53 protein-coding genes (2 of these 53 only partly in view) are annotated in these 56,455 nt (G+C 64.0%); 24 read left to right on the forward strand and 29 right to left on the reverse strand.

The window, feature by feature from the left end:
* The 3 genes from tssM (AC04SF_RS00690) to tagH (AC04SF_RS00700) form a co-directional block, all read right to left on the reverse strand.
* Window positions 1-1,183: the start of a type VI secretion system membrane subunit TssM gene (gene tssM / locus AC04SF_RS00690; protein WP_488476070.1), read on the reverse strand. It extends 2,378 nt beyond the left edge of the window; the window shows 1,183 of its 3,561 coding nt (coding positions 1-1,183); the start codon lies at window positions 1,181-1,183; its stop codon lies beyond the left edge, outside the window.
* A gap of 22 nt (window positions 1,184-1,205) precedes the next feature.
* A complete protein-coding gene (tssL, locus tag AC04SF_RS00695) occupies window positions 1,206-2,687 on the reverse strand; it encodes a type VI secretion system protein TssL, long form (protein ID WP_488476071.1) in 1,482 nt (493 codons plus the stop codon).
* Between the two features lie 300 nt (window positions 2,688-2,987).
* Window positions 2,988-4,040, reverse strand: a complete 1,053-nt coding sequence (gene tagH, locus AC04SF_RS00700; protein WP_488476072.1) for a type VI secretion system-associated FHA domain protein TagH — start codon at window positions 4,038-4,040, stop codon at window positions 2,988-2,990.
* Between the two features lie 242 nt (window positions 4,041-4,282).
* Here tagH (AC04SF_RS00700) and AC04SF_RS00705 point away from each other — a divergent pair, with 242 nt between their 5' ends.
* From AC04SF_RS00705 to AC04SF_RS00715, 3 genes are read left to right on the forward strand one after another with little or no spacing between them, the layout of a single operon-like run.
* Window positions 4,283-6,607: a type VI secretion system Vgr family protein gene (locus AC04SF_RS00705; protein WP_488476073.1), complete on the forward strand. Its 2,325-nt coding sequence runs from the start codon at window positions 4,283-4,285 to the stop codon at window positions 6,605-6,607.
* Window positions 6,608-6,617: 10 nt separating this feature from the next.
* Window positions 6,618-7,040: a DUF6484 domain-containing protein gene (locus AC04SF_RS00710; RefSeq protein ID WP_432421197.1), complete on the forward strand. Its 423-nt coding sequence runs from the start codon at window positions 6,618-6,620 to the stop codon at window positions 7,038-7,040.
* A 10-nt stretch (window positions 7,041-7,050) separates the two neighbouring features.
* Window positions 7,051-8,214, forward strand: a complete 1,164-nt coding sequence (locus tag AC04SF_RS00715; protein ID WP_488476074.1) for a hypothetical protein — start codon at window positions 7,051-7,053, stop codon at window positions 8,212-8,214.
* Window positions 8,215-8,217: 3 nt separating this feature from the next.
* On the opposite strand, the gene AC04SF_RS00720 is transcribed toward AC04SF_RS00715, so the two are convergent.
* From AC04SF_RS00720 to tssA, 18 genes are read right to left on the reverse strand one after another with little or no spacing between them, the layout of a single operon-like run.
* The gene (locus AC04SF_RS00720; RefSeq protein ID WP_488476075.1) at window positions 8,218-9,210 is read right to left on the reverse strand and encodes a hypothetical protein; all 993 of its coding nucleotides are present in this window, start codon (window positions 9,208-9,210) and stop codon (window positions 8,218-8,220) included.
* A 47-nt stretch (window positions 9,211-9,257) separates the two neighbouring features.
* Complete coding sequence (locus AC04SF_RS00725; RefSeq protein ID WP_488476076.1) at window positions 9,258-10,346, reverse strand: DUF2169 family type VI secretion system accessory protein; 1,089 nt, start codon at window positions 10,344-10,346, stop codon at window positions 9,258-9,260.
* Between the two features lie 3 nt (window positions 10,347-10,349).
* On the reverse strand, window positions 10,350-10,841 hold the full coding sequence (locus tag AC04SF_RS00730) for a hypothetical protein (RefSeq protein ID WP_096455176.1): 492 nt from the start codon (window positions 10,839-10,841) through the stop codon (window positions 10,350-10,352).
* A 1-nt stretch (window position 10,842) separates the two neighbouring features.
* Window positions 10,843-11,280 carry a hypothetical protein gene (locus AC04SF_RS00735; protein WP_202351128.1) on the reverse strand — a complete coding sequence of 146 codons (438 nt, stop codon included), beginning with the start codon at window positions 11,278-11,280 and terminating at the stop codon, window positions 10,843-10,845.
* A gap of 12 nt (window positions 11,281-11,292) precedes the next feature.
* Window positions 11,293-12,132 carry a DUF4150 domain-containing protein gene (locus AC04SF_RS00740; protein ID WP_183456791.1) on the reverse strand — a complete coding sequence of 280 codons (840 nt, stop codon included), beginning with the start codon at window positions 12,130-12,132 and terminating at the stop codon, window positions 11,293-11,295.
* Between the two features lie 31 nt (window positions 12,133-12,163).
* Entirely contained in the window at window positions 12,164-12,703 is a 540-nt protein-coding gene (gene tagF / locus AC04SF_RS00745) for a type VI secretion system-associated protein TagF (RefSeq protein ID WP_488476077.1), read from the reverse strand.
* Window positions 12,685-16,221 carry a type VI secretion system membrane subunit TssM gene (gene tssM, locus AC04SF_RS00750; protein WP_488476078.1) on the reverse strand — a complete coding sequence of 1,179 codons (3,537 nt, stop codon included), beginning with the start codon at window positions 16,219-16,221 and terminating at the stop codon, window positions 12,685-12,687. Before tssM (AC04SF_RS00750) ends, tagF begins: the two co-directional genes overlap by 19 nt.
* A gap of 1 nt (window position 16,222) precedes the next feature.
* Window positions 16,223-17,545: a type IVB secretion system protein IcmH/DotU gene (gene icmH, locus AC04SF_RS00755; protein WP_488476079.1), complete on the reverse strand. Its 1,323-nt coding sequence runs from the start codon at window positions 17,543-17,545 to the stop codon at window positions 16,223-16,225.
* Window positions 17,546-17,549: 4 nt separating this feature from the next.
* Complete coding sequence (gene tssK, locus AC04SF_RS00760; RefSeq protein ID WP_096455186.1) at window positions 17,550-18,884, reverse strand: type VI secretion system baseplate subunit TssK; 1,335 nt, start codon at window positions 18,882-18,884, stop codon at window positions 17,550-17,552.
* A gap of 39 nt (window positions 18,885-18,923) precedes the next feature.
* Complete coding sequence (tssJ, locus tag AC04SF_RS00765; protein WP_488476080.1) at window positions 18,924-19,376, reverse strand: type VI secretion system lipoprotein TssJ; 453 nt, start codon at window positions 19,374-19,376, stop codon at window positions 18,924-18,926.
* Between the two features lie 3 nt (window positions 19,377-19,379).
* Window positions 19,380-20,846, reverse strand: coding sequence for a type VI secretion system-associated FHA domain protein TagH (gene tagH / locus AC04SF_RS00770; protein ID WP_488476081.1), 1,467 nt, complete (start codon window positions 20,844-20,846; stop codon window positions 19,380-19,382).
* The gene (tssG, locus tag AC04SF_RS00775) at window positions 20,843-21,928 is read right to left on the reverse strand and encodes a type VI secretion system baseplate subunit TssG (protein WP_488476082.1); all 1,086 of its coding nucleotides are present in this window, start codon (window positions 21,926-21,928) and stop codon (window positions 20,843-20,845) included. The genes tagH (AC04SF_RS00770) and tssG overlap by 4 nt, the downstream gene beginning before the upstream one ends.
* Entirely contained in the window at window positions 21,892-23,766 is a 1,875-nt protein-coding gene (gene tssF / locus AC04SF_RS00780) for a type VI secretion system baseplate subunit TssF (RefSeq protein WP_488476083.1), read from the reverse strand. Before tssF ends, tssG begins: the two co-directional genes overlap by 37 nt.
* Before the next feature lies 1 nt (window position 23,767).
* Window positions 23,768-24,523 (reverse strand): type VI secretion system baseplate subunit TssE, encoded by a 756-nt coding sequence (tssE, locus tag AC04SF_RS00785; protein WP_488476084.1) that lies wholly within the window; start codon window positions 24,521-24,523, stop codon window positions 23,768-23,770.
* The gene (locus AC04SF_RS00790; protein ID WP_416361774.1) at window positions 24,510-24,959 is read right to left on the reverse strand and encodes an Hcp family type VI secretion system effector; all 450 of its coding nucleotides are present in this window, start codon (window positions 24,957-24,959) and stop codon (window positions 24,510-24,512) included. Before AC04SF_RS00790 ends, tssE begins: the two co-directional genes overlap by 14 nt.
* 54 nt (window positions 24,960-25,013) lie before the next feature.
* A complete protein-coding gene (gene tssC / locus AC04SF_RS00795; protein WP_095199081.1) occupies window positions 25,014-26,516 on the reverse strand; it encodes a type VI secretion system contractile sheath large subunit in 1,503 nt (500 codons plus the stop codon).
* Window positions 26,517-26,519: 3 nt separating this feature from the next.
* On the reverse strand, window positions 26,520-27,059 hold the full coding sequence (tssB, locus tag AC04SF_RS00800; protein ID WP_096455200.1) for a type VI secretion system contractile sheath small subunit: 540 nt from the start codon (window positions 27,057-27,059) through the stop codon (window positions 26,520-26,522).
* Between the two features lie 6 nt (window positions 27,060-27,065).
* On the reverse strand, window positions 27,066-28,238 hold the full coding sequence (tssA, locus tag AC04SF_RS00805; RefSeq protein WP_488476085.1) for a type VI secretion system protein TssA: 1,173 nt from the start codon (window positions 28,236-28,238) through the stop codon (window positions 27,066-27,068).
* Between the two features lie 304 nt (window positions 28,239-28,542).
* Here tssA and tssH point away from each other — a divergent pair, with 304 nt between their 5' ends.
* Entirely contained in the window at window positions 28,543-31,386 is a 2,844-nt protein-coding gene (gene tssH / locus AC04SF_RS00810) for a type VI secretion system ATPase TssH (protein ID WP_488476086.1), read from the forward strand.
* A gap of 60 nt (window positions 31,387-31,446) precedes the next feature.
* Here the strand turns inward: tssH and AC04SF_RS00815 are convergent, their stop codons facing one another.
* Window positions 31,447-32,241, reverse strand: a complete 795-nt coding sequence (locus AC04SF_RS00815) for a GntR family transcriptional regulator (protein WP_488476087.1) — start codon at window positions 32,239-32,241, stop codon at window positions 31,447-31,449.
* Window positions 32,238-33,278 carry a Gfo/Idh/MocA family protein gene (locus AC04SF_RS00820; protein WP_488476088.1) on the reverse strand — a complete coding sequence of 347 codons (1,041 nt, stop codon included), beginning with the start codon at window positions 33,276-33,278 and terminating at the stop codon, window positions 32,238-32,240. The genes AC04SF_RS00815 and AC04SF_RS00820 overlap by 4 nt, the downstream gene beginning before the upstream one ends.
* Window positions 33,279-33,456: 178 nt before the next feature.
* On the opposite strand from AC04SF_RS00820, the gene AC04SF_RS00825 reads away from it, so the two are divergent.
* From AC04SF_RS00825 to AC04SF_RS00870, 10 genes are all read left to right on the forward strand, one after another.
* Complete coding sequence (locus AC04SF_RS00825; RefSeq protein WP_488476089.1) at window positions 33,457-34,725, forward strand: ABC transporter substrate-binding protein; 1,269 nt, start codon at window positions 33,457-33,459, stop codon at window positions 34,723-34,725.
* A 99-nt stretch (window positions 34,726-34,824) separates the two neighbouring features.
* Entirely contained in the window at window positions 34,825-35,712 is an 888-nt protein-coding gene (locus AC04SF_RS00830; RefSeq protein ID WP_488476090.1) for a carbohydrate ABC transporter permease, read from the forward strand.
* Window positions 35,713-35,720: 8 nt separating this feature from the next.
* A complete protein-coding gene (locus AC04SF_RS00835) occupies window positions 35,721-36,596 on the forward strand; it encodes a carbohydrate ABC transporter permease (RefSeq protein ID WP_202351116.1) in 876 nt (291 codons plus the stop codon).
* Between the two features lie 57 nt (window positions 36,597-36,653).
* Window positions 36,654-37,697: an SIS domain-containing protein gene (locus AC04SF_RS00840; protein WP_488476091.1), complete on the forward strand. Its 1,044-nt coding sequence runs from the start codon at window positions 36,654-36,656 to the stop codon at window positions 37,695-37,697.
* Complete coding sequence (locus AC04SF_RS00845; protein ID WP_488476092.1) at window positions 37,697-38,626, forward strand: ROK family protein; 930 nt, start codon at window positions 37,697-37,699, stop codon at window positions 38,624-38,626. Before AC04SF_RS00840 ends, AC04SF_RS00845 begins: the two co-directional genes overlap by 1 nt.
* 4 nt (window positions 38,627-38,630) lie before the next feature.
* The gene (locus AC04SF_RS00850) at window positions 38,631-39,722 is read left to right on the forward strand and encodes an ABC transporter ATP-binding protein (protein ID WP_488476093.1); all 1,092 of its coding nucleotides are present in this window, start codon (window positions 38,631-38,633) and stop codon (window positions 39,720-39,722) included.
* Window positions 39,723-39,909: 187 nt separating this feature from the next.
* Window positions 39,910-40,908, forward strand: coding sequence for an ABC transporter ATP-binding protein (locus tag AC04SF_RS00855; protein ID WP_488476094.1), 999 nt, complete (start codon window positions 39,910-39,912; stop codon window positions 40,906-40,908).
* A 1-nt stretch (window position 40,909) separates the two neighbouring features.
* A complete protein-coding gene (locus AC04SF_RS00860) occupies window positions 40,910-41,779 on the forward strand; it encodes an ABC transporter permease (protein ID WP_488476095.1) in 870 nt (289 codons plus the stop codon).
* Window positions 41,776-42,579, forward strand: coding sequence for an ABC transporter permease (locus AC04SF_RS00865; protein WP_488476096.1), 804 nt, complete (start codon window positions 41,776-41,778; stop codon window positions 42,577-42,579). The genes AC04SF_RS00860 and AC04SF_RS00865 overlap by 4 nt, the downstream gene beginning before the upstream one ends.
* 31 nt (window positions 42,580-42,610) lie before the next feature.
* Entirely contained in the window at window positions 42,611-43,657 is a 1,047-nt protein-coding gene (locus AC04SF_RS00870; RefSeq protein ID WP_488476097.1) for an extracellular solute-binding protein, read from the forward strand.
* 69 nt (window positions 43,658-43,726) lie between these two features.
* On the opposite strand, the gene AC04SF_RS00875 is transcribed toward AC04SF_RS00870, so the two are convergent.
* The gene (locus AC04SF_RS00875) at window positions 43,727-44,428 is read right to left on the reverse strand and encodes a GntR family transcriptional regulator (RefSeq protein ID WP_488476098.1); all 702 of its coding nucleotides are present in this window, start codon (window positions 44,426-44,428) and stop codon (window positions 43,727-43,729) included.
* Between the two features lie 145 nt (window positions 44,429-44,573).
* Between AC04SF_RS00875 and AC04SF_RS00880 the strand changes: the two genes are divergently transcribed.
* From AC04SF_RS00880 to AC04SF_RS00890, 3 genes are read left to right on the forward strand one after another with little or no spacing between them, the layout of a single operon-like run.
* Complete coding sequence (locus AC04SF_RS00880) at window positions 44,574-45,458, forward strand: fumarylacetoacetate hydrolase family protein (RefSeq protein WP_488476099.1); 885 nt, start codon at window positions 44,574-44,576, stop codon at window positions 45,456-45,458.
* 28 nt (window positions 45,459-45,486) lie between these two features.
* Window positions 45,487-46,761 (forward strand): metal-dependent hydrolase family protein, encoded by a 1,275-nt coding sequence (locus tag AC04SF_RS00885; RefSeq protein ID WP_488476100.1) that lies wholly within the window; start codon window positions 45,487-45,489, stop codon window positions 46,759-46,761.
* Window positions 46,762-46,766: 5 nt separating this feature from the next.
* Window positions 46,767-47,291, forward strand: a complete 525-nt coding sequence (locus AC04SF_RS00890; protein WP_488476101.1) for a DUF5943 domain-containing protein — start codon at window positions 46,767-46,769, stop codon at window positions 47,289-47,291.
* Window positions 47,292-47,296: 5 nt separating this feature from the next.
* On the opposite strand, the gene AC04SF_RS00895 is transcribed toward AC04SF_RS00890, so the two are convergent.
* A complete protein-coding gene (locus tag AC04SF_RS00895; RefSeq protein WP_488476102.1) occupies window positions 47,297-48,283 on the reverse strand; it encodes an aldo/keto reductase in 987 nt (328 codons plus the stop codon).
* A gap of 186 nt (window positions 48,284-48,469) precedes the next feature.
* Between AC04SF_RS00895 and AC04SF_RS00900 the strand changes: the two genes are divergently transcribed.
* The 5 genes from AC04SF_RS00900 (at window position 48,470) to AC04SF_RS00920 (ending at window position 53,094) form a co-directional block, all read left to right on the forward strand.
* A complete protein-coding gene (locus AC04SF_RS00900) occupies window positions 48,470-49,675 on the forward strand; it encodes an ABC transporter substrate-binding protein (protein ID WP_488476656.1) in 1,206 nt (401 codons plus the stop codon).
* Between the two features lie 101 nt (window positions 49,676-49,776).
* The gene (locus AC04SF_RS00905) at window positions 49,777-50,649 is read left to right on the forward strand and encodes a branched-chain amino acid ABC transporter permease (protein WP_488476103.1); all 873 of its coding nucleotides are present in this window, start codon (window positions 49,777-49,779) and stop codon (window positions 50,647-50,649) included.
* Window positions 50,646-51,656 carry a branched-chain amino acid ABC transporter permease gene (locus AC04SF_RS00910; protein WP_488476104.1) on the forward strand — a complete coding sequence of 337 codons (1,011 nt, stop codon included), beginning with the start codon at window positions 50,646-50,648 and terminating at the stop codon, window positions 51,654-51,656. The genes AC04SF_RS00905 and AC04SF_RS00910 overlap by 4 nt, the downstream gene beginning before the upstream one ends.
* The gene (locus AC04SF_RS00915) at window positions 51,653-52,375 is read left to right on the forward strand and encodes an ABC transporter ATP-binding protein (RefSeq protein ID WP_488476105.1); all 723 of its coding nucleotides are present in this window, start codon (window positions 51,653-51,655) and stop codon (window positions 52,373-52,375) included. Before AC04SF_RS00910 ends, AC04SF_RS00915 begins: the two co-directional genes overlap by 4 nt.
* Entirely contained in the window at window positions 52,372-53,094 is a 723-nt protein-coding gene (locus AC04SF_RS00920) for an ABC transporter ATP-binding protein (protein ID WP_488476106.1), read from the forward strand. Before AC04SF_RS00915 ends, AC04SF_RS00920 begins: the two co-directional genes overlap by 4 nt.
* Window positions 53,095-53,105: 11 nt before the next feature.
* Here AC04SF_RS00920 and AC04SF_RS00925 read toward each other — a convergent pair whose 3' ends face one another.
* Complete coding sequence (locus tag AC04SF_RS00925; RefSeq protein ID WP_488476107.1) at window positions 53,106-53,846, reverse strand: FadR/GntR family transcriptional regulator; 741 nt, start codon at window positions 53,844-53,846, stop codon at window positions 53,106-53,108.
* 123 nt (window positions 53,847-53,969) lie between these two features.
* Here AC04SF_RS00925 and AC04SF_RS00930 point away from each other — a divergent pair, with 123 nt between their 5' ends.
* Window positions 53,970-54,875 carry an NAD(P)-dependent oxidoreductase gene (locus AC04SF_RS00930; protein WP_488476108.1) on the forward strand — a complete coding sequence of 302 codons (906 nt, stop codon included), beginning with the start codon at window positions 53,970-53,972 and terminating at the stop codon, window positions 54,873-54,875.
* Between the two features lie 37 nt (window positions 54,876-54,912).
* On the opposite strand, the gene AC04SF_RS00935 is transcribed toward AC04SF_RS00930, so the two are convergent.
* Entirely contained in the window at window positions 54,913-55,122 is a 210-nt protein-coding gene (locus AC04SF_RS00935; protein ID WP_020628784.1) for a hypothetical protein, read from the reverse strand.
* 135 nt (window positions 55,123-55,257) lie between these two features.
* A complete protein-coding gene (locus AC04SF_RS00940) occupies window positions 55,258-55,437 on the reverse strand; it encodes a hypothetical protein (protein ID WP_019856610.1) in 180 nt (59 codons plus the stop codon).
* Window positions 55,438-55,570: 133 nt separating this feature from the next.
* Here AC04SF_RS00940 and AC04SF_RS00945 point away from each other — a divergent pair, with 133 nt between their 5' ends.
* A complete protein-coding gene (locus tag AC04SF_RS00945; RefSeq protein ID WP_488476109.1) occupies window positions 55,571-55,852 on the forward strand; it encodes a hypothetical protein in 282 nt (93 codons plus the stop codon).
* A gap of 33 nt (window positions 55,853-55,885) precedes the next feature.
* Here the strand turns inward: AC04SF_RS00945 and AC04SF_RS00950 are convergent, their stop codons facing one another.
* Window positions 55,886-56,455, reverse strand: the 3' portion of a protein-coding gene (locus AC04SF_RS00950; RefSeq protein ID WP_488476110.1) for a hypothetical protein. Its footprint extends 57 nt past the window's final position; only the last 570 of its 627 coding nucleotides appear in the window; its start codon lies off the right edge, out of view; it ends in the stop codon at window positions 55,886-55,888.

Consider the following 56,455-nt stretch of genomic DNA (forward strand, 5'->3'; position numbering starts at 1 on the left):
CGGTTCCGGAAAGATGGGCGCGGGAATCGCTGCCGAAGCTGCGGCCGATCGCGCCCAACACCTGGTCGATTGGCGTTCCCTCTTGCGTGCCTGACGAAAAATAGAGGCCGCGCAGGCTGGCATTCACCTGGCTGCGGCCCGGATCGAACAGGCCGGCGACAAAATTCGCAATTCGGCCCTTCAGCGCCCCGAACTGCGCCGGAAAGCCAAAGACCGATATGCGCGCGGCCGGGTCGGCCTCTTCCTGAAGGCGGTCGGGCATCTCCTCGATCAGGCGTCTTGCCAGCGCGTCGAATTCGGCCGGAGCCTCGGCCGCCATGTTCCTGGTGCGATCGGCGGTCTGGAATGTCGCGCCCCAGATCTTGCGGCGGCGCGGCTCGTCGAAACCGCCGAAGTAATCCATGAAGCCGGCAACAAGATCGGCCTTGGTGAACAGCAGATACACCGGAAACTGGATTTTCAGCGTCTCGTGGATTTCCCGCAGGCGGCTGCGGATCTCGGCGACGTGGGCGTCAAGCTGCCGGTCGTCAAGGCCGATGAGATCGGCAAGGCTGATCGCCAGGATGACGCCGTTTATCGGCTGCCGCGTGCGGTACTTCTTGAGCAGCGCCAGGAAGGCGAGCCAGCTCTTACTGTCGCTCTGGGCATTGGAATCCTGCGTCGTGTAGCGTCCGGCAGTGTCGATCAGCACGGCCTCGTCGGTAAACCACCAGTCGCAGGCGCGTGTTCCGCCAACACCGGCGACCGGCTGGGCATCACCTGAACCGGCCAGCGGAAAATTCAGGCCCGAATTGACCAGTGCCGTCGTCTTGCCCGCGCCGGGCGGACCGATGATGATGTACCAGGGGATCTCATAAAGGAAATTGCGCTTGCCGCTCGACCTCTTGAGCGCGGCGATCGCCTCGTTCATCCGCGCCTCGAGCACCTGCGAGTCGCTATCCCTGTCGTCGTTGCGGGCAATGGCGGTCTCCAGCGCCTTTTGCGCCTTACGCATCCGCCAGAAACGCAATCCATAGAAGAGCGTCACGGCCGCCACGATCACGCCGATGATTGTGGCGCGCAGCCAGACAGGCCCGAGAGGACGGCTGTCGGCGAAGCGGATCAAAGGTCCGGCAAACCACACGGCCGCCGAAAAACCGGCCAGCGCGATCATGCTGAATATCCGCAGCAGCCAACGCGTCATGGCCGCTCCCAACCGCCCCGGCTCACAATGTCTCCTCCTTGGCGATCATCACATCGACACGGCGGTTCTTGGCGCGGCCCTCCGGCGTTGCATTGTCGGCGATCGGCTCGTCCTCGCCCTTGCCATCCACCGTCAGTCGCGATGGATCGCTGAACTTCGGCGCCATCATGGCCTCGACGGCCTTCGCCCGGGCGACGGAAAGATCGAAGTTGGACTTGAACGGGCCCGATTTGCGCGGCTTCACATTGTCCGTATGGCCGACGATCCTGATGGGGCCGCGCTCGGGTTCCAGGGCGGCGGCGATATCAGCGGCTATGGGCTGGAACTCCGGTTTCGCATCGGCCCTGCCGGACTGGAATAGCAGGACATTGCTGATTTCCACCACGATGAAGTCACCCTTCGTGCCGACGGTCAGCCCGCCGGCTTCGACGTCCTTGGCCAGTGCTGCGCGGATGCGATCGATCTGCGTGGTCGTGGCTGCGGGAGGGGTGACTTTCACCGGTTCGGCCAACGGCGCCACGCTGGCACGCTCGATGGCGATCGGCGTCGATGGGTTGAGGGCCAGCAATTCACCAGCGGTGGCGTCGCCTTCATTGGTGATGAAGACCCGCAAGGCGAAAAATGTCGCCGTCAGCAGTGCCGACGCCGCTGCCGCGATGGCCCAGAGCGGCAGGCGTGTCCACGACTGCGTCATCGTCGTCGCCAGGCCCTGCCAGCGGGGCGAGATGTCCTCGTCCGCGCGCGGCCTGAAATAGCGAAGCGTTTCGTAGACGTCGCGCCGAACACGTTCGAGATTGCTGTCCTCGCGTGTCAGGCCGCGATACTGCCCCTCATACCCCAGCGACAGGCAGACATGCATCAGTTCGAGCAGGTCGTAATGGGCCTCCGGACTGGCCAGGACCTTGTTCAGCGCTTCGAAAAAGCCCGTGCCGTCGGGCTCGACGTGGAAGAACTGCGACAGCATGCTGTGCTGTGCCCAGGTGTCCTTGCGCGGCCAGGGCAGGTTGCCGATGAGATCGTCGGCGGTTTCGCACAGGACAAATTTCGCAATCCGCGCATCCTCTTCGGCAACGCCTGCCTTCTCCAGTGCCCTGTCGAACTTGTCGATCGCCTCGGTGACATGGTCGGCCAACGGCTCCGCCTGTCTCTCGACGGGGATAAGCCTGAGCTGGCCGAACAGCATCAGCAATGGTGCGGCCGCGGCAAGGATCGGGTTTGCCGCGGAATATCGGACGCTGTCCGTGACATCGAGCAGGGTCTCCTGCGACAAAGCCGGAGCCGCCGCGGAAGGCGTTCCCTGATAAAGCACGGTCCCGGATGTCCAGCCGGGCGGCGTATGCCGGCCGATGCCGGGATCGAAGACGGTCGATTCCTTGATCGGCGAGGGTTGGCCGCCATCCGCGACGGGCTCCTGAGGGACGGGCGCCGGCTTTCGCTCGCGCCGTGGCGTGGCGCGAATGACGGTCTTGCCCGCCGGGCCGAAAGGATCGTCCTTCGAGTTCATCGCCGATCGTCCATCCGCGCCCGGCGCCCGCGTTCTTGCCGGACAGGCGCAAGGCGGTTCGCGGTCAGGTAAAGCAAGGGCGAACCCCGCGGAGCAGGGCAGTGTCTTGAGGACGGTCGGCTACTCCTTACTATCCCGCCGTAAGATGACATTTGCCGCAGACCCCCAGGTCGATCAGGCTTACCCGCTTGGCGAATTGTCGTACGCGATCGTAATCTCAGAAACTCTCGATTGGAACCGGATGCCGCGCACCGAAGAAGTGTCTTCTTCGGCTGCGGCGCCACGGCTCGCCGGAGGCGCCTATTTCTGCTTGTCGGCTTTGGCATAGGCTTCGCTGAAATAGGCCAGGAATATGTCCAGCATGCCGTTCTCGTGCGCTTCCTCCATGGTTCGCCATGTCGCGACGAAAGCGTCCCAGGCCTGGCTCTTCTTCGACGAGAACGACGTCGGCGGAAGCTTTCTTCCGATCGCTTCGGGAGACAGGTCGTCAAGCAGCCGCGACAGCGCGGCCTGCATGGCGGCATAGGTGGCGAATTCGTGCGTCTTGAGATCGCGGAATGCATCTTCGATGCTGCGCCTGGCATCGAGATAGCCGGCCCGGCGCCGTGCGAACATGATCTCGAGGATGTCGTCGGTTCCCGGAACGAACTTCAGCGGGTTGTTGTCGGCGGCGCTGATCATCGTTCGTTGCGTGCTCTTGGCCAGCATTTTCGCCGCCGCGCGCGCTTTGAGCAGCAAGGTCAGTTCCTCGACCACCGTGCGCAGCACCGCGCCGATTTCGGCGGCAACTTCATGCGGGTCGCGCGACTGCAGCAATTCCGGCGAGATGCCGGCCGCGATCGCGATTTCCCGCAGCACTTCGTCCCTGGTCGAGGGCAGGGGCGGTTGCGACGGGAACGTCGATGCCGAAACGCGCTGCCCGGACCGTTGCGCCACGGGATCGAAGAACGGCCCATCTCCGAATTCCAGGGGCCGGCCTGCCGCGACCGGCATTTCGCGCTGCGTTGCACCGTGGCCGGGATGACCTGTCGCGGCGCGCTCCTCGTCGATCGAGACGAAGATGACATAGCGGCCGATCAGCATCCGGTCGCCATTGGCCAGCCGATGCGGGCCGGTCATGCGCTGGTTTGATCCGTTGATGTAGGTTCCGTTGCGCGAGACGTCGTGCAGCCAGAACGCGCCTGCCTCGTAGCGGACCTCGCAATGCCGTCCCGAGATGAACTTGTCGGGGTCCGACAAGGTCCAGTCGCAGGCATCGCGTCCGACTTCGAAACTGCGATCCCGCGCCGCGTAGCCGGTCGAGAGGCCAGGCGGCAAGGCGTCGACATTGTTGATTTGCAGACTGATATACATCCAGGATCGCCACCGAACACTGATCGATACTCCACATTCTAGCAGTTTGCACATCCAACAGGACAGCGGCGTTTCGAACCGATGCATCGAGGTTTCCGCCGCCATGCGTCCTCTTTGGTCGCCGGGACAACATGTGGTAGGCTCAACATGGCCCGGTGCGGCGGGTCCTGAAAAGTTCCTGATGAGAAGGCGGGAACTTCAATCCACCGCGCCGGCGGCCGCGTCCAGGAGGGGCACGACCCATGCCGAACGAACGTGCCACGGTTGTGCAGACGCCGGCTGGCGCCGAGCTGACCTTCACGCATCTTGTCGGGCGCGACGAGATCAGCCGTTGCTTTGCCTATACGGTCGGGTTCGTCGGCCCGAACGCGGGTATCGATCCGCTGAAGATGCTGGGCGGCGTGGTTTCAGTCGAAGGCGAATCCGATCCGAAACGCTGGTTCAGCGGCCTGGTGTCCGAGTTTCGTCTGACCCGCATCGAGGACCGGCTGGCCTACTACGAAGCGGTCGTCAGGCCGTGGCTCTGGTTTCTCGGCAACACCACCGATTGCCGGATCTTTCAGAACATGACCGCCGTCGAGATCGTCGAAAAGATCTTCTCGAAATACGGTACGGCGAAATTCGAGAAGCGGCTGCAAGGGTCGTACCCCTCGCGCGAATACTGCGTGCAGTACGACGAGAGCGATCTGGATTTCGTGCAGCGCCTGCTCGAGCACGAAGGCATCTTCTATTTCTTCGAGCATGACGAGGGCAAGCACACGCTCGTTCTGTGCGATGCGATGAGCAAGCTGAAGCCGGCGCCCGGCTACGAGAAGATTCTTTACAATTTCGAGGGACAGGGTTCGCGGCGCGACGTCGAATACATCACCGAATGGATTCCGGGCAGTTCGGTGCGGCCGGGCGCCTATGCCCATACCGACTATGATTTCAAGAAGCCTGGCGCCGACCTGATGGCGAAGTCCGCCCAGCCGTTCAGCCACAAGGAAGCCTCCGGCGAGAATTATCGCCAGCCTGGGGCGCATCTCGATGTCGGGCGCGGCGACACCCTGGCCGGTATCCGGCGCGAGGAACTCCAGGCCGTGCACCAGCGCAATACCGCGGTCGGAACCGTGCGCGGCCTCCATTCCGGCTGCACATTCAAGCTGGAAAGCTTTCCGCGCGATGACCAGAACCAGGAATATCTGGTGATCAGCGCCGAATACAGGCTGTTCGATCCGGGCTACAGAACCCAGAACGAGGCCCACAGCGAGAATTACAAGATCGTGCTGGGTGTCGCGCCGACTGCCTTGCCCTATCGCCCGCCGCGCATCACGGCGCGGCCGATCATGCGCGGGCCGCAGACGGCGACGGTGGTCGGCCCTTCGGGCGAGGAGATATTCACCGACAAATATGCACGGGTGAAGGTGCAGTTCCACTGGGACCGCCTGGGCAAGAAGAATGAAAACAGTTCCTGCTTCGTGCGTGTCTCGCAGACCTGGGCCGGCAGCGGCTGGGGCTTCATCCAGATACCGCGCATCGGCCAGGAGGTGATCGTCGACTTCCTCGAAGGCGACCCCGACCTGCCGATCATCACCGGCAGGGTCTACAACGCCTCGCAGATGCCGCCCTACGGCTTGCCGGGCAACGCGACACAATCGGGCTGGAAGTCCAACTCCTCGAAAGGCGGCGGCGGTTACAACGAACTGATGTTCGAGGACAAGGCCGGCTCCGAACTGGTCAATTTCCAGGCGCAGAAGGACCACAACCTTCTGATCAAGCATGATCGCACCAAGCTCGTCCAGCACGACCAGTCCGACCGCATCGACCACGACGCCAAGCATTCCGTCGGCCACAACCTCGACGAGGACGTCGGCAACAACAAGACGGTCAAGGTCGGTGTCGACCAGACCACGAATATCGGCTCGAACGACACCGAGACGGTGGGCAAGAACCGGTCGCTGACGGTGGGGGCGAATGAGACGATCCACGTCGTGTCGAACTCGACGGAGAATATCGACGCCAATCACTCGCAGACGGTGGGGATTGTCCAGACCGTCACCGTGGGCGCTGCCCGCATCGACACGGTCGGCGCGTCCGAGACACGAAGCGTTGGCGGGCCGCAGACAAACACCATCGGCGCGACGCGGTCGGTCACCGTAGGGTCAGCGCAAAGCCACGACATCGGGGCCGCGGACAGCTGGAACATCGCGGCGGCGCAAAGCGTCAATGTCGGCGCCGATCAGAGTTTCGCTGTCGGCGGGGCACAGTCGTCTCAGATAGGCAAGGCACGAACGGCCAAGATCGGCGCCGATGACGCCACCGACGTCGGTGGCGCGCATGCTCTCAAGGTCGGCAAGGGCAGCGGCATCCAGATTGCCGAAGACAGTTCGATCAATGTTGGCAAGAATCTGGTGATCGAAGCTGGCGACTCCATCACGCTCAAATGCGGCGATGCGACGATCACGATGAAGAAGGACGGCACTATTGTCGCTGACGGGAAGGACATTACACTCAAGGGCAGCGGCAAGATCACCGTCAAGGCCGACGGCGACGTGATCGTCAAGGGAAGCACGATCAACAACAATTGAGGGCGTCATCATGAAAGTGCTGGATCGCATCGACGGCGTCGTAATCGGCCTGCTCATCGGTTTTGAAGGCGGAGCGCCGCTGGTGGTCTTCGTCGGCAATCCGCGCGAGACGGCGATTGCGGCACGCAGCCTGACCGAACTGGACGTTTCGGCGATCGGTTCGGAACTGGCGCTCCTGTTTGAGGAGGGTGATCCGACGCGACCGCTGGTCGTCGGGCGCATCGTCGATCCGGCGCACAAGGAGAGGAAACTGTCGGTTGTGCGCGAAGGCGATCGTATCGTCATCAGCGGCGAAGAACGCATAGAACTGCGCTGCGGTTTGGCGTCGATCATCCTGGAGAAGGACGGCCGCGTGACCATTCGCGGTACCCAGTTGACCAGCCAGGCGAGTGGGACCAACCGTATTCGCGGCGGGGCCGTGCATCTCAACTGAGGCATTGCCGATGCATCGCGTCGCGACGATCGCCGCCATCGTGGATCAGCACGCCGAAGATGCGGCTTTCCTCTGGCTTCGCCGTCGCCGGGAGATCGATGGCCCTATCCTCGATGAGACGGACATCGGCCGCATCGACCAGCGTCTCGAAGCCAATCTCGAAGGGCTCATGGCTGCCGGCAAAGCCGGCTGGGAAGCTGCCCAGGCCAGGTTCGCGGACTATGCCGAACCGGGTGAGCTTTTCGTGATTGCCGCACTGGCATTGCGTTGGGGTGATGCCGATCTGATTGAAGTCGCTCTCAACAGTGCCGCGACGCTGGGCGAGCATGGTTTGTCGAGCCTTTCCGCCGCGATCGCGCGCACGCCGCGTGAAAACCTGCGGCCGCTGGTGGGCAAATGGCTGGACACCCGGGATGCACTGCAGCGCTGCCTCGGCCTATCGGCGCTCTGGCACCATCGCGTGGATCCGGGACCGCGTCTTCCCGACCTGGCGAACCATTCCGACGCAAGGGTACGCAGCCGCGCTGTCAGGCTCGCCGGCGCGATCAAGCGCCGCGACGTCCTTCCGTCTGTGCTGGCCGGCCTTGACGGAGAGACGCCGAAGGAACGCTTGACGGCGGCCTTGGCCGCTTGCCTGCTTGGCGAAACGCGGTCCGCCCATCCCGTCATCGACAAGATCGTGCTGACGGAACCGGGGCTTGCGGCGGCGGCGATCGAGATCCGCCTGCTGACGAGTGCGCCGAAGGCCGGCAAGGGCTGGCTGCAGAAGCACCTGGAGCAGCCCGCGCTTCGCGGCGTGGCGACAGCGTCGGTAGGCCTGTTTGGCGATCGCGCGGTGATGCCCTGGCTGATCGAAAAAATGCGCGAGCCGGAACTTGTCGTTGCCGCCGGTGCGGCATTTCGCGACCTGTTCGAGGTTGATTTCGGCGACACTGACCTTTTTGTCGTCGACCCGGCTTTGCTCGGCAAGGAATTCGCCCATCTGGACGACGCCGCGCTGCCGGTGGCCGACAAGGTCGAGGCATGGTGGGACGGGGGGCGGGGTGGGCGCGATCATCGACCTTTCCGGTCGATGCGCCTGTTGCGGCTCAACGCGTTGCGCGCGGCACTGGCCACAGCTGACACGCCGCTTGCCGATTGGCGCGTCACCCGCCGCTTTCCAGCCTGGATGTGAGTTTCAGCGCCGGGTCATCCGGGCCATCACCGCCGCGGCGCGCAGGCCGTTCTCCGAGGCGAGTTCGCAGACGGCGGTCTTTCCGGGCGCGTAGTCATTGAGGAAACTGTCGGCAGCCAGCATCAGCGCCAGCGCCCCACCGGCAGCGCCAATGTCGCCGATGGTCATGGCGGGGAAAGCGGTGGGCAGCGTCTCGCGGCGCGTGCGGTAGAAGCGTGGCCGCGTGATCAACTGCTCCCAACCGCTGTAGCGCTCGCCATTGCTGTTGCTGATGACAAAATCGATGTCGGGCTCTGATGGGCCAGATCCGGTCACGGCATCGCGCAAGGCGCCGAGCAAGGCACGACCCTGACTGTAGCGATCGGAAAGAACGCTATCTGTTTCTTGGGCCAGGCCCACGCCGTGGATGGCGGCATGGACGGGCGCATTTCCTTCCGGGCTGCGCGTCAGCCGGACGAAGGCCGCCGCCTCGCCCGGAACAAGGCCTTGTGCGTTGTCTTCGCCTTTGAGACGCCCAGCCTGCCCCAGTCGAGCGAAATCCGTGTCGTTGACGAGACTGTCGACCCCACCGAGCAGAATCTGCTCGACGCCTTGCTGCTCCATCATTTCCAATGCGCGTTCGAGCAGGCCAATGCTTGCGGCCGCGCCGCCGTCGGTTGCCCGTGATGCCGGGTGGAATTTATGTCCGGTCGCCGACATCACCGCCGTCAAGAAGGCCGGCGGGGCAATGTCGCCATAGGCCGGGTGATTGCGAAAGCTTTCGGGGGGGGTCAGCAAAATAGCGGTCCCCTCGGATGCGATCTTGCCGCTTTGCAATGCTTCGCCGATGGCTCTTGCGGCCATGTTGACCAGCCAGACGCCATTGCTTGGACGCAAGCGCCGGTGGGAGGGAATGCGTGCGACGATCTGAGTGGCGCCAAGCGGGTCGGCTAGCACTGTCTCCTCGAAGGCGGAGAGGCTCGCGCGAATTGCTGCAATGGTCTGCCGCGCGTTCAACCCTGCCGCGGTGACCGCACCGGCGCCTGAGACATAGAGCGGCCGCTTCATGGCTGCCAGACCGGCTGATCACGCAGCGTACCGTCGCCGCCGAGGGGTGAAAGATACTCTTTGCGCTTACGTCGTGCCAAAAGCAGCGCCGGCGTGACATGGCCGAAAACAATCTCACGCAAAGCCGGGGCGTTGCGGCGCGTCACGAAGGACAGGCGTGCCTTCAGCGTTACGCGCCAAAGGTCCGGCTCGATGATCACAGTGTCCGGCGCAAAGGCGTGCACCACGACCCTGTCGTCATAAATCAACCTCACCGGTGCCGTGATCCGCGGCAGTCGGAAGCTCCAGCGTCCCGTCGGTGTGAGGCCGACGAGTGACACGTCCTCACCACCGGCAAGCCGCGGCAACTGCTGATCCGCCGGCGCGCAAAGGTGGTGTCGCGGATCGAAATCCTTTGGCGGCAACGGCCACTGCGTGTCGACCCAGTTCTGATCATAGGTGCCCGCAAAGCCGAGCCGCGGCTGCCAGCCACGGCCCAGTGCCGCAAATCCTGCCGGCCTTGGCCGGTCGGCAGGGCTCAACACCGGTTCGCCCGGATAAGTGATGTTCGGCGCCTGTGTCCTGACGGCAGGATCCGCCGAAGCGGCATGATGGAACCCGACGCCGACCGGATTGCGTGGTTCGGCTCTCCCATCCTGCGTCGTGCCGCCATAGGCGCGCTCGTAGACGATCGGCATCGTTCTGAAAGGATGCGGCGCGCTGTAGCTGCCGGCATCGTAGATACGGTCGCCGGCGACATTCAGCACTTTGCGTACATTGCCTATGCTCAGGCCCACTTGCATCTCGCGCACCGGTTTGCCGTTCGGTGCATGGGCCGTTGCGTTGACGATCACTTCCGCGGCGGGCTTCACCGGGGCGATGTCTGCCTCGTATCGGTTGGAGGACAGGCTCGGGTCGCCGAACGGAACGTCACCGAACGTGACCGGCAAGTGCTCGGCGGCCGGTCGCAATGCGCCGTTTGACTCCGGCGACTCGAAGCTGGCCGAGAGCATGGCCACAAGCACTTCCTGGCCGTCCGCATTCAACTGCACATGGGTCGCGGCAGCAAAAGGTGTGCGGTTTTCGAGCCAGACGTCAAAGGCCATGGCTCAGCTCCAGTTGCCGTTCTCGTCGAGTCCGATCGGCCAGTACGGCATGCAAGTGAGCAGGCGCACATAGTCCTTGAGGCCTTCTTCCACCAGCCAGCCCAGCATGGCGACTTGTGGTGGAACGCGGTCGCCTGGCGGAAGCGTTCGGTTCAGTTCGTCGAACGACAGCCAGTATGTGCGAAAGAACCAGACAACCTCGGACGCGGAGGCGGGGCCGGCAAGTCGCTTGTCATAGGCCAGATCAATCGCTTCCGATTTTTTATAGCCGTCCAGGACAAAGGCTTCGACGCAATCTTGCCACCACGCATCGCCAATCTCGTATGTCGTCGCAAAGTCCGCGACGTATTGGGCATAGAGGCGCTTGTGCGCGTCGGTTGCATCGGCGAGCGGTCTTTCCCGGCCTTGATCGGGAATTTCTCCATAGAGATCGGTTGGCGCACCCAGCAATTGGCGCACGGCTTTCTCGACATTGTGCACGATCTTGAAGGCCATCTCAGCAGAACTCCTCGTCGGGAGATTGACCGATGGGTACGAAAACAAGGCCCCTGACCAGTTCATAGACATCGGGTGCGACGTTGGGCAGATCATCGACCAGCAGGTCGATCGGAAGCTGGAAATCTACCTCCTCGGTCTCTCCATCCGTCCCCCAGTCGCTTTCCTTTGTCTCGCCGCCGCTGGGGGGCTCGCGGCTTTCGTTATCGAGGTTCAGAGTATCGATCTCGAGGAAGTACTTGCGAAAGACATGGAGAACCCGAGGGTGAGCAGTCGGTCCGGCCGGCCACCGGGCTTCGAAATCATTCTGTGGAACCGAACCGACAAGCTCGGACGGATCACGAACAGCGTGGGCCTTCCACCAGGCCATGACCGCTGGCAGGATCGTACGCATTTCAGCGAGGTATCGCGCCTGAATCTCCTTGTAGCGTTTATCCATCTCCATTCCCTTCTAGGAGCGCCCGGCTCTGATGCTGGCGCCAATCTTGGAGACCTTTGTGCCTTGTGTGTTGGAGTGCGCGCGACAATGCGGCCTCACCATCTCAGGCTTGCTCATGAGTTCCTTGAACGCGTCGGGCGACGGTTTGAGATGGCAGCCGCCGAGTTCCCATGCACGGTTCAGAGGCGGCTGATGATCCGGTGTCATCTTCTTTCGATCACGGTTTTTGTAGCGTTTTTTCCCACCGGAATCGGCCTTGCCGTAGTCCTCCTCGCGCATCCATTTGCCGCCTGGTGTCTTGGCCCGCTTTCCCGCACGGATCTGTTTTGCGCACTCCCAGCACTGCTTGCCGTAAACCTCGTCCTTCTGGGGTTGTTTGATGCTCGGGCGGTGCTTGTCGCTGTCGTAGGGCGTCTTGCACTTGCTCTTGCGATAATCGCTGCCAAGCGCCGCTTTCAGGATCACAAGCGCGCCGGGTGCGGTGCAGTTCGGCGGTCTGCTGGCTTCATTCTGGAGTAGCGGATCGCCATGGCGGCAGACGCCCTTGCCTTCGACTTTCACCGTGAAAGACCAGAGCGTGAAGTTGCCCTTGCCCTTGGTCTTGTGCGTTATGACCCCACCGCCTTGCGTGCCTGGCTCATTGCCGGTGCTTGTCGCGATCTCCGAAACGTCCTCCAGGCACGTTGGATTGCCGTCGGCCTTGACGCTCTTGCTGCCTTTTGTCAGATCGCTGGCGAACAGCATGTTGACATAGGGCACGGGCAGGGGGCCTGCCGGCGGCGGCGGTGGTGTCAAACAAACGTCACCCGGCGCGATGCCCTTGCCGTCACTGCCCTTGTGGAACCATCCCATCTTCTCGGCGAATACGGTGCATCCCATCGGCTTAGAATTCCACCGTTTCGGCCGGTGCCGCACGCATCGCCGGCAAGGCGTTGGCAGCGAGATCCTGGATGTCGGCGAAACTGAACTCCTTGACCTGCCAATCATCACTCCAGAACGCAATTCGTTGCGTATCACCAGCCGAGCCAGGAGGAGGTAATTCCTGCAGTTGCTCGGCCAGTCTTGTTTGCGGCCAATAGTCGCCGACACAACTCTGGATCAGCGCCACGACCGCGTCGAACCACGGATCGAGGGGCTCCGGCGGTGGGCCCAACCGCACGATGGCGAATGGATAGCGCCGGCCGACGCGATCCTCGCTCATCCGCCACACGCCGGCGCAGGGCTGGTCGCCGAAAATGCCGGCCTGGATGATGAAGCGCCATGCGCGCGAGTCCAACTCACCTTCGTCGGGCCGCGCCAGCAATTCCATCGACATCCAGCGGTCCCAGCGGTCGATGAAAATCCGCGGCAGGTTGGCGGCGACGAAATCTCCGGTCGCCGGGATCTTGCCGAAGAATCCAGTGTTCATATCTGCGGCGGACATGAGAATTTCTTGAACATCTCCAGATTGTAGGGGTTCTCGACACTGGCCGCCTTGAGTTCGAAATCGGCATACATGCCTTTCGTGCCCAGGCGCAGGCTGTAGACATCGGACAGCGACGTGCCGGCGAAACGGCCGCTGCGCAGCATCCTCAACCAGGCCCAGCTGCCGGTTTCGTTGAGCATGATTTCGGGCGAGCCGTCGATGGGCTGGAAGGCGAGCGAAATGACCCCGGTGCCGTCCTTGCCGGGCCAGGTCATCGGCTGCGGCCGCGTCGCGTTGTTGTAGTAGACCAGCGTCTGGCCATCGAGATTGAGCGTGACGCGCGTGACGTTGGGAGACAGGTCCTTCGGTTCGAGCGTGAAGCTCATCACCGGTCCAGTGCCCCCGGGAAAGAGATCGTCGCGGATATGCCTGGCCTGCTCGAACGCCGCCAGCGCCGAAGGATCGAGGCCGAAATCGGCGCGCCATTTCCACGGCTGGCTGGTGGTGTCGACATAGTTGATCAGGTGGTCGTTGATGAAACCGTCGATCAGCCCTGCCGGTCCGAACAGGCGGGCGAAGTCACGCACATTGACGTCCACCGCGCTGTCGGCGCTGAATGGATAGCGGTCGTTCAGCGCGGCCTGGCAGAACGGCAGTATGTCCGCCCGCCAGATGGCGTTGAGTTCCGAAGTGACCGCCTTCTGTGTCAAATTGCTGGTGTCACCGGCAATGCCTCCGAGCCAGGCGTTGATAGGGTCGGGCAGGATCTGTGCTTGCCTGGCGACCGCGCCGGTCAACTCGGCAAGGCCGCCCTGCTTCTTGATGGCATCCTGCGGATTGGGATTGGCGGTGACCGTCTGCAGCACATTCGACAGCGCGGTCAGCGCGACGACGGCGGCATCGAGCGCCGGCGGCTGGCCGTCGACCTCGGCAATGGTGCTCTTCAGCGGTTTGAAATGCGCGGCCACCAGACTGCCGGTCAGGTCCACCTCTGTGGCTGACCCGGCGCGGGGCAGCAGTTTCGCACCGCTCGTCGCCAGCTTGCCGAGTTTTCCCAACTTGCCGAGCAGTTTCGAAGCGCCCTTGGCTGCCGCCTTGTCGTCGGCGGGCGCCTCGTCGGAACGCGTCAGTTCGGTCTCCTGGACGATCGCCGTCAACAGCCGCTTCAGGGCTGAATCTGCACTCGAGAGATCCTTCAGGTTTTCGCTGGCGACATTGAGATCGGTCAATGGCGCAAGCCGCATGTCGCGCAGGAAGCTGTCCCATTGCGCGATGTAGTCGTCATAGTAGAGCTTCAGAATATCCTCGGACAGCGCCGAGACCGAGGTCTCGGAATTCTCCGAGCAGCCGCCGGCGAAAACCGCGCGGTCGAGCGCCGCCTGGGCGGCGACATCGTCGATGCGGTCGAGAATGGCGTCGTGGAAGCCGGCATAGGTGAAGGCTCCGGCAATGCCGACGCGGAGTGTCTTGTCGGAACGCCGCGCAAACACCTTGCCGCCATTGGGGCCGGCGAAATTGGCCGGGATCCATTCCTTGAGCCCGGCCACCTCCGGATCGGCCAGCAACTGCTTGTAGGCTCGCGCCGGCAACGAGATCGTGCACACCGTTTTCAGCGCTTCGGCGACCAGCGCCTGGTCGGGCGCGACGTAGCTTTCGTCGACCGCCATGCGGCGGATGGCGGCAAGCTGATGCTCTTCAGCATCGGCGGTCGGAAACGGTGCCGCGGCCGCGAATTCCGGCAGGCTGTTGACCCACCAGTTCTGGGCGAAATCGGGGTCCATCTGCGACAGGCCGGTCATCATGCGATAGGTCTTGAGCGCGCCGAGCATGAAATCCGGATCGCGGATCTGCCGCCACATGGTCGCCTCGAGCAGCGCCACCATGCGCGGCTCGAGAACATTGCGCAGGGCGTGGTCGTAAGTGTCGGTCTGGGCCCGCACCAGTTCGGCCGAGGCCGATGGCCCCAGGAGGTCCTGGGGGGCGCCCGGCGGTGCTGTACGAGCGTTCGCGACCGTGTCCATCGCCTCGAGCGCGCTGTCGATGGCGGGCTGCTGCACCGATGCCGGGTTTGCGGCAACGGAGGTCAGCGGCGTTTGCAGCGCTTCGAACTGGCTTGCCTGGGCCGTGATCGCGTTGCGGTTGTCGAAATAGGACCAGGTGAACAACCCGCCGGCCAGCAAGGCCGCCGCAGCACACGCGGCCGCGGCGCCGCGCCAGATCCAGGCGCGGCGGCGCTGCGCCAGCGGGTCGAACGTGCCGAGGCCTGCTTCCCGGAAGATGACCTCGGTGAGCAGGTTCTTCAGGAAGAAGCTGCGTTTCTCGACCCTTGGCGCAGGCAAGGCCCGCCGTGGCGGCAGGCCGAAGGACGACGACAGCGCCGCGGTCAACCGGTCAATCGGCGCCCCTTCCTGCGTCGCCGATGTCAGATAGAGGCCGCGCAGCCAGGCGGCCTCCTCATAGCGGCTTTCGCCGAACATCGCCTCGACCAGAACCTGGATCGGTTCGGACAGGCTGGACAGCTGGGCAGGGAACCTGAAGATCTCGGCGCGGGCGGCGAGCTTGTCCTCGTCCTCCAGGCGCGGCACCAGCCGCCGCTCCAGTTCCGTCGCCAGCGTCGAAATTTCGCGTTCGATAGTCTTGGCGTCGACACGCGCATCCAGCGCGAAGGTCGTTCCCCAGACCTGCTCGCGCGAGGCGGTCGACAGGCCGCCGAAGAACGCCTCGAAACCCTTGATCAGGTCGGCCTTGGTCAGCATCAGATAGACCGGAAGGCGGATCTCGAGCCGGTCGTTGAGCTCGGCCAGCCGCCGGCGGATCTTGCGGCCATGCGCCTTGATCGCTTCGTCACCCTCCGAAAGCACGTCGATCGACAGCGCGACGATCACGCCGTTGAGCGCGCGGCGGCCGCGATGCTTCTTCAGAAGGTCGAGGAAGCCCAGCCATTCCGCCGCGTCGACATCGGGCTGGCTCTCCTGCTGGACATAGCGTCCGGCGGTGTCGATCAGAACCGCGTTCTCGGAAAAGAACCAGTCGCAGTTGCGCGTGCCGCCAACCCCTTGCAGATCGTCGGTGAGGTCGATCGGAAAATTCAGTCCGGACTGCCGCAAGGCCGTGGTCTTGCCGGTGGCCGGCGGCCCGACGATCACGTACCAAGGCATTTCGCGCAGGAACTTGCGTCCGCCGAGCTTGCGGCGTTTCAGTTCGGCCATCACCTCGGCGAATTTGGCGCCCACGGCGGCGACGTTCTCTTCGCCAGGGCTAAGCGGCTTTTCCGCCACGGGTGCGGCGATCTCGGCGACGAACAGGCGATTGGCGCGGATCGCCCGGCGCTGGGCGACGATCAGCCAGATCAGCCACAAAATGACCAGCAGCGCGATGATGACGATGCGCACATTTTCGGAGGCGAATGGTTCGTAGGGACCGACCCTGACGATCGGACCGAACACCCAGATGACCAGGGAAAGCAGTGTGATGCCGATCAGCGTCCACAGCCAGCGCGATGTCAGGACCGCCCAGAGGAAACGCAGGATGAACATCTCACAGCCTCTTTTCGACGAGCACCTCGACGCGCCGGTTCAAGGCTCGCCCCTCGCGCGTGCTGTCGCTGGCCACTGGATCGGTAGCCGCGCGGCCCTCGGAATGAACGCGGTCCTGCGGCACGCCGTTCTGGACCAGCATGTCGGCGATCGTCTGGGCGCGCGCCTCCGACAGCCTCTGGTTGGTCGACAGCGGATTGGTCTTTTGCAGGGGAACGCCGTCCGTATGCCCGATCACCGTGATGTTCCCGATCAACTCCTGATTGGCAAGGATCACCTTGGCGATCGAAGCGATCAGCGGCTCGAAGCCGTCGGTCAGTTGTGGCCGCGACGACTGGAACAGTTCCGGGTTGGAGGCCTGGATGACCAGCTTGGCCAGCGACACGCTCTCGGTGCCGCTGAGCGCGGATTTGAGGCCAGCCGGCGCCCCGGACTGGAATTCCGGCAACAGCGCAAAATCCACTTTCTCCGGCGGCGGGGCGTCGACCTTGGGCGAGGTGCGGCTGATGTCGCCGCGTTCAGGTGGCGGCAAGGCACGAACAAGGGCTGAAAGCTCGACCGCCTGGCTGCTCAACCCCATCGACAGCCCGACATGGATGGCGGTGGCGATGACCGCCGCACCGAGTGCCATGACCCAGATCGGTACGATGAAGCGCTGCGGCTCGTCGGAGGCGATCACGCCTTTCCAATTTGGCGACAGTGGCGCGCCCTCGGCGTCGGCATCGCGCAGGAAGCGGGCCGCCGCCACGCGAACGGCGTTGAGCGATCGGTCGCCCGAGCGCCCGGGCACGCGATATTTGCCGCGGAAGCCGAGCGCCATGCAATCATACTGCAGTTCCAGCAATTCGCGGTCGCGGTTGGGATGGCGTTCCAACTCGTCGAGGCGCGTGAAGAACTGCGTGCCGGCATCGACATCGCCGCGCAGCATCACCACAAGCGGCTGCCGCGGCCAGGCGCTGGCTCCGCCCCAGGGCGTGTTCAAGGCGAGATCGTCGAGCAACGCCGCCACCACCCATGCCGCCTGATCGGCCCGCTCCAGCGAGGACCCCGCCGCCATAGCCGTGTCGCGTGCCCGAACCAGTTCTTCGAGCAATCGGGTGCGCAGCGCTTCCGGGTTCTCCGGCGCCAGCGCGCTTTCAAGCTCGGGCGCGAATTCGAGCAGGGGTGCGAATGCGTTGACGAGCCCGTTCGGATGCGTGCGAGCGCGCTTTACCGCCGCGCCCGGCAAGAGCGGCGCCATCGGCCGCGGTGCCGGCGCGCCGGTCAATCGTATGCGGGTGCGTTCGCGATCCTCCGACAGTCCGAACGGATCATCGCGGCTCATCATCTCACCTGTTCACCGAGTAGCAGTCCACCTGCGGCTCGCTCGGCAACACGCCCGAAACGCCGATGACGAAGCCGGGGGCATCGAGCAGCGACGCCCAGTGTTCGCTTTTCTGGTCGAGTTCGAGGCACAGCCGATCGCCGTCGTAAGGGATCTCGCGCGGCTGGGAATGAAGCGGTTTCAGCGGGATGCCGGGCAGACGCGATTTCCACAGGCCCTCGAACTGGTCGGCCGAACCGACGGTCGCCTGGTTGACGAAGATCTTGCGCAGCGCGTCTTCCGACAGCTCCGAACCGACCCGGATGACGATGCGGCTGGCCACCAGCAGCTTCGGATTGTCGATGCGGATTTTCCAGACATTGGTCGAATGCCGCATGACCGGCAGCGCACGCGATTTCGGCTCGATGTAGCGCAGGCTGAGGATGAGCGAGCGCAGTGCGTCCGCCAGCGCCATATAGGCGGGGCCAGGGGCCATGTGATCGTAAGCGGGCAACTCGCCCAGCCGCCGCGCGCTCGATCCGTAGGTCGCCATCGAACCGGCGAGCCCGGCAAGTTCCAGGTAAAGCTCGGCCGGATGGAATACATCCTGCGCCAGCATGTGGGCCAGCCGCGGCCGCGCCGCATTGGCGAGATGGAGCATCAGCAGGTCTTCGACGCTGCGTCCCGGTCCGCCCATCACCATCTTGCCATGCGCCTCGGCGATCTGGTCGAGGCCGGTGACGACTTCCTGAAGCAATTGCCGATACCAGGCCACCGCGCCGGTCACCAGTGTCGGCGGCAGGAAGGCCTCGTCCAGCGAGACGCCGCCATCGGCTCGAATCCCCTTGAGGTCGGCGATCGGCAAGGCCGTGTAGCCGCCGACCGACCTGCCGGGCGCAAGCAGCAACGCCTGCGGACGGGCGATTTCGATTTCTTCGGGATCTGAACCGCCCTGGACGGCGTCACGCACGGAGACGATCCGCCCATGATAGCGTGCTCCCGAGGCGGCGGCGTGCGCCGGATCGAAGCCGACCCCACCGGGCGGCTCGAGCGGCAACGCGACCAGCACCGGTCCGGCGCCCGTGTCCGGGGTGACCGGCAAGGGTCGCGGCGCATCCATCATGTCGGGGATGGAGAAAGGCGTCCCGTCGGGGAAGATGCCCCGTGCCGACAGGATCGAGATCTGGCCGGCCTCCAGCAATGCCTGGTCCAGCGTCAGCTGTTGAAAGCCGAACGTGTGCAGTTGCCCGGCCTGCAACGCGCCGCGCACCGTCGCTTCGAAGAAGCGATCCTGCTGTTGGAAATGCTGGGTCCGCAGGAAAAGGCCTTCGGACCACAGCACCCTGTTTGCATCGCTCATGCCACTACTCTCTGCATCGAGCTCCCTTTGCTTTGGCCGCTAGGCGGAAATGCCACCGCTGCCAATCGTCACATTGATCGTGAATTTCGATCCCGCCGACACCGACTTGGTCGTCCGCCAGTTCTTGCCGGTAGGCTCGCGGATCAGGGCAACGAAGCCCAGTGCCGTCGCGTCCGGCTCGACGGTGATGGTTTTCGACGCGGACTTTCCCGGCCCGACGGCGATCTGGTCGGATCCGATGAGATCACCGCCCAGCGCGGAACCGGCATCGCCTTGCAGCGCGAAGTAATCGGCGGAATTGAATTTTCCGGTGCTGCGCAGCCGCATGACGAGAACCGTCACCGGCCGGTCACCGCCGCCCGGTCCCGGGTTCATGCCGGCGCCGCCGGTCACGTTGACGGTGATCACCGAGGGTTTCGGCGGACCGCTCTGGCATGCCGCAAGCAGCCCGGTCGCGCCCAGGGCAACGATGAATTCGCGTCGGTCGATCATGTTTCACTCCTCCTCATATGCGTCCCGAAAATCGGCGCCGATTTCGCCAAGAAAGCTCTTCTCGGCACTCTCGGCGATTTCACGATGGCGTTTCTGGTAGAGCTCCCACAGCTTGGCGCCGCGCCCGCCCGAAAGCAGGGTGCCGATCGCCGAATTCGATTTCAGCTCTTCCTCGATCGCGGCCGGGTCAAAACGGTCGACCATCCGGCGCAAAGCGGCCTGCACGCCGCGCCAGGCGCGCACGTGGTGTTGCGCGAGATCGCGAACCGCGTCGGCGATAGCCGCTTCGCCGGCGAGAAATCCGGGGCTGCGCTCGGCAAGAAGCGTGACGATGGCGTCGTCGACCGTCGGCAGAAACTTGAGCGGATTGACTTCGGAAGCCCCGACCATGGTCTGGGCGACGCGCGCGTTTCCCTTCTCCTCGGCCCGCTTGCGCAGAAGCTGCATCAGGCCTTCCATCATCAGCCGGTATTCGCGCCCGAACTTCTCCATTTCCGCGATGCTGTCGCGCCCGGGAAAATCGGCTTCCTCGACGCCCATACCGCGCAGGAATGCGGCGCGAAGCGCCATGTCTCCCGGCACCGCTGCTACCGGCGGGCGGGCTGGCGTGGCAGCGGCACCTGTGCGGACTGGAGGAGGGGCGTCGGCTGCCTGCACAGGCAGATCCCAGGGATTGGCGGGTCGTTGGGCGCCGCGCTCACGCTGTCCGGCCTGGCCGACACCGTTTGTCGAACCGGCTGTGGCGGCGGGTCCGAAACCAAAATCATCATTGAAATCGGACGGCTTTCCCGGAGCGAGCTGGGCGCCGTGGCCGAGGGACGGCAAGGGGTCGAGGCTGAATGGGTCCGTCAGGCTCGCCGCGCCGCCCGGTTCGCGGTAGGGGGCGGCGTCCTTCGACACAGGCGTCGAAACCGGATCGAGGCTGAACGGGTCATCGAAAGCAGGCGAGCTGCGCTGGCTGGAGGCGGCACGCTCGAACGCGCCCGCAACCGGCTGCTCGAACGGGTTTGGCAGATCGGCCGGACGCGGCCGTCGCGGTTCTTCCTCGACCTTGGCAGAAAAGAAGTCGTCACGGCCGATGCTTATCGGCGCCCGCGATGCCGGCGGCAGGCGTTCCGGAACCGGATGGCTGGCCGCTTGTGCCTGGGCGGTTGGCGTCTGCAGGTCGACATGGACGACGTAGTCGCCAAGTCTCAGCCGCATGCCGGAGCGAAGGCGCGTCGACTTGCCGGCACCGAGCGGGCTGTCGGAGTCGTCTATGAACAGCCCGCTGCTCGACGTGTCGGTGACGAAATATCCGTCTCGCCCGCCCGTGATCTTGCAATGGGCGCGGGAAACGAACATGTCGGGATCGTTGATCTGCCAGCCCGCGTCGGCGCTGCGGCCGATCACCAGTTCGCCCTCGTCCAGCCGGGTCTGCCGTACCGCCTGGGTGCGTGGCCCTTGCTCCAGCGTCAGCAGCAGGCTCATGCCGCGACCCCCGCCATTTCCGGCCGCCATCCGACAATTGTCCGCAGCCGCAGATCGTCAGCATCGCCCCTTTCGGCGGGCCGCGCAAGCCAGACGGTCCGGCCGAGCTGGACCGTTCCGAGGCGGGGCGGCGGCACCGCTTCACGCGCCAGCACGATGCGCAAATCGACGTCGAGCGACTCCCCGACCATGTCGCGGACGGCCTGCTTGAACAGTTTGAGGCGAGAGCCTCCCGGCAGGAATGCCTTGAACTCCTCGAGGCCGAGAGGGCCGACGCGCAGCTCGATCCTGCTTTGGCGGCTGAAGACGCGCGAGCCGATCGTCGCCCCTTTGCCCAGCCCCGCATAGGCTTTTGCCAGGCGGGTCTGCAGCCCGGCCGGTATGGTTATCCAGGTGGCGATGAACTCCTTGATTTGGACCGGCACTCTGAACGCTTCCGCCAGGAACAGCGTTAGCCGTTCCGGGCCGTCGACCTGACTGGCGAGCGACGCCGCCTGACGGAGCTTGACGGTGTCGAGATCGGGATTTTGGGTGCCGGGAAGTCCGATCCCCGCCATCGCTTCGAGCATGGCGCGGACGCGGCCGCCGACCGCGCGTTCGACCTGGACCGCCGGATGCGCATCCGCCCAGGCCCGGTAGTAGAGGGCGATCATGCGGTGCTGAAGGATGTTGACGAAGTCCACGAATGTCGTGTCGCTGGTCTGCTGTGCGTCGGCGCCGGCGAACCAGCGCTGCGACAGGCGGTCGAGCACCCAGCGCGTCAGATGCAGCGGCATTGGGCCTTCGGGTCCCAACAGGCCGAGATTTGCAACCGTGACCCGCGCCGGTGCCTTTTCGCTGGCCTCGCGGAATTGCACCAGGTCGCGCGCGGAAAAGGCCAGCCGCACATGCTGGCCGAGCCTTGCCGGCTCGCGGTCGGGGCGTCCGGAATGGCCGAACAGGCCGCCCCGTTGTTCGAGACGGCGCAGCAGTTCGAAAAAGTCGAACGCTTCGGACAGAGCTTCGGCCCGGTCCGGGCCGATCTTGTCCAGATCAGGTGTCCTGTCTAGATCAGGTAGCGATTGCCGGGCGTCATCGGCCATGGCACATCCTCCTGCTTCTGCAGCAGCCGCGTGCGGGTTCGCACGAAGCCATTTATTCCGGCATGACGGGCAAACAGTCGCGCCAGCAAGGCCGAAAGCAGCAAGGTGCTTTGCCCCGCCAGCACCGACTGATCGACATGCAGCGTCACTTCCGTGCCGCGCCCGAAGCACATCGGCCCGTCGATCTGCAGCCGTTCGATCACCGAGCGCGAGTCGATGCGCACGATCGAATGAACGTTGCGGGCAAGGCTTGGATCGCCGCGGTCGGCGTAGAGATCGAGCAGTGCATGCAGCGGGTCGACGCCGCGGCCCTCCTTGGCGAGGCTCAAGAAATTGAGTGCCAGCTGCGCCACCATTCGCCAGGCGAGATCGTCGGCCCGGGATTCGCCATCGGCCCCGGCGGGCAGCGCCGCGGGGATGGCCGGCTGCGGCGGGCGCAACGCCCCGAGCAGCCGGACGGATTCGACCGGGTCGCCGGCCTCGAGCGTCAAGGTCGGATTGTCGTCGAGGATCGGCAGATCGCGGTTGGTGCAAAGCGCCATGATGTCGAGACGCTTCAACGGCCGGTTCGCGGGACTTGCGAGCGGCCGCGATACCGCCAGGAAAACGTCGTCCCCGGTGTATGACGTGCGGGTCAGGCCGTCGCGCCGCTCATCCTCCGTTGCCCGCCTTGGGCGCCGTTCCGTCGAATAGACCCAGCCGCTGCCACGGTTCTGCCCGAGGCTGAACAGCTCCGGTATCTCGGCGTCGCTGCCTTCACTGTCGGCATCCTCGACGCGCAGGACACGATAGATCTCGAAGTCGCGTGCCCGCGTGCGGTCGGCGTGCAGCACCTGCCGCGTCTTGCGCTGATCGAGCTCGACGACGTTGCACTCACGCTCGAACAGATTGATGATCGGCGTCGCGAAAATTTCGAAATCCGCCGGCGTCAGGTCGGCGAGTTCGGGCACCGGGCGGCGGAACAGGAAGATGATCTCCAGTCCGCCCTCGCATTTGCGCACCACCGGCTGCAGCCCCAGGACCCGCACATAGTGAAAGCGCTCCGGCATGATGAAGTATTCGCGCAGCAGGCGGTACCCTTCGAATGTCGGGCGAGTGCGCGGCATCAGGGCCTCGTCGTCGCTGATGCCGACCATTTCGGGTGCCGGCAGCGGCGACAGCCGGTTGGTCTTGCCTTCCGGTCGAGCGCCAACGGCAACGCAGGTACCGAAGATCGCGTCGAACAGAAGCGGCGCCTTGGTGCGTCCGGCAAAATGGAGGTCAAGCCGGTCGAGCGCCAATTCGTCGAGCTTGCCTTTTCCGGTCCGCGTCAGCGCGAGACGCAGCGCCGCCTCTCCGCCGGTGCCGCCGACCGGTCCGATGCCGGCGGCGGCCAGCGCGCTGCGATCCTGAAAATAGCTGACCGAACTGATTGCTATCGGCCACAGGGTCATGTCCTGCGCGGTGGAGAAAGTGCAGCGCGTCGACAGGCCGGGCTGAAGGCTGGAGACCAGCCGCGTGTTGCGCTTGACGAGGTGGCCGGCGGGCATGGTCTGCACCTGCTGGCCGGGTTTCAGCACGGCCATTGCCGTCGCGGGCGCCGGCGTGACCAGATCCGGATAGAGGACTTCAAGCACGCTGCGCGAAAATCGCGAGCGCTCGGCGTCGACTTTCAGCCGGGTGCGAGCGGCGAGGAAGGCGACGCCGTCCAGCAGCCGTTCGACATAGGGGTCCGGGCAGGGCACCGTATCGAGGGAAAGGTTGCGCGCCACCGCCGGATGCATGTCGGCGAATTCCGCCGCAAGGCCGCGGATGTGGGTTAGTTCCTCTTCGTAATATTCGACGAAGACCCGATCCATCTCAGGCGTCCCTAATTTCGGTCCGCGCCAAGCCGTTGTCGAGATTGATCGTGGTGCGCAGGCGCATGCGTTCCGGTGTGGGCGTCATGATCAGCACGGCATCGATCTCGATCTTCAGCCCCACGGTCTTGTCGCCTAGGGTGACGGTAACTGTCGTCGCGCTTTCCTTGAGGCGGGGCTCGAAGGTGGCGAGCACCGAGCGGATTTCGCGCGCCAGCACGTCGCGGTCAAAGTCGCGGGACGACCGGCCCGAGAAGGACGGCACGCCGTAATTGACCACGCTTCGACGGACCTCCGGAAAATCGGCGAGCGACAGCGGATTGTCCGCGATCTGCTCATTCTCTAGGTCGGACAGCAGCGGCGTGGCCTCGAAGCGCTCCGTGTTGAACAGAGCCTCGATATCGCGCCGCACCGCTTCTCTGAGCACGCGCGCCGAAACCACCACGCTACGGCTTTCGATCTCGGCGCGGTGCTGGGTCTGGAAGGCCAGGCGATGCAGGCGCCGTTTCTGGTCCGGCGTCAGCTCCGCATCGGCGTCGATGGTCCGCGCACTGCCGGCGACGAGCGTGTCGAGACGGTCCGCGCCAAGCTCGTCCAGCAGGACATGGCGCAGCCCGTCTATCTCCGAGGTCAGGCCCGGCAGGTCATTGACGAGGCGATCCCACAGCGACGGTTGGACAGCCTCGCTTTTTGCCCGCAGGCTGCCCGCGATTTGCTGCTTGCCCGCGCCGGGCCGCCGGACCTCACTTGCCGACATAGACATCCATTTCGGCTTCATCATTGCCGTCATAGACGAACTTGATCTTCTTGTAGGCGAAGCTGACCTCTTCCTGGATCAGGTCTTCCTCGTCCTCGGCCTGCGACATGTCGTATTCCATGATCGAAGCGTCGGTGAGCGTGACGACCAGGTAATCCTTGGTCTCGCCATCGATGGTCCGCCGCGCCGAGAACACCACTTCATCCAGGGCCTTGTTCTCGAACAGTGCCTTTTTCAGATAGGGCGAGGATTTGTCGTAGTGCTTGATGAACTTGATCATGCCCATCGACACACGCCCACGGCGTGAGAGCGAATTCGGGTCATAGGGTGCGACCATCTTGTAGTCGACGCCATGGATTTCGATTTCGTCCGAGTGGCCGTCGCGGGTGCTTGGGCCCTTGATATCCGGAACCTTCAGAAAACCATCGATCTTCATTGGCATTGTCTCTCTCCACCGCTTTCAAACGAAACAAGGTCAGGTTGCTGCAAATCAGGTCTTCACGGACGGCAGCTCCGATACCAGCCGCAGCGAGGCGTTGATGCCTTCCAGCTGGTAATGCGGGCGCAGATAGAAGCGGGCGTTGTAATAGCCCGGCCGTCCTTCGACGCTGTCCACCTGGACTTCGGCCGCGGCAAGCGGGCGCTTGGCGCGCGCCTTGTCGTCGGCGAACGCCGGGTTGGCCAGCACGTAGCGGTTGATCCACTCGGTCAGCCATATCTGCATGTCGGAGCGCTCCTTGAACGAGCCGACCTTGTCGCGCGCAATGGCCTTGAGGTAGTGCGCGAACCGCGAGACCGGGAAGAGATAGGGCAGGTTGGCGCTCAGCCTTTCGTTCGACTGGGCATCGGGGTCGACCAGCCGGCCGGCGCGCGTTTCGTCGTCCTGCAGCGAATGGGCGCCGATGAAGGCCGCCAGATCGGTATTCTTGCGGTGCAGGATCGGCATCAGGCCGAGCTTGGCCAGTTCGGCCTCGCGCCGGTCGTCGATGGCGACCTCGGTCGGACATTTCATCGCGATCGAGCCGTCGTCGGTCGGGAAGCTGTGCACCGGCAGGTTGAGCACCGTGCCGCCGTTCTCGACGCCGCGGATCTGTGTGCCCCAGCCGAAAAGCTTGTGGCTGCGGTTGATGTTGACGCCCATCGGGAAGGCGGCGTTCATCCAGACATATTTGTTGTGATCGCCCTGCACCTCTTCCTCGAAGGTGAAGCCCTTCACCGGAACGGTGTCGGTGCCATAGGGCAGCCTGGCCAGGACGCGCGGCATGGTCAGGCCGATATAGCGGGCGTCCTCGCTCTCGCGCAGCGACTGCCACGAGGCATAGGCCGGGTTGGAGACGATCTGCTGCAGGTCTTGCGGGTTCGGCAATTCCTGCCAGCTGTCCATGCGGAACAGGCGCGGCGAGGCGGCGGCAATAAACGGCGTGTGCGCCGAGGCGCAGATGCCGGAGATGTTGCGCAGCAGGCCGACGTCGCGCGGGTGGTTGGAGAATTCGTAGGCGCCGATAACGCAGCCGATCGGCTCGCCGCCAAGCATCGAATACTCGTCCGTATAGACTTTCTTGAAGATCGGGCTCTGGTCCCACATCTGGCCTTCATAGTCTTCGAGCGTATCGGCCAGCTGCTCCTTGGAGATGTTCATCACCCGGATCTTCAGCTTCTGATCCGTCTCGGTGTTGTTGACGAGATACCAGAGGCCGCGCCATGTGCCTTCCATCTCGCGCACTTCCGGCGCGTGCAGGATCTCGTTGACCTGTGCCGTCAGCATCTTGTCGATGCCCGCGATCAGCGACTTGATCGACTTGATCGCATTGGACGAAATGGTCGTGGTCTCGGAACGCGATTGCGCCGCGAGCGCAAGATTGCGCACGAGTTGCTGCAGCTTCTCGCTGTCGTCCTTCTTGACCTTGAAATCCTTCTCGAGGAGTCCGCTGAATTCTCCAAGGTCGATGGCTTCGGCCTCGGCGACGGCGGCAGTCTTTTGCTGTTCGGCCATGGTTTACTCCCCTGCCTTGTCGTCGTCGGCGAGTGCCTGGTTGGCGATCTTGCCAAGCAACGGCTCGTTGTTCAGCAGCTGTGCGATGCGTTTTTCGGCGTCGACGCGCCCGTCCATGAAGCCGAGCAGTTCCTCGAGCTGGCGGCGCATCTTGAGGATCTCGGCCAGTTGCGGCACCTGCGCGGCGATCTTGTCCGGGGCGAAATCGCCCATCTTGGTGAAGGTGAGATCGAGCGCCAGTTCCTCGTCGCGCTCCTGGCCTTCGGCTTGCGGCAGCGTGTTCTTCACCCGGGCTTTGACGCGGGGCCCGAGCGCCTCCATGAATTTGGGGAAGCGATTGGCGTCGGTCTCGACGAAGGCTCGGTCCAGCACGGATTTCGACGCTTCCTTTGTCTGCGAAGCACCGGAAAGGTCGGCCATCACGGCCATGACGAACGGCAATTCGATCGTCGTCGGGCTGCCGTAAGTTTCCACATCGTAGGCGATCTGCACTCGCGGCGCGCGATTTCGTTCGATGACCTTCGCTTTGCTTTCGGCTGGCATGTGCTGTTACCTTTCATCCTTCTGAGCCGTCTTCTTGACGTCGGGAACGCCGGCAAGGAGCCGGAATTCCTTCAGCCCCGACGGGGCGAGATCTTCCATCAGTTCAACGAAATCCATGTGCACCATGCGGCGCACGCGCCGTGCCAGATGTGGGATCGGGCTCGACGGTTCGGTGCGGTCATAGAAGGCCACGACCAGATCGAGGCATTTCACCACGTCGTCACGCGAGGAGATCCGGTCGGGAAGCCCGGTGCTGGTCTCCGTGTAGCTTGCCGCACTTGCCATAGTATCGGCTCCATGACCGTTTCGAGCAGGCGTTGCCGGTTCTGCCGGGGTAGGCGGCTTGGCCATGCCATTCGCCACGGCGCCGGCTGCCGCGTTCCGTTCGAGGGTCGTCAGCAAACGCTGCAGAAACCGTTTTAATTCCGGAACAGGAGCGCCGCCGCCCTCGAGGCGAGCGTTGAGGGCAGTTTCGACCGCGTCGAGGGCCGCGATCGCCGCCCGGGCGTCGGCGACGAGCGCGACCATCGCGGCACCGGCCTGATCCGCCTGCGCCGCGCATCCCGCACGCACCCGGTTCAGCAATTGTCCGTGCGCGCTGACCAGTGCCGCCTTTTCCGCCGTGTTCAAGCCGGAGGCGGCTTCCTGGAGCATGACACGGTCGTCGAGCGCGCTTTGTTCCAGGTCACGTCCGCTGATCGGTCCGATCGAGCGCGGCGCAAAGAAAATCATCTGCCGCAGGTTCGCCAACAGGCCGTCCTGACCGTTCTGGAGATCGAGCAGCGCGTTGATGCGGCGCAAGGCGGCATCGCGCGGCGCAGCGTTGGGCCGCAGGGCCGGATGCATGGTTTCCCAATGCTGGTCGAAGGTCTGCGCAATGAGGGTCAGACCCTGCGCGAGCCCGGCCAATCCTTCTTCATTGGCCAGCGCGCGCGTGACGATGACGAGCAGCCGCAGGTCGCGGCCATGCGCGCGCAATTCCGCCGCCTTTGCCAGTACCGCGGACCAGTCGACCGGAATGGTGCTTTGCGAAGTGGGCTTGTTGTTGCCGTCGTGGACGACCTTGATCTCGGGTTCGGTCAGGCGCTCCAGCTCATGAAAAGCCGGGTCGTTGCGCAAATCCTCCCCTGACGGATTTCCACCGTCGAGCGGACTAAGCCAGAGTGCGACATTAAGCACACAAACCCCCAGCGACCGGCCTCAAACCGTAAGTGACGCGACGTTATCACACGGTTGCACTTTACCACAATTCAACGAGTGCTCAAAAATTAACAGAGGCTAAACGCAACCGCGCCCAGAGTGCCGAAACCCTTGGCTTGGTTACCTTAGCCGCACGCAAATCGCGTCGCGCAGAGGCGCCCACTGTCGTGGCCATTTGCAGCCAGTGGTGCGGGAGTTTCCACAACACCGGTCCATCAGGCGCTTTGTCAAGTGACGGCTTATGTGGCAGTTTATCGCCTGGCAGATCGCAGGAGCACGTTCGATGGAACAGCGCCGGTCATCGCAGACCTTCAAACGCAAGGAACTGGTCGGCAAGCTCAATCCTGTGGGTGTCCGCGCCTTCAAGGCTGCCGCCGACGCCGCCAAGCTGCGTGGCAATCCATACGTCGAACTCGTCCATTTCATCGAGCAACTGGTGCTTTCCGACCGCTCGGATGTGCAAATGATCATCGCCGATGCCGGCGTGGATGCGAGCCGGCTCACGGCCGACATGACCCGCGCCGTCGACAAACTGCCTTATGGCGCGACATCGATTGAGGAATTCTCCGACCATATTTTCCATGCTATCCAGGAGGCCTGGAACCTCGCGACGCTCGAGTTCGGCGTCGAGGAAGTCCGCAGCGCGCATATTCTGCTTGCCTGCCTGAAGACGCCGGTGCTGGAAGGCCTGTTGTCGAAGATCAGCGGCGAGTTTGACAAAATCGACGCCGACGCGGTCATTTCGCGGTTCGCCGATGTCACGGAAGGCTCGCTCGAAGCGGGCGCCGCTCCGACGACGCCCGCCGCCGAAACGCCGATAAAACGAGGGCCGGGCGGAGATTCGGCGCTGGCGAAATACGCCACCGACCTGACCCAGCGTGCCCGCGACGGCAAGATCGACCCGGTCGTCGGCCGCGATCCGGAGATTCGGCAGATCGTCGATATCCTGATGCGGCGCCGGCAGAACAACCCGATCCTGACCGGCGAGGCCGGGGTCGGCAAGACCGCGGTCGTCGAGGGCTTTGCCTTGCGTATCGCCCAAGGCGACGTGCCACCCACCCTGCAAGGCGTCAGCGTGCGCATGCTCGATGTCGGATTGATGCAGGCGGGCGCCAGCGTGAAGGGCGAATTCGAAAAACGGCTGAAGGCCGTCATCGACGAGGTTCAGTCGTCCGAAACGCCGGTTATCCTGTTCATCGACGAAGCCCACACGCTGATTGGCGCCGGCGGCGCGGCAGGAACCGGCGACGCTGCCAATCTCTTGAAACCGGCGCTGGCAAGGGGCGAACTTCGCACCATCGCGGCAACGACCTGGGCTGAATACAAGCAGCACATCGAGAAGGACCCGGCGCTGACCCGCCGTTTCCAGGTGGTCAAGATCGACGAGCCGTCGGAAGCCGTGGCCGTTCTCATGTTGCGCGGTGTCGCCGGCGTGCTGGAGAAGCATCACGAGGTGCAGATACTCGATGAGGCGATCGAGGCGGCGGTCGGCCTGTCGCATCGCTACATCCCGGCACGGCAACTGCCTGATAAGGCGGTGAGCCTTCTCGACACAGCTTGTGCCCGTGTCGCCATATCGCAGCACGCCACGCCGGCCGAGGTCGAGGACATCCTGCGCCGCCGCCAGGCGCTGGAGGTTGAGCGCGGCATCATCGGCCGCGAGGCCGCGATCGGCATCGAGGTGACCGACCGGCAGGCCCGCGTCGAGACCGGGCTTGCCGAAAGCGAGGTCAGCCTGGCCGCGGCGCAGCAGCGCTGGGATCGTGAAAAGGCGCTGGTCGCCGAGATACTCGAATTGCGCGCCCGGCTGCGCGGCGAGGGCGTGCCTCTCGATGCGGCGGCGACCGCCGAGGCCGATGCCGAAGCGGCAGCGGCGGACGCGGAAAAGACCAAGGTGCCGCAAACTGAGCCGTCGAAGACCGAACCGCTCAACACTGAGCCGCCCAAGGCTGAAACGGCGAAGGCGGAAACCACGAAGACCAAGGTGGCCAAAGCCAAGGCCGACGCACCGGCGGTGGCCGATCCTGCGCCGTCGGATCCCGCCGCCGACCTTGCCCGGTTGCGCGAGCTGATGGCCGAACTGGCCGAGGCGCAAGGCGAAACACCGCTGATCCTGCCGTCCGTCGACCGCAATGCCGTGGCGGCCGTGGTTCAGGACTGGACCGGCATCCCGACGGGACGGATGCTGTCCAGCCAGACCGAAAAGGCGCTCAAGCTCGCCACCACGCTTTCGGAGCGGGTCGTCGGCCAGGATCACGCCATGGAGATGATCGCCAAACGCGTGCAGACCAGCCGCGCCGGGCTTGGCGCGCCGGAAAAGCCGGTCGGCGTCTTCCTGCTCTGCGGCCCCTCGGGCGTCGGCAAGACCGAAACCGCGCTGGCGCTGGCCGAAACGCTCTATGGCGGCGAGCAGAACCTGATCTCGATCAACATGTCCGAATTCCAGGAGGCGCACACCGTCTCGACCCTCAAGGGCGCACCGCCCGGCTATGTCGGCTATGGCAAGGGAGGCATCCTGACCGAGGCGGTTCGCAGAAAACCCTATTCGGTCATCCTGCTCGACGAGGTCGAGAAGGCGCATCCGGACGTGCACGAAATCTTCTTCCAGGTTTTTGACAAGGGCATGATGGACGACAGCGAGGGCCGCCGGATCGATTTCAAGAACACGCTGATCCTGCTGACCTCGAATGTCGGCTCGGAGGTCATCATGGACCGCACGAAGAATGGCACGCTGCGGGCCGGGCTCGACGATCTCGATACCGCCTTGCGCAGCCCATTGCTGAAGGTCTTCCCTGCGGCCTTTCTCGGACGCGTTGTGACCATTCCCTATTACCCGCTCTCGGATTCCATGATCGAAGCCATCACCCGTCACCAGTTCGCCAAGATCGCGCGCCGGCTGCGTGCAACCAACGATGCGGAACTGGTGATCGGCGACGGTGTCATGGATCTGGTCAAGGCGCGCTGCACCGAAATCGAATCCGGCGGACGGATGATCGATGCCATCCTGACCAACACGCTCCTGCCGGAACTGAGCCGCGGCGTGCTCAACCGGTCGCTCGCGGGCGAAAAGATGACAAAGGTCACCGTCGGCGCCTCCAAGGAGGGGTTCACCTATTCCTTCGAGTAGGCTCTGATCGTGGCAGGCTTACCCGATGCGACCTCTTCGCTGCTCCCGCTTCCCGGGCTGCTATTCGCGGTCTGCCCGTGCCAGCGGAATACGAGGGGCGGCGGTCTTGCCCATGCGGGAGAACGACGTGCGCAGGCGATAGCGGTCGCCGGCGTAGCGGATCGTCGAGGACAGCAGCGGCCGGCCGGCCGTATCGACAATGAGCTGGCGCATGACCAGCGTGGATTTGCCGACGTCGATGTCGAGATGGCGGGCGAGCACGGGATCCGCGCCATGCGCCTCGATCGTGGTCTCGGCGCGCGCCAGGTCGACGCCGGCGTCGATCAGCAGGCCGAACAGCGACGCGTTGCTGAAATCGATATGGCTGAGGTCGGGAACGAGGCTTGCGGCAAAGAACGAGGTGTCGACCGCGACCGGCACCTGGTCGAGGCGGCGGATACGCTCGAGATGAAACAGCGCGGCACCCGGTGCGATCGCAAGCTCCTCGGCTTCGTCGAGCGAGGCCGGCGCCTGTTCGGCGCGCAGCACGTCGGAGGAGGGCGTCAGGCCGAGACGCCTGGCGGTCTCGCTGAACGATTCCAGCGTGTTGGGGAATTCCTTCGGCACCTTGGCCGAGACATACCAGCCGCGCCCGTGCGAGGGCGTCAGCACTCCTTCCTCGACAAGGCTTTGCAGGGCCCGTCGCAAGGTCACCCTCGAGATCGACATGCGGGTGAACAGGTCGCGCTCGGCCGGCAGCCGCGCGCCCGAGGCGAGCTTGCCGCTGGCGATCTCCTGCAGGATCGCATCGGCCGCTTGCCGCCACAGCGGCTCCGGTCCGTCCGACTGCAGTGGCGAGCCCTCCATCTCAGTCATCCATCCGCCTTCACCTTTTCCCATACGCCCGTTCGCATCGAACGGTAGCAGGCGTCAATTATGTGGTTGACGATGACGCCGTCCTCGAACGTTTCCAGCGGTGTCGTCCCCGCCGCGAAGTGTTCCACAAAATGGCGCATCTGTTGCGAAAAACCGTAGGCGCGGGTTTCCTCGGGCACCGGATAGACCCAGCCAGTCTCGGCATCGGCCTTTTCGACGAGATAACCCACCGGTTTCTCGATGAAGCCCCAGACCGGCCCGACCGACGTGTCGGTGACGATACGGCCGGCCGAGCCGACCAGTTCGTGACGCAGCTGCATGCCGCCTTTCTCGATCCATGAGGATTCGATCGTGGCCAACTGGCCGCCGGCGAATTTCAGCAGCGCGATCGCCGTGTCTTCTCCGGTCGTCTTGTCACCGTGCACGAGTGTTGCGCCCCACGCCATCACCTCGGTGATGAGATTGTCCTTGCCGAAGAAATGACGCGCGCTTTCGACGGTGTGGCAGCCCATGTCGAGCAGGGCGCCGCCGCCGGCGAGTTCGGCGTTCCAGAAATGCGGCGCGTGCGGCCCCGAATGCGCCTCACGCGCCCGCATGGTCAACAGATTGCCGATGCCGCCGGCCTGGATCATCTGGTGGGCCTTGGCGATGTTGGGGGAAAACACCGCGCATTCGGCATAGCCATGCCAGATGCCGGCGCGCTGGACGATGTCGAGGATCTCCTGCGCCTCTTTGCCGGTGCGCGCCAGCGGCTTAGTGCAGATGACGGCTTTGCCGTGCTTCGCGGCGATCCTGACGGCTTCGAGATGGATCTCGTTGGGCAGCGCAATCACCACCAGCTCGACCGCCGGATCGGCGCACAACGCGTCGATATCCCGGTGCGCGGTGACCTTGGGGCCCCATTTCCTGGCAAAGGCCGTGGCGCGCTCGAAACTGCGCGACGAGCAGGCGACGAGTTCGGCGTTGCGCACGTCGAGCAGCGAGTCCGCATAGGTCTCGGCGATGAAGCCGGAGCCCAGAATTCCAACGCCGATCATTCAAATCCTCCCAGATTTTTGCCCATCAGCCTGGTGCTGCCCAGCCAGGGCAGCGACAGCTCGACTGAAAAGACAACACAATACCACTTGTCACAAGATGTATCAGTAGGTATGGTCCGAGGCAACAGTGCAAAATCGTGAATCCACACGAGGCACCATCTTGAGGGAGAGCAGGAAAATGCGTTCCATAAATGTATCGGTCCCGCTGGCGGTAACGCTCGGCGTGATGTTTGCAGGCGGTGTCGGTGCCGCGTTTGCCGACCCGGTCACCATCACCTTGAACAGCTGGCGCACCGAGGACATCGCGGTGTGGCAGGACACCATCCTGCCGGCCTTCGAGGCCAAGCATCCCGACATCAAGGTCGAGTTCGCGCCGATCAACACCAATGAATACAATGCCGCCATCCAGTCGCAGATCGAAGGCGGCGCCGGCGGCGACCTGATCACCTGCCGCCCGTTCGACGTGAACCGCGAATGGATCAAGCGCGGCTATTTCGAATCTCTCGAAGGCCTGCCCGGCCTGGCCAATTTCGACAAGACCTCGCGGGCCGCATGGTCGGGTGCTGACGACAAGGCCTACTGCCTGCCGGTCGCCGCCGTGCTCGCCGGCTTCTACTACAACGCCGACATCTTCAAGGAGCTGGGCCTCAAGGTGCCGACCACCAGCGCCGAGTTCATCGATGTGCTGACCGCGATCAAGAAGGATGGCCGCTACACGCCGCTCGCCTATGGCGCGGCCGAATCCTGGCAGCTCGCCTATAATGGCCTGTACTCGATCGGCCCGGCCTACTGGAAAGGCGAGGAGGGCCGGCTTGGCCTGATCGACGGCAAGAAGAAGCTGACCGATCCGGAATTCGTCGACGCCATCGCCGCCTTCGCCGCCTGGAAGCCGTTCCTGCCTGCCGGGCAGGAGAGCCTGAACTATGCCGACATGACGCAGCTGTTCACGCTCGGCAAGGCCGCGATCCTCCCCGACGGTTCGTGGGACATCAACCAGGTGACCTCGACCAACCTCAATGTCGGCGTCTTCGGTCCGCCGGTGCCGAAGGCCGGCGACAAGCGCTATTTGCAGGAAATGCCCGACATGGGCATCGGCATCAACGCCAAGAGCATGCACAAGGACGCGGCAAAAACCTTTCTCGACTGGGTGGCCGGGCCTGAATTCCAGGAGCTCTATGTCAACGCCGCGCCCGGCTTCTTCGCCATGAGCTCGAAGCCGGTCACTTACAAGAACAAGCTGGCGCAGGATTTCGCCGACCTCAAGAAGGGCGCCGAGCTCACCCCGCGCCTGGCCCTGGATCGCCTGAGCGCCGGCACGCCGCCGCTCGACGACGAGACCTGGCGCCTGCTGCAGGTGATGTTCACCAAGGCGGATGTCACGCCGCAGCAGGTTGCGACCGAACTCCAGGCCGGCCTCGCCTCCTGGTACGGGCCGCAGAAGAAGTAATCCGGATCAGCTTTGCGCATGTCTTGCCAGATGGCGGGGCATGCGCAAGCCTCCGGCACGCCGACGCCATCTCAGCCGGCGTGAACATGAGGTTTTCCCTTGATATCTCCCGCCGCCGCCTATCGAAACCTGCTGCTCTTCGTGCTGCCGGCGTTGGCCGTCTATCTGGTCTTTGCCGTGCTGCCGCTGGCGACCTCGATCGTCATGAGCTTCTTCCGGACCAGCGGTGCTTCCGGTGACACCTTCGTCGGCTTTGCCAATTACGTGCGCCTGTTCACCCACCCGACGATCAGCGCGCGCTTCTGGAACGCGTTGCTCAACAACATGCAGTATTTTGCCATCCATCTGATCGTCGAAGTGCCGATGGGCCTGCTGCTGGCGGCGTTGCTCACCTCAGGAAAACTGGCACGCTCGGAAGGCATCTACCGCACGCTGCTGTTCATACCGGCGACGCTGTCGGTGGTCATTGTCGGCTTCGTCTGGCGCCTGATCATCAACCCGCTCTGGGGGCTGGTCGGCTTTCCGTTGCTGGGCACGGAATCGACCGCACTCACCTCCATCTCGCTGATGTCGGTCTGGCAGTATTTCGGCATCCCGATGGTCTTCCTCTACAGCGCCTTGCTGGCCGTGCCCAACGAACTTGTCGAGGCAGCCAACATCGACGGCGCCGGTGGCTGGACGACCTTCTGGAAGATCAAGTTCCCGCTGATCGCGCCGCAATTTGGGCTGATCGCCATCCTCACCTACATCTGGACCTTCAACGGCTTCGACCTGGTCTTCGCGCTCAACGGCTCCGCGCCCGGCCCGAACTACAGCACCGATATTCTCGGCACCTATTTCTACCGCACCTTCTTCGGCTCGAGCGGGCAGCTTGCCGATCTCGATCTGGGTGCCGCGGTCGCGACGGTCATCTTCCTCACCGTGTTGCTGGTCACCGCGGCCTATTTCTGGCTGATCCAGCGCCGCCTGAAATCCTATTCGGTCTAGGAACTGAGATGAGCGCTCCGGACCTCACAATACCCCCCGCCCGCCATCGCCAGGACCGCGAACCCTGGACGGTGGAGCGCATCATCGTGCATGCGCTGCTGATCGTTTTCGTGCTGCTTGCTATCGGCCCGGTGCTGATCGTCATCATCAATTCGCTGAAGACGACGCCGGCGATCTTCGGCGGACCGTTCGACCTGCCGACGGCCAAGACCTTCAGCCTGGAAGGCTACAAACGCGTCTTCACGCGCGGCAATTTCATCGTCAATTACCGCAACAGCCTGATCGTGACAGTGACGACGATCTTGCTGACGGTGGTGCTGTCGACGCTCGCCGCCTTTGCGCTGGTCGAATACCGGGTGCGGCTGGCGTCACTGCTCAGCGGCCTGTTCGTGCTCGGCATCATGCTGCCGATCCGGCTCGGCACCATCCCGCTGATCCAGATGATGCTGGCCTGGAGATTGATGGATACGCTGGTGGCGCTCATCCTCGTCTACACCGCCATGAGCATCCCGATCGCGGTGACGCTGATGGTCACCTATTTCCGCACCGTGCCGACCGATCTCAAGGAAGCCGCGCGCATGGATGGGGCGAGCGAACTGCGCACCTTCTGGATCGTGCTGCCGCTGGTCAGGCCGGGTCTCGCCGCGGTCGCGGCACTCACCATGCTGCCGGTCTGGAACGACCTCTGGTTCCCGCTGATCCTGGCGCCAAGCCGGCAGAACCAGACGGTGACGCTCGGCGTCCAGCAATTCGTCGGCCAGTTCATGAACGACTATCCCGCACTGCTCGCGGCACTCACGCTCGGCGCGGTGCCGCTGGTGCTGCTGTTCACCTTGTTCTCGCGGCAATTCATCAGCGGGCTGAGCAAGGGCTACAGCAAATAGCCGGACCTTCGAGAGATTTTAACAAGACCGACAATTTCGAACTGATGGAACACTGAGATGCAGATAGGTAACTACATCCGCCGGCAGCCAGCGACCCTCACCGGGTTGCCCGCCGCGATTGGTGCGGAGCTCGACGGTTTCGCCAGCCTGCGTCAGACGCCGGAGCGGATCGTGCTGCTCGGCACGGGATCGTCGATGAATGCGCTTCTGGCCGGCGCCGAGGCGCTGGAGGAAGGCACGGGCGCCTCGGTGATCGCCAAGGAGCCGGAGGCTTTCCTACGCCTCCCGCCAAAGGCATCGGGACAGCGCACGCTGGTCCTGGCCGCCTCGCAGTCCGGCATGAGCATCACCACGATCGAGGCGGTGCGTCTCTCGGTGCAACTCGGCTTTCCGACCCTCGTCATCACCGGCGAGGCCGGCAGCCTGATCACCGAGACCGGCGCCGAGATCATCGTCATGCCGATCGGTCCCGAGACCGTCGGGCCGAAGACCATGGGCTATACCGCCACCGTCATGTCGGTGCTGGCGGTCGCTGCCAAGCTTGCCGGCAAGACGGTCGATCTGTCGGGACTGCTCGCGCAACTGGAGCAGACGGCTGAAACCGGTTTGGTTGCAGCGAAAGACTTGGTCACCCGCTTCGGCGTCCCCGATTACATCCTGGTCGCAGGTCAGGCGACGCATCTCGGCACCGCGCTCGAGACGTCGCTCAAGATTGCCGAGATCAGCGGCGTGCCCACCGCTGGCTTCGACACCGAAGAGGCGCTGCATGGGCATGTCTACGGCACCACCAACAACAGCCTGGTGATCGCAATCGCGCAGACCGAAGCCGAGGCCAAGGTCGCCGCCAATCTCGGCGAGGCGCTGGCCGAACTCGGACCGCGCACCGTTGTCCTCAACCTCTCCGGTCATCCGACTCGCTTCGACCTCGATGTCAGCTGGCCGACGGCGCCCTCACAGCAATGGCTCGCCGGCTGCTGGGCGCCGATGCCGCTGCAATGGTACGGCTGCGAACTGGCGATCGCGCGCGGCATCGATCCCGACAAGATGATCTACCCCAACCTCGGAAAGCGGCTGAACGTGCGCATCCGCAAGGAGGCCTGATGGTAACCGCGGTTGGAATCGACATAGGCGGCAGCCTGGTCAAGCTCGGCGTCGTCGACGGTTCGGGCAAGGTGCTCGCACGGGATGCGGTGCCGGTGCATCGGGACATCGAATTCGCCGAATTCGTGCATCTGGTGACCGAGGCAACCGAAAAGTTGAGGCGGGCGTTTCCCGACATCACAGCCATCGGCATCGGCGTGCCGGGCACGCCAAATCCCGAGACCGGCATGCTCAACGGTCGCTGCCCGGCGATCCCGGCACTGCTCAAGGGGTCCCTATCAAAGCTGTTCTCGATCCGCTTCGGCGTGCCGGCCGTCGTCCGCAACGATGCCGTCAGTGCCACCCATGGCGAAATGCGCCACGGCGCCGGGCGTCCATTCTCGCGCTTTGCGCTGCTGACACTCGGCACCGGCATTGGCGGCTCGATGGTCATCGACCGCAAGGTCATCGATGGCCCTGACGGACTGCCGCCGCAGTTCGGCTGCATCTCGCTCGACCCGGCCCGCACCGACATCGCCGATCCTGTACCGGGCATGGTCGAGAACCTCGCCAGCGCCCGCGCGCTGGTCAACCGCTATCGCCAGCTGAAGCCGGACAGCGACGCCAAGGATGCCGAAACCGTCGTCGACCTCGCCAAGCAAGGCGATGCGATCGCGCTGCAGGTCGTCGACGAGGTGGCGCGCTGGCTCGGCCAAATGATCGGCATCATGTCGAACATGCTCAACATCGAGGCGGCGATCATCGGCGGCGGCCTGTCGCTGGCCGGTCCCTTCTTCATCGATCGCATTGCCAAAAATGTCAGGGATTTCGTCCTGCTGAAGCCCGGCCGTCCGCCGGTGATCGTGGCGGCCGAGCATGGCAATGATGCCGGCGTGATCGGCACCGCGGCTCTGGCGCTCGACATGTTTGCGCCCACGGCAAAGGAATAGCGCAATGGCCGATGTCGAACTGCGCAAAGTGTCCAAGAGTTTTCAGAACCTGAAGGTCGTGCACGACATCGATCTCGACATTGCCGAGGGCGAGTTCGTCGTCCTCGTCGGCCCTTCCGGCTGCGGCAAGTCGACGACGCTGCGCATGGTGGCCGGACTGGATCGGCCGAGCGGCGGCGAGATCCATATTGGCGGCAGGCTGGTCAACGACGTCCAGGCCAGGGACCGTGACATCGCCATGGTCTTCCAGAGCTACGCGCTCTATCCGCAAATGACGGTGGCGCAGAACATGGCTTTCGGCCTGCGCATCCGCAAGGTGCCGGATGCCGAGGTGACGCAGCGCATCGCCCGTGTCGCCGACATCCTCGATCTCAGCGAATTGCTGCAGCGCAAGCCGCACCAGCTCTCCGGCGGCCAGCGCCAGCGTGTCGCCATGGGCCGCGCCATGGTGCGCCAGCCGAAAGTCTTCCTGTTCGACGAGCCGCTTTCCAACCTCGACGCCAAGCTCAGGGTCAAGATGCGCGCCGAGATCAAGAAGCTGCACCAGATGGTCGCCACCACCACGGTCTACGTCACCCACGACCAGGTCGAGGCGATGACGCTGGCCGACCGAGTCGTGGTGATGAACAAGGGCCGCATCGAGCAGATCGGCCCGCCCAACGACCTCTATCACGAGCCGGCCAGCCGCTTCGTCGCCGGTTTCATCGGCAGCCCCGGCATGAATTTCTTCAAATGCCGGCTGGAGGCGCGTGGCGACAGGCTTGCAGTGGTACTCGGCGACGGCACCGCACTCGCCGTGCCGGCTGCCCGCACGGCGCGCTATGCCGGGCATGTCGGGCGCGAGCTCGAATTCGGCCTGCGTCCCGAGCACATCACCGAGCAGCGCGAGCGGCCCGATACCGTCGACATCAAGGTTCCGGTCGAGGTCGTCGAGCCGATGGGCATGGAGACGCTGCTGCATGCGCTGGTCGCCGGCGCGGAGGCGACGGCGCGCATCGACCCGGCGGCGACGCCGAGGCCAGGCGAGATGGCGACGCTGTCACTCGGCATGGGTCACATGCACCTGCTCGACCTCGAAAGTGGCAAGGTGCTCTGAGACGCGAGGTCCCAACACCGGTCGAAAACGGGCCTAACACACATCTGTGTGTCGAAACGCAAAAACAATATATTATCCGTTGACAAATATAATTTTGGAGCGAATTTTTAGGTGCGGCGCCAGATGACCGTAGTGGCCCGCGATATGCAGGGACATCTCTTAAACGCAGTCCAGGAATGTGCCGGCCATGATCGACATCCACAGCGTGTCAAAGTCCTTCGTGACCCGGGATGCCGATCCGGTGCATGCGCTGAAGGACGTCAGCCTCGAAATCTACGACAATGAGTTCTTCACGCTGCTCGGCCCGTCGGGCTGCGGCAAGACGACCCTGCTGCGCCTGATCGCCGGCTTCGAGGCGCCGAGTTCCGGTGCCATCCGCATCGCCGGCAAGGATGTCGCCGCGCTGCCGCCGCAGAAGCGGCCGGTCAACACCGTGTTCCAGAGCTACGCGCTGTTCCCGCATATGAGCGTCGCCGAGAATGTCGCGTTCGGGCTGGAAATGCAGAACGCGCCGAAAGCGCTGATCGACGAGCGCGTCCGCGAAGCGCTCGAAATGGTGCGGTTGGAAGGCTTCGCCGGGCGCCGTCCGGCGCAATTGTCGGGTGGCCAGCAGCAGCGCGTCGCGGTGGCGCGGGCGCTGGCGCCGAAGCCCAGCGTGCTGCTGCTCGACGAGCCGCTGTCGGCGCTCGACCTCAAACTGCGTAAGGGCATGCAGAGCGAGTTGAAGCGGCTGCAGCGCGAAACCGGCATCACCTTCGTGCTGGTCACCCACGACCAGGAGGAGGCACTGGCCATGTCCGACCGCATCGCGGTGATGCGCAGCGGCGACGTGCTGCAGGTCGGCACGCCGCGGGACATCTACGACAATCCGCAGGATCGTTTCGTCGCCGACTTCATCGGCGAGTCCAACCTTTTGCCTGGTGCCGCGCTTGGTCGGGATCCGGCAAAGACGATCGTCGTGCGCCCCGAACACATCGTCGTGTCGCCGGTAGCGGACGGCACGAAGGGGCACGCCACGGGCGCGGTCTCCGCCATCACCTTCCTTGGCTCCGACACGCTCTACGAGGTTGTGCTGGAAGAGGGGGCAAAACTGCACTCGCGCTCGCGCGGCGGTGCAGCACTCGCGACAGGAGACAAGGTCGTCGTCGACTGGGCATGGCACCTCGAACGCGAGCTGGCGAACTGAGATGGGTCCGAACCGCACCTGGCTCCTGATTGCGCCGGCCATGCTGGTCATCGGCATCTTCATGGTGCTGCCGCTGTTCCTCGCCGTCGCCTATTCCTTCATGACCGCCAACCCCTATGGCGGCGTCACCCAGCCCGCGACCTTCGACGCCTATCTGCAATTCCTCTACCAGCGCGACTTCGACGACAGTCTGGTGTTCTCGCCGAGCTACGCTCTGATCATCCTGCGCTCGATCTATCTGGCCATCGCCACCACCTTGATCTGTCTCGTGCTCGGCCTGCCCGTTGCCTGGTACATCGTCTGCCAGACGCCCGAGCGCCGGCGCATCCTGCTGTTTGCCGTCACGCTGCCATTCTGGATCAACACGCTGATCCGCACCTATTGCTGGATCCTGATCCTGCGCGACGAAGGCCTGGCGAACGGTGCATTGCGCAGCGCCGGCATCATCTCCGATCCGCTGCCGCTGCTCTACAATGACGGCTCGATCCTGCTCGGCCTCGTCTACACCTTCCTGCCTTTCATGGTGCTGCCGATCTATTCGACGCTGGAGCGCATCGATCCAAGGCTGATCGAGGCCGCGCACGATCTCTACGCCAGCCGCGCCGCCGTCTTCCGCCGCATCGTCTGGCCACTGGCCAGGCCCGGCGCGCTGGCCGGCGCCACGCTTGTCTTCGCGCCGGCGCTGGGTTCCTTCCTGGCGCCCGACCTGCTCGGCGGCGGCAAGAAACTGCTCATCGGCAGCCTGATCCAGATGCAGTTCACCTCGTCGCGCAACTGGCCGTTTGGGGCGGCGCTGTCGACCGTGGTGACGGTCGTCGTGCTCACAGCCTTCGTCATCCGCTCGCGCAAGGTACGGGAGGACCGGCGATGAACGGCGCCAAACCCTTCGACTGGCGGCACACGCCCGGCCTGTCGGCCTACACCGCGCTGATCCTCGTGTTCTTCTACGCGCCGCTGCTGATCCTGGTGATCTATGCCTTCAACTCGAGCCGGCTGGTCACCGTCTGGTCCGGCTTCAGTTTCAAATGGTTCGTCGCGGTGGCCAACAATGGCGCGATCCGCGATGCCGCCTTCAACAGCGTCGTCATAGCCATCGTCGCCACCCTCGCCTCGACCGCGATCGCCACGGCCGGCGCGCTGGCGCTGGAACGCGGCCGGCTGCGCTTCGGGCGCGGCGCTGCGACGGCGCTGATCGCCATGCCGCTGGTGGTGCCGGAGATCGTCGTGGCGATCACCACGCTGATCTTCTTCTCGGGGCTCGGCATGCATCACGGGCTGATCAATCTGATGATCGCCCACACCGTCTTCTGCATCCCGTTCGCGCTGCTGCCGATCCAGGCGCGGCTGCGCGACATGGGCGGCACGCTGGAGGAGGCGGGGCGCGACCTCTATGCCAATGAGTGGCGGCTGTTCCGACGCGTCACGCTGCCCTTGCTGCTGCCGGCGATCTCGGCCGGCGCCATCATGGCCTTCGTCGTCTCGCTCGACGATTTCCTGATCTCGATGATGGTGTCGGGCGCCGGCTCGACCACGCTGCCCGTCTACATCTACGGCATGATGCGGCTTGGCGTGACGCCGGAGGTGAACGCCATCTCCACCATCCTGCTTGCCGTTTCCATCGTCTTCGTCGCCGCGGCCCTGCTCGTCGGACGGCGCAACAGACTTGCCTAGAAAAATAAGACCAGACCAGAGGAGAACGACCGTGACCAAATGGAAAGAAGGATTTTCATCACTAGCCCTGGCCGCCGCCATGATGGGGGCGGTCACCACCGGTGCACTCGCCGATGCCGGCGAGCTGCACATCTACAACTGGACCGACTACACATCGGACGAAATGATCAAGAAGTTCGAGGCCGAGACCGGGATCAAGGTGACCATCGACACCTACGATTCCAACGAGACCGCGCTCGCCAAACTGAGTTCCGGTGCTGCCGGCTACGACGTGATGATCATCAGCAACGATTTCGTGCCGATCTTCGTCAAGCAGAAGCTGTTCCAGGAGGTCGACGCGGCGGCGATGCCCAACTTCAAGAACGTCGATCCGAAATGGCAGCACCGGCCCTGGGATCCGGATGCGAAATACACCGTGCCATGGGTATGGGGCACAACCTCCTATTCCGTCGATACGGCCGTCTACAAAGGCCCGACCGACAGTTTGAAGCCGCTCTTCGATCCGCCGGCGGAACTCAAGGGCAAGGTCGGCATGTTCGGCTCGCCGACCGAGGTGATCTCGCTGGCGCTCGTCTATCTCGGCAAGGACCAGTGCAACAGCAATCCGGCTGACCTCAAGGAACTCGATGCCTTGCTCGAAGCGCAGAAACCCTTCGTGAAAGTCTACAATTCCGACGGCATCGTCGAGCGCCAGGTCGCCGGCGAGACGGTCATGCACGAGCAGTGGTCGGGCAAGGCGCTGGCGACACGCCAGCAGAAGTCGACGGTCAAATACGTCTACCCCAAGGAAGGCGTTGTTGGCTGGATGGACAATGTCGCGGTACCGACGACGGCGCCCAATCTCGACAATGCCAAGAAATTCCTGAACTTCCTGATGGATCCCGAAAACATCGCGCTGCAGCAGAAATACACCGGCTACCAGAGCGGGATCGCCGGATCGAACAAACTGCTGGCGCCGGACGTTGGCGGCTCGCCCGAATTCAATCCGCCGGCCGATCTCAAGATCACCTTCGCGCCGTCATGCGACGAGGAGGCGATCCGCGCCTATGACCGGATCTGGACCAACCTGCGCCAGTAGGCCGCGACGAAAAAACGCCGCCCGTTCGCGGGCGGCGTTTGTTTCTGTCCGAGGAGATCGAATGAAACGCTATGCCCGCTCGATCGTCTTGCGCGCCGGCAGGTCGTCGGCTTCGGCCGCCAGCAGGATGTCGGTGGTGACAGCCAGATGCGCCGCCAGCAAGTCGCACGCCTTCTCCGCATCGCGGTCGAGCACAGCATTGGCGAGGTCCTGATGTTCCTTGCTGATGTTGCGGGCTTTTGGCGCCAGCGAGACCGAGCGGCGGCGGTAGCGTTCGCTCTGGTCGTAAAGCTGGTCGCGCAGGCGCAGCAGCCAGCGGCTGTCGCAGCCGGCGACCAGCGCCTTGTGGAAGGCCGCGTGCGCGGTCGCCCATTCATCGCTCGAATGCACGGGATCGTCGGGCGTATGCTCGGGCGTGCGCGACAGCCGGTGGAGTGCCGCGACCAGTTGCGATTCCCAGGCGACGTCGCCGACCTCGATGGCGCGGCGGATGCAGAGTGTTTCGATCTGGATGCGCGTCTTGGTGAGGTCGAGCAGGTCCTCGGCCGAGATCGGCGCTGCACGAAAGCCGCGCTGCGGTTCGGCCACGACAAGGCCTTCGGACGTCAGCCGCGACAAGGCCTCGCGGATGGCGCCGAGGCTGACGGACAGCCTATCGCACAGCTCCTGGACCTTGAGCCGGCTGCCGGGCGCGATCCGGCACGACAACAGGTCGGCGCGCAGATCCTCATACGCGCCCTGGGTGAGATTGATCGAGCCTTCCCTAGCCATTCGTTTGCCTGCGGGCGAATCCGTTCTTCGAGGGGCCTTGATACATTATCCCAGCAGAAAGTCAGAATGCAAAATAATATATTCTCTGTTGACAGATATATAATTTCTCAACAAAGTCCAGTCTTCACGAGCAAGGATGTGGCCAGTGCGATTTGCAGCCTATAAATCGTCGCGGGGACCTGGGCTGGCGATTGCCTTGCCGGCAGGCGAGTTCCGCGGCATCGACGCCAGCGATGCGATGTTTCCGGGATGGCTGGACGAACTGATCGCCGAAGGCACGCCGGCACTCCAGGCCGCCGGCGAGAAGCTGGCCTGCGGGCGCAAGATCGATGCGAAATCCGTCGAATGGCTGCCGCCGATCGCAAGGCCCGGCAAGATCATCTGCGTCGGCCTCAACTATGTCGACCATTCAATCGAGAGCGGTTTCGTGCCGCCGACCTATCCGACCTTGTTCGCCCGTTTCTCGACCAGCCTGATCGGCCATGGCGCGGCAATCCGCCGGCCGGAGGCCTCGATCCAGCTCGATTATGAGGGCGAGATGGTGGCGGTCATCGGCAAGGCCGGCCGCCACATTGCGCCCGCCCAGGCGCTCAGCCATGTCGCTGGCTATTCCATCTTCAACGACGGCTCGATCCGCGACTTCCAGACCAAGGCGCCGCAATGGACCGTCGGCAAGAATTTCGACGGCACCGGCTCCTTCGGCCCGATCTTCGTCACGGCGGACGAACTGCCGCCGGGCGGCAAGGGCCTGCGCATCCAGACGCGGCTCAACGGCGAGATCGTCCAGAACGCCTCGACCGCTGACATGATCTTCGATGTCGTCTCGCTGATCTCCATCATCAGCGAAGCGATCACGCTGGAGCCGGGCGACATCCTTGTCACCGGTACGCCGTCCGGCGTCGGCGTGGCGCGCAAGCCGCAGCTGTTCATGAAGCATGGCGATATCTGCGAGGTCGAGCTGGAAGGCGTCGGCATCCTGTCCAATGTCGTGGCCGATGACGTCATCGCAGCCCAGGCCGTCAACCAATAACCCTCGCCAACTCCGAAAGGACGAAGTCATGACAAGAGTGATGTTTCGAAATGCCATGATCTGGGACGGCACGGGCGCTGACGCCTATCCGGCCGATCTGCTGGTCGACAATGGCCGCATCGTCACCATCGCGCGCACGCCGGGACAATTGTCGGGCGAGGGCGCGACGACGGTCGAGTGCCGCGGCATGACGCTGATGCCGGGCCTCGTCGAAGGCCATGCTCACATTTCCTTCGGCGGCGCGATCAAGGATTCCGACCTCGGCCTGATCCCGCCGGAAGAACATCTGCTGCTCACCATGCGCAACGCCAAGACCTTGCTCGACCATGGTTTTACCAGCGCCTACAGCGCGGCGACCTCGAAGCTCCGCCTCGACATCGTCATCCGCAACGAGATCAATGCCGGCCGTTTGCCGGGCCCGCGCATGCGCGCCGGCAGCCCGGAGATCACGGTCACTGGCGGCCTCGGCGACGAGCGCCAGCAGCACATGTATCACGAGAGCTTCGGCATGATCGCCGACGGCGTCGAGGAGATCACCAAGGCGGTGCGGCTCTGCTGCCGCGAGGGCGCCGACAACATCAAGATCAACATCTCCGGCGATGATCTGAGCCCCGCCGCACACGGCGGCCTCACCGTGATGAGCGAGGCCGAGGTGATGACGGCGGTGTCGGTGGCGCGCGACTTCGGCAAGAAGATCAACTGCCATGCCCGCGCCGCCGGTTCGGTCAAGCGCGCGGTGAAGTGCGGCATCGATGTCATCTATCACTGCGAATCCGCCGATGAGGAGGCGCTCGATGCGCTGGAATCGGCCAAGGACCGCATCTTCGTCGGCCCGGCCATCGGCATCATCTACGGCACGCTCTATGAGGGCGAGCCCTTCGGCTTCACCCATGAGATGGCGGTGAAGTTCGGCATGCAGCGCATCCTCGACGATAGCCGCAAGGTCTACACCGAACTGCGCAAGCGCGGCGTGCGCGCGCTGATCGGCGGCGACTACGGTTTCGCGCAGACGCCGCAGGGCACCAACGCGCGGGATCTGAAGCATTTCGTCGACCTCTTGGGGTATTCGCCCAGCGAAGCGCTGCAGTGCGGCACCCGGCTCGGCGGCCAGGTGATGGGCCTCGGCGATGAACTCGGCATGGTCAAGGAAGGTTTTATTGCCGACCTGCTGCTGGTCAATGGCGACCCGCTGAAGGATCTCGACATGATGGTGCATGAGAAGAACCTCATCGTCATCATGAAGGATGGCGAGCTCTACAAGGACGTCTCGGCCTCGGTCGCCTCGCAGCGGCAAGCGGCTTAAGCATCATGCAGCCCACGGTTCCGATCGATGTCGATGAGGAAAGCGGCATCTGGCGGACCGACGGGCTGCCGATGGTCTATTTGCCCAGGCACTTCCTGGTGAACAATCATCTCGCGGTCGAGGCAGCCCTCGGCCGCGAGGCTTATCGAGACATCTTGCGCGCGGCGACGGCGAAATCCGCCATCGAATGGTGCGAGGCGCAGGTGCGAGGCAAAGGCCTCGATCCCGAGGCCACCTTCCGCCACTATTTCCAGCGCCTGTCGCAGCGCGGCTGGGGCCAGTTCTCGATCGACATGCTGGATACTGTCGGCCGTCGCGGCAGCATCAGCCTGCGCAATTCGATCTTCGCGCTGGAGGCCGGGCAGCAACCCGGCCAGCGCGTCTGCTACATGTTCGAAGGCTTCGCCACCGGCGCCTTCTCATTCCTGCTCGGCATCGCGGATCCGACGGCGGTCGCATGCGAGGAGACATATTGCGCCTGCGACGGCCAGCATGACCATTGCCGGTTCGATTTCGAAGCCAAGCTCTAGGCCAATCACCAGCGCTGGTGCACGTAGGGCTTGATGTCCTGGTCGTAGATCGCCTTCACCTTGGCCATCATCTCGTTCGATAGCGGCGCAAGTTCCGCCGCTTCGGCATTGGAAACCGCCTGCGCCGGGTTGCGGGCGCCGGGAATGACCACGCTCACCGCGTCGAACATCAGGATCCAGCGCAGCGCGAATTTCGCCATGGTGGTGTCGCCTGACACGAGCGGCCGGATCTTCTCGACCGCCCCCAGCCCGACCTCATAGGGCACGCCTGAAAAGGTCTCGCCGACATCGAAGGCCTCGCCGTTGCGGTTGAACAGGCGATGGTCGGTGGTCTCGAATTTGGTGTCGGCCTTGAACTTGCCCGACAGCAAGCCGCTCGCCAGCGGCACACGGGCAATGATGGCGACATCGTTCTTCTTCGCCTCAGCGAAAAACAGTTCGGCGGGGCGCTGGCGGAAGGCGTTGAAGATGATCTGCACGCTAACGACGCCGGCATATTGCATCGCCTTCAGCGCCTCTTCGACACGCTCGACGCTGACGCCGTAATTGCGGATCTTGCCTTGCTCGACGAGCCGGTCGAGGCGCTCGAACACCTCCGGGTGGTAATAGAGGTCGGTAGGCGGGCAATGCAGCTGCACCAGATCGAGCGTTTCGGTCTCCAGATATTTCAGGCTGCGGTCGATCCAGCCGGTCAGGTTCTCCAGGCTGTAGCCTTCGACTTTCTGCGCCGGCAGCCGCCGTCCGGCCTTGGTGGCGATGAACGGCCGCGCGCCGCCACGCTCCTTCATCACCCTGGCGATCAGCTTCTCCGAGCGGCCGTCGCCATAGACGTCGGCCGTGTCGAGGAAGGTGACGCCGGCGTCGAGTGCAGCATGCAAGGCGGCGACCGCGTCGTCGTCATTGACCTCGCCCCAGGCGGCGCCGATCGCCCAGGCGCCGAAGCCAATCTCGCTGACTGATTTGCCGGTGCGGCCGAATTTCCGTGATTGCATGGTGCTGTTCCTGACTGCGGCTACGCCGGCAATTCCGGCTATGCGATTCTGATTTTCGGGAAGCCTCATATCGCATGGCAATGCGATTGACATCCCCGTCCGTAAGATTTACCAGATTACAGGGTTGTATGACAACCCGGTAAGACTGCAATGATTTGGAGTCGGGAGGATCTCACATTGAAAACCGTGCTTAAACTGGCCGCGTCAGCGGCCTTGTGCCTTGGCGCGTTCGCTCATCCGGCGTGGGCCGAGGACAACATCGTCAAGATCGGCGTCGTCGCGGCGGAATCGGGCTCATTCGTGTCCGCCGGTCATACCTTGCCGGCCGGCGTCGGCCTTGCCGTCAAGCAGATCAACGATGCCGGCGGCTTCAAGGTCGGCGGCAAGACCTACAAGCTCGAAATGGTCAAGCGTGACGACCGCACCGATATCGCCACCGCCATCGCCGCGACCCAGGAGCTGGTGCGCGACGTGAAGGTGCAGGCGATCTTCGGCTCGGAAACGCATGACTTCACGCTGGCCATGGCCAAGATCACCCAGCCGGCCAAGATCATCCATTTCGCCGGCAATTCGACGCTGGCGAAAATCCTCAACCCGGATTCGGTCAAGCCGGGCGGCGAGGATCACTATCTCTTCCAGTCCGAACCGCAGGAGTTCCAGCGCTCCGGATCGACGGCGCGCGGCGTGCTGTCCCTGCTCGAACCGCTGCTCGGCTTCAAGCCGAAGAAGTCGGTGATGATCGTCGGCAACGATGCCACCGGCCAGTTCCTGTCGTCCTACTACTACAAGGCGCTGAAGGCCGAAGGGCAGGATGTGCCGGACATCATCTTCTATCCGCCTGATACCACCGACTTCTCGCCCTTCCTGACCCGGGCCAAGAGCCTCAACCCGGACATCATCCACTTCTGGTACAATGGCGATTCAACGCTGACGGCGCTGCCGCAGGCGCTCGAACTCGGGGCCGCCAAAAGCTACTTCCTGTTCGGCGTCGACCCCGGCATCTGGAAGGAAAAGCAGCTGTCGGCCGATGTGCCGGTGGCGATGAGCTGCGTGCCGGTGTGCTGGGGCGAGTCCTCCAACCCGAAGGCCAAGGCCTATTTCGATGCGTACTTCGCCGCCGGCGCGCCGCATGGCGTGACCTCGTCGGTGTCGCTGCTCTATCACGACTATGTCCACTTCCTCGTCGAAGCTTGGCAGAAGGCCGACAGCTTCGATCCGGACAAGACGGTCGAGGCGCTGCTCAGCCTCCACCATCAGGGCGTGGTCTCGGATGATCTGACCTTCAATCCGACGCATCAGGTCACCCATGCAACGGAAGTCTGCGCCGCGGCGCCCGGCGGGGCCATCTCCTGCGCCATGCAGCAGCCGCCGGCCGAAGCGCCGAAGAGCTGATCCACATCCCTCGGCTGGCGGCGCCATCCGCCGCCAGCTCCTTCTTCTTGCAAACAGGTTGGCTCGATCGCCGGCCACCGCATGGAAAACGGAAGTCAGCCGTGGATATTTTCATCCAACAAATCCTCAACGGCCTTTCCATCGCCAGCGTCATCACGCTCATCGCCATCGGCGTGACGCTGATCTTCGGCCTCACCGGCATCATCAACTTCGCCCATGGCGAATTCCTGATGATCGGGGGCATCGTCACCTGGCTCGCCGTCAGCGCCGGCCTCGGCTTTCCGCTTGCAGTGGTGCTTTCGATCCTGGCGGTCGGGCTGATGGGCTATGTGCTCGAACGCGGCCTGTTCCGCTTCACGCTGGAGCGGCCGACCAATGGCTTCATCGTTTCGCTCGGCCTCATCGTCGTTTTGCAGCATGTCGTCGTGCTGTTCTGGAACCCCAACCAGAAAAGCATTCCGCGCCCGCTGACCACGGTGTGGGAGGTCGGCGGCGTGCGCATCGCATCCGTGCGCGTCATGGTCATCCTGATCACCATTGCCGTGGTCGCGCTGAGCTTCCGCATGATCACCGCAAGCCGCTATGGCCGCGCGCTGCGCGCCAGCGTCGAGGACCGCGACACCGCCGCCCTGATGGGCATCCCGGTGCGCCGCTACATCACCGGCGTCTTCGTGCTCGGCAGTGCGCTGGCCGGGCTTGGCGGCGCCTTGCTGATCGCGCTGTTTCCGATCACGCCCTTCACCGGCGGCACCATGGTGATGAAGGGCTTCGCCGTCGCGCTGATCGGCGGCCTCGGCAACATCTACGGCGCCGTCGCCGCCGGTCTCATCCTCGGCATCGTCGAGGGCTTCAGCGCCGGCTACGGCTTCTCGCAATGGACCGACGCCTATTCCTTCGTGCTGATGATCCTGGTGCTGATCGTGCGCCCGCACGGCCTGTTCGGCGGCACCAGCGGACCCCGGATGGCGTCATGAATTCGGGTTCCACCCTCAAGCCGTTGCGGTCGCTGCTGCCGGTGCTGATCATCCTGGCACTTATCGCGCTGGTGCCGCTGTTTTCGCCCTCGAACCGCTTCCTGTCGCTGGCGATCTCGGCCGGCATCAACGTCATCGCGCTTTACGGCCTGTCGGTGCTGTTCGGCCAGACCGGCATCCTGTCGATGGGCCATGCAGCCCTGGTCGGCGTCGGCGCCTATGCCGCGGCGATCCTGGCGCGCGATTTTGGCGTCGGCTTTTGGGCAGCATTGCCGGCAGCCGCCCTTGCGAGTGCAGTCTTCGCCATGATCGTCGGCATTCCCTCGCTGCGCGTCGGCGGCCATCACTTCGTCATCATGACCTTTGCCTTCGGGCAATTGCTCGCCATCGTGCTCACGAATGGCGGCGACTATACCGGTGCGGCCACCGGGCTCGATATCGCCGGCCCGGTCACCTTGTTCGGCGCCGACATGAGCGACCTGACGCGCTACTATCTGATGGTGGTGGCCTTCGTCACGGCGGCAGCGGTGGCGAGCTGGGCGATCATCCACTCCTCCTATGGCCGCACGCTGCGCGCCATCCGCGAAAACGAGAAGCTCGCCGCTTCGCTCGGCATCAATGTCGGTCGGCACAAGATCGGCGCCTTCGTCGTCAGCGGCGCCTTTGCCGGCATCTCCGGCGTGCTTTCGGCCTATTTCCTCGGCCATATCTCGCCCTCGCAATTTTCGTCTTTCCCCAGCATCTACCTGGCGCTGATGGTGATGATCGGCGGCGCAAGGCTGATCGAGGGGCCGCTCGCCGGCGGCATCCTCGTCGCCTTCCTGCCGGAAGTGCTCAACCTCGATCCGGTGCAGTCCCGCATCGTCTATGGCGTCTGCCTGATCGCGGTGATCATGCTTTTGCCCGACGGCCTGATCGGCGGCATCGTCCGAGCGCTCCGAGCGGCATTTTCGGGCAAGCCGAAACTGGAGGCGGAAGAGCGCGACGCAGCGGAGGCGCGGCGATGAGCCCGATCCTGGCGATCAGCGGCCTCAGCAAACAATTCGGTGGCGTCACCGCACTGGCCGGCGTTGATCTCACCGTCGAAGAGGGCGAAATCCTCGGTGTCGTCGGCCCGAACGGCTCCGGCAAGACCACCTTGTTCAACGTCGTCACCGGCGTTCACAAGCCGAGCGGCGGCACGGTGCTGTTCCGTGGGCGCGACATCACCGGCCTGGCGCCGCACGCCATATCGCGGGCCGGCATCGGCTACACCTTCCAGCAGGCCATGGCCTTTGCCGGGCTTGGCGTGCTGGAAAATGTCCAGATCGCCGGCGAGCACGTGCGGGCAGGGGGCACCGCCAATCCCTGGCCGACGCCGCAGGCGCTTCTCGATTTCGTCGGCCTGAAGGCTCTCGCGGGTGAAAAGGCCGGCGTTCTGCCCTTCGGCAGCCTGCGCCTGCTTGGCCTGGCACTGGCGCTGGCGACGCGGCCGTCGCTGCTCCTGCTCGACGAACCCGCCGCCGGGCTCAACGACCGCGAAACCACGGCCCTGGTCGGGCTTGTCCGCCAGCTTCCCGGCCATGGCATCACGGTCTGCGTCATCGACCACGACATGAAGCTGATGCAGATGCTGTGCCGGCGCCTTGCCGTGCTCGATTTCGGCTCCAAGATCGCCGATGGGCCGACCGAAAAAGTGCTGGCCGACCCCAAGGTGCTGGACGTCTATTTGGGAGGCGACCTGTGAGCCTGCTCTCCGTCTCCGATGTCGCCACCGGCTATGGGCCGACCATCGTCAACCGCGGCGTTTCGCTGACATTGGCCGAAGGCGAGATCGTCACCATCCTCGGACCGAATGGCGCCGGCAAGTCGACATTGCTCAAGGCGATCGCCGGGCTGATCAAACCCCGCGCGGGCGGCATCGCCTTCGACGGCGCCGATGTCACCGGGTCAGCCGCCGATGTCATGGCCAGGCGCGGCGTCGTGCTGGTGCCGGAGGGGCGCAAGATTTTCGTCGACATGACGGTCGAGGAGAATTTGCGGCTTGGCGCCTATGCCCGCCGCGACGAGGCCGCCGTGGAAGTCGATTTCGAAACCATGCTCGCCTTCTTCCCGATCCTCGCCACCAAGCGCCGCGACAGAGGCGGCTCGCTGAGCGGTGGCCAGCAGCAGATGCTGGCGATCGCGCGCGGGCTGATGACGCGGCCGCGAGTACTGCTGCTCGACGAGCCGTCGCTCGGCCTATCGCCGCTGCTGGTCAAGGAGATCAAGGCGATCATTCTCGATATTGGCGCGCGCTTCGGCGCTTCCGTGCTGCTGGTCGAGCAGAATGCCGGCCTGGCGCTCGCCGTCGCCTCGCGCGGCTATCTCATGCAGAACGGCCGCATCGTCGTCTCCGGGCCGATCGCCGAATTGCGCGACATGTCGCTGATGCGCGAACTCTATCTCGGCGGAGTCGCCGGATGAGTGGCAATCCCTTATTCGTGAACAGCTTTGTCGCGCAGATCCTCGAAGCGGGCGTAGCTCTTGGCCAGATGGTTGCGCATGGCGCGCCGCGCCGCGTTCACGTCCCTGGCTTCGATCGCGGCGAGGATGGCGCGATGCTCGCGCTGCATCCGGTCCAGATATTTTTCCCGGTCGGCTTCAGTCATCCGGTCGAGCCGTGTCCACTGGCGCGGGATCATGGCGCTGCCGAACGTGTCGAACAGCCGGGTGAAATTCGGGTTCTGCGTCGCGGCGAGAATGGCGCGGTGGAAACCGAAATCTTCTTCCGAGCCGGAGCCTCCCGCACGCACCGCCGCCTCCAGCGCGTCGAGCCGCGCGCTCATCTGCCCGAGCGCCGCGTCGCTGCGCCGCTCGGCCGCAAGACCGGTCGCCTCGACCTCGATGCCCATGCGCAGTTCCAGAACACGCAGCACCTCGTCGATCGATTCGAGATCGTCGGGCAGAATCGAAAAGGTCCGTGGCAGCGGATCCTTGGCGACGAAAGCCCCGAGACCCTGCCGCGTGGTGATCAGACCGCGGGCGCGCAGGGCGGCCAGCGCCTCGCGCACCACGGTGCGGCTGACACCGGTGGCGGCGACGATCTCCTGCTCGGTCGGCAGACGCTGGCCCGGCGCGAGGTCGCCGGATTCGATCTGCGCGATCAGCGTGTTGACGAGCCCGGTCCGCAAATTGGGCGCCTGCGGTATGGCATCGAAAAGCATGGTCTCCGCCATAGCGCGGGCTCCGGTCCAGGTCTTCGGCAAAGGCCGATTCTTCAACGAAGGATTGCATCGACAGGTGCGCGCCGCAAGGTGACGAAAGTTGAGCCCGCCGGTGCGGGTCAAAGGAGGTTTCTCATGAAAGAACGCATTGGCTTCATCGGCCTGGGGGCGATGGGCGCCGGCATGGCCGACAATCTGCTGCGCAAGGGCTGGCCGCTGACCGTCTGCGTGCACCGCAGCCGCACCGCCGCCGACCGCTTGATCGCAGCCGGCGCCACCGAGGCGGCAAATCCGCGTGAACTCGCCGCCGCCTGCGACATCGTCATCCTCTGCGTCACCGGCTCGCGCGAGGTGGAAATGCTGCTCAAGGGGCCCGATGGCCTTGCCGTGGCCGGCACACCGCTGCTGATCATCGACTGCTCGACCTCCAATCCCTCGTCGACGACAGCCCTTGCCGCCGAACTCGCAGCACTTGGCGTGACGCTGATCGACGCGCCGCTGGCGCGCACGCCCAAGGAAGCCGCCGAAGGCAAGCTCGACGTCATGGTCGGCGGTCCGGCCGAAGCCGTCGCCCGCGCGCGGCCGGTGCTCGAAGCCTTCGCCGCCCGCGTCGTCCACACCGGCCCGACCGGCAGCGGCCACACCATGAAGCTGCTCAACAATTTCGTCTCGATGGGCTATTCCGCCATCTATTCGGAGGCGTTGACACTGGGCGCCAAGGCCGGGCTGACGCCGCAGGTCTTCAACAGCGTGATTTCAGGCAGCCGCATGGATTGCGGCTTCTACCAGGCCTTCTTCGATTTCGTGCTGAACCGCAACGAGAACGCCCAGCGTTTCGCCATCGCCAATGCGTTGAAGGACATGACCTATCTTGCCTCCTTCGCCCAGGCGGCCGGCATCGCCAACCCGATCGGCGCCGCGGTGCGCAACGGTTTCGCCACCGCGGTCACGACAGGCCATGGCGAGAAGTTCGTGCCGGCGCTGTCGGATATTGTCGCTGGCCTCAACGGCGTCTCGCTGGTCGAGCCGCCAACGACATGACGGGGCAGGGCCGATTATCGCTCCCAATCACCAGCGATCACCCCAGCACAGGCGGAGTGGGATCGTAGCCGATTGAGACGATCCCCGGATGCCGGTGGGCGATGGCGAGTATCTGGGTCTCCAGTTCGCAGTTGTAGGCCATGAGCGCCTTCACGGTCTCGAGCGGGCTGTCGTAGCGCGCGATCAGCTTCACGGCTTCCGAATGCAGTTCGGCTTTGGCTTCGTCGTCAAAATGCATTGTACCCATTGCGGTTGCTCCTAAAGCAATTCCAGGAAAAGTGTGAGCGGTTTTCCCGGGAAACCGCGTAGCGCTTTCCCTTGGGAATTGCGTCAAAACAAAGAGTTAGAGCGGTTCGCCGTTTCCATGAAACGGTGAAAAGCTCTAGCGTGTCGCGCGGCGAGGGGTGGTGAGTGCATCGAGCCGTTCCTGAAGATGCCCATTGAGCACGATCATTTCCTTGAGAGCCTTCATCACATCGCCCTTGTGGACGGCGATGAAATCCTCGGCGTGAGCCTGGAGGGCGGCCTCCTGGCGACTGTTGAGTGTCACGATGCGGTCCATGGCTAGTACTCCAAACGCTGCATGCCCACAGTGAACAAAAAGGGAACAAAAATGTCAAGGGCGAATTGACTCGGCGAGGAACTCATTCCTATTTTCTAATATGCCGGAGCAGCCCAGAAAACCCCGACGCCTTGTGCAGACCCTCAGCAAAGCGCATGAGGTCGGTCAGCTGATCCGCGTCCGCTGCGTCAACTGCAACATCACGCGCCACTATCTGCCTGGGGACCTTGCCAAGCTGGTGGGAGACATTCCGTTCTGGGACGTTGACCGGCACATGCGTTGCGAGCGGTGCAAACGTCGCGACCTTGATGTCGATATCCTGCTGCCAAGCGCATCGGAGGGCCTGAGGATACGCGTGAGGCGGCTTGTTGAAATCCGCATGGTGCGGAGGGTGATCTGGACCGATGAGGAATGAGAATCTGCTTAGAATGGCGCTATCGGTATGACCCTAAAGAACCCAGAAACGCTTCGGATCGAAACGTTCGTTGGACATCGGCTCAGTTCCAGCCTTGAAGCAGCTATCGACCATATCGTTGGCCAAAAGCGCCTCTTCGCCGACTAGCCCATTGCGATAAACAACGCCACACGTCCGCTCTGGGATCGCTACCGTATAGTCGTCGCCAAATAGGTCTTGAAAAAGCCCCGGCACAAGTAGGCGCGACGGCCCCATACTGTCCTCATTCAACAGGCTGAGCACGAATGGGCGGCCATCAGCTCCCTTTTTGCTGCCTGCGTAGGGATAGCGCCGGGAAAGCTCCGTCAGATTCTCCATAGCCATGCCGCGCCAGTTGGTGCCACTACCTTCCCAATTCCGTGACATGTCCCAGCTGACATATCGGAAATAGTTTTGGGGATCGGCAACCGCCCATGACACACCAAAAGGCAAATCACCGAGCTGCTCTATCGGTCCAGGCCAACCCGCACTTACCGCCGACAACGGCATAATCTGAGGAAAAACCTTAGCAAGATCGATGTCTTCCGGATTGCGCCTCAAAACCTTGCGCAACGTCTCAAGTTG

The sequence above is a fragment of the Mesorhizobium sp. CNPSo 4671 genome, from assembly GCF_057784245.1.

Coding starts and splice junctions, on each gene's coding strand:
- tagF (WP_488476077.1), bottom strand. CDS start 12,703: ATGTCCGCCGCAGATATGAACACTGGATTCTTCGGCAAGATCCCGGCG.
- AC04SF_RS00835 (WP_202351116.1), top strand. CDS start 35,721: ATGAGCGCTCCGGACCTCACAATACCCCCCGCCCGCCATCGCCAGGAC.
- tssC (WP_095199081.1), bottom strand. CDS start 26,516: ATGGCCGAACAGCAAAAGACTGCCGCCGTCGCCGAGGCCGAAGCCATC.
- tssJ (WP_488476080.1), bottom strand. CDS start 19,376: ATGATCGACCGACGCGAATTCATCGTTGCCCTGGGCGCGACCGGGCTG.
- tssH (WP_488476086.1), top strand. CDS start 28,543: ATGGAACAGCGCCGGTCATCGCAGACCTTCAAACGCAAGGAACTGGTC.
- tagH (WP_488476081.1), bottom strand. CDS start 20,846: ATGAGCCTGCTGCTGACGCTGGAGCAAGGGCCACGCACCCAGGCGGTA.
- AC04SF_RS00825 (WP_488476089.1), top strand. CDS start 33,457: ATGCGTTCCATAAATGTATCGGTCCCGCTGGCGGTAACGCTCGGCGTG.
- AC04SF_RS00725 (WP_488476076.1), bottom strand. CDS start 10,346: ATGGCCTTTGACGTCTGGCTCGAAAACCGCACACCTTTTGCTGCCGCG.
- tssE (WP_488476084.1), bottom strand. CDS start 24,523: ATGTCGGCAAGTGAGGTCCGGCGGCCCGGCGCGGGCAAGCAGCAAATC.
- tssL (WP_488476071.1), bottom strand. CDS start 2,687: ATGAACTCGAAGGACGATCCTTTCGGCCCGGCGGGCAAGACCGTCATT.
- AC04SF_RS00885 (WP_488476100.1), top strand. CDS start 45,487: ATGACAAGAGTGATGTTTCGAAATGCCATGATCTGGGACGGCACGGGC.
- AC04SF_RS00860 (WP_488476095.1), top strand. CDS start 40,910: ATGGGTCCGAACCGCACCTGGCTCCTGATTGCGCCGGCCATGCTGGTC.
- AC04SF_RS00895 (WP_488476102.1), bottom strand. CDS start 48,283: ATGCAATCACGGAAATTCGGCCGCACCGGCAAATCAGTCAGCGAGATT.
- AC04SF_RS00840 (WP_488476091.1), top strand. CDS start 36,654: ATGCAGATAGGTAACTACATCCGCCGGCAGCCAGCGACCCTCACCGGG.
- AC04SF_RS00935 (WP_020628784.1), bottom strand. CDS start 55,122: ATGGGTACAATGCATTTTGACGACGAAGCCAAAGCCGAACTGCATTCG.
- AC04SF_RS00855 (WP_488476094.1), top strand. CDS start 39,910: ATGATCGACATCCACAGCGTGTCAAAGTCCTTCGTGACCCGGGATGCC.
- tssM (WP_488476078.1), bottom strand. CDS start 16,221: ATGTTCATCCTGCGTTTCCTCTGGGCGGTCCTGACATCGCGCTGGCTG.
- AC04SF_RS00705 (WP_488476073.1), top strand. CDS start 4,283: ATGCCGAACGAACGTGCCACGGTTGTGCAGACGCCGGCTGGCGCCGAG.
- AC04SF_RS00845 (WP_488476092.1), top strand. CDS start 37,697: ATGGTAACCGCGGTTGGAATCGACATAGGCGGCAGCCTGGTCAAGCTC.
- tssB (WP_096455200.1), bottom strand. CDS start 27,059: ATGCCAGCCGAAAGCAAAGCGAAGGTCATCGAACGAAATCGCGCGCCG.
- AC04SF_RS00940 (WP_019856610.1), bottom strand. CDS start 55,437: ATGGACCGCATCGTGACACTCAACAGTCGCCAGGAGGCCGCCCTCCAG.
- tssF (WP_488476083.1), bottom strand. CDS start 23,766: ATGGATCGGGTCTTCGTCGAATATTACGAAGAGGAACTAACCCACATC.
- AC04SF_RS00915 (WP_488476105.1), top strand. CDS start 51,653: ATGAGCCCGATCCTGGCGATCAGCGGCCTCAGCAAACAATTCGGTGGC.
- AC04SF_RS00735 (WP_202351128.1), bottom strand. CDS start 11,280: ATGGATAAACGCTACAAGGAGATTCAGGCGCGATACCTCGCTGAAATG.
- AC04SF_RS00820 (WP_488476088.1), bottom strand. CDS start 33,278: ATGATCGGCGTTGGAATTCTGGGCTCCGGCTTCATCGCCGAGACCTAT.
- AC04SF_RS00875 (WP_488476098.1), bottom strand. CDS start 44,428: ATGGCTAGGGAAGGCTCGATCAATCTCACCCAGGGCGCGTATGAGGAT.
- AC04SF_RS00930 (WP_488476108.1), top strand. CDS start 53,970: ATGAAAGAACGCATTGGCTTCATCGGCCTGGGGGCGATGGGCGCCGGC.
- AC04SF_RS00910 (WP_488476104.1), top strand. CDS start 50,646: ATGAATTCGGGTTCCACCCTCAAGCCGTTGCGGTCGCTGCTGCCGGTG.
- AC04SF_RS00710 (WP_432421197.1), top strand. CDS start 6,618: ATGAAAGTGCTGGATCGCATCGACGGCGTCGTAATCGGCCTGCTCATC.
- AC04SF_RS00850 (WP_488476093.1), top strand. CDS start 38,631: ATGGCCGATGTCGAACTGCGCAAAGTGTCCAAGAGTTTTCAGAACCTG.
- AC04SF_RS00890 (WP_488476101.1), top strand. CDS start 46,767: ATGCAGCCCACGGTTCCGATCGATGTCGATGAGGAAAGCGGCATCTGG.
- AC04SF_RS00925 (WP_488476107.1), bottom strand. CDS start 53,846: ATGGCGGAGACCATGCTTTTCGATGCCATACCGCAGGCGCCCAATTTG.
- AC04SF_RS00815 (WP_488476087.1), bottom strand. CDS start 32,241: ATGACTGAGATGGAGGGCTCGCCACTGCAGTCGGACGGACCGGAGCCG.
- AC04SF_RS00740 (WP_183456791.1), bottom strand. CDS start 12,132: ATGGGATGGTTCCACAAGGGCAGTGACGGCAAGGGCATCGCGCCGGGT.
- AC04SF_RS00790 (WP_416361774.1), bottom strand. CDS start 24,959: ATGAAGATCGATGGTTTTCTGAAGGTTCCGGATATCAAGGGCCCAAGC.
- icmH (WP_488476079.1), bottom strand. CDS start 17,545: ATGAGCCGCGATGATCCGTTCGGACTGTCGGAGGATCGCGAACGCACC.
- tagH (WP_488476072.1), bottom strand. CDS start 4,040: ATGTATATCAGTCTGCAAATCAACAATGTCGACGCCTTGCCGCCTGGC.
- tssK (WP_096455186.1), bottom strand. CDS start 18,884: ATGAGCGATGCAAACAGGGTGCTGTGGTCCGAAGGCCTTTTCCTGCGG.
- AC04SF_RS00730 (WP_096455176.1), bottom strand. CDS start 10,841: ATGGCCTTCAAGATCGTGCACAATGTCGAGAAAGCCGTGCGCCAATTG.
- tssG (WP_488476082.1), bottom strand. CDS start 21,928: ATGGCCGATGACGCCCGGCAATCGCTACCTGATCTAGACAGGACACCT.
- AC04SF_RS00715 (WP_488476074.1), top strand. CDS start 7,051: ATGCATCGCGTCGCGACGATCGCCGCCATCGTGGATCAGCACGCCGAA.
- AC04SF_RS00865 (WP_488476096.1), top strand. CDS start 41,776: ATGAACGGCGCCAAACCCTTCGACTGGCGGCACACGCCCGGCCTGTCG.